Below are 53,630 nucleotides of genomic sequence, written 5' to 3'. Positions count from 1 at the left end.
GTTCGCCCTATTAAGACTCGCTTTCGCTACGGCTTCGCATTCGCTTAACCTTGCCAGATACCACAACTCGCAGGATCATTATGCAAAAGGCAGTCCATCACCCTGATAAATCATAGGGCTCTGAATGATTGTAAGCAGATGGTTTCAGGTTCTATTTCACTCCGCTCACTGCGGTTCTTTTCACCTTTCCCTCACGGTACTTGTTCGCTATCGCTCAAAGAGTAGTATTTAGGGTTGGAGAGTGGTCTCCCCGGCTTCAACCTGGATTCCTCGTGTCCTGGCCTACTCTGGATACTGCTACCTAAGAACGCCTTGTCGCATACAAGGCTATCACTTTCTATGGCTTACCTTTCCAGGTAACTCTGCTAAAGCGTTCTCTTGGATGTTGCAGTCCTCAACCCCGAATGCAAGCACTCGGTTTGCCCTTTTCCCCGTTCGCTCGCCACTACTTAGGGAATCTCGTTGATTTCTTTTCCTCTAGTTACTGAGATGTTTCACTTCACTAGGTTCGCTCTCTATTAAAGAGTAACTAATATCTCTATTAGTTGGGTTGCCCCATTCGGACATCTACGCATCAAAGCTCCTTGACAGCTCCGCATAGCTTATCGCAGTCTAGTACGTCCTTCATCGCCTCTCTTTGGCAAGGCATCCGCCATCTGCTCTTAAAAGCTTGTTTTAAATTTTAAAATATCCTTTAAAACCCGCCCTTTTATAATGAATAACGACAATTGCACGAATATTCTTCAGCGCTACCACTGCCTTAATGAATATAAGACAGAGTTATTGTAGTTTTACTTTACTTTTACATAGGCTATTAACAATGTTAAATCAAATAACTTCGTTTTCTTTAAAAACTTGCTATAATCGCTCTTGAATGTTAAACCCTTTAAGAAGACTAAAAATGCTTGATCCCTAATCTTTTTTGATCGCCAAGTTTAATCAGCTAGTGGGCTTTATATTAAAGCTTTTAGCTTTTAGAACTTGCTTGAGTGGTTTCAAATTAAAGAACTTTTAAAGCTTGTCTTTAAAAACGAAATGTAATTATAGACATGTAATGCTTAAAGTTTGCTTAAAGTTTTTGGAATGTGAAAGAAATTTTAGAGTTTGAAAGAAAATTGAGAGTCGGAAAGGAATTTTAGAGTTTGGAAGGAATTTTAGAGTTTGGAAGGAATGGATAAAAGTTATTGGAAATGATTGGGGAGTGATTGGAATTAAGGGGGTAGAGAATAAAGCTTTAAAATAAAACACATCATTAAATCAAACACATCGTTAAATTAAATCAAACATATCATTAATAAAAACAAATGCATCATAAAATAAAAACAAATGCATCACCATTTAAAATAAGATAAAAACGCATCATCATTTAAAATAAGATAAAACGCACCATTAACCATTGATTAAATACCACTAGATACAACACTCTAAGTCATCTTTTTTTCAAAAAAGGGGTAGAAATGGCATTCAATCATTCAACCATTCAATCATTCAACCATTCAATCATTCAATCATTCAATCACCCAAGCAATCAAGTAATCAAGTAACGCTACCATAACTTTTACCAAAACCGATTTAAAAATCTTTTACCTTTTATTATTCCCTCTATTATTAACCTTTTCATTAACCCACACCGCAATCTTTTTAAAGAATTTGATTCCATAAGCCCCATTTTTAAACCAGTGGGGCTTACAGAGTTAAATTCAAAGGAGAGACGATGGCTCAGTTAGAAGATTTGAAAGCGCATGAAAAATACAATTTGTTGTTGTGCATGGTTTCAGGCGCGTATAAAGGAACCATTCCAGGAAATGAGGATTTTAAAGAGTGGTGCGATGAATGCACTTTGACAGGTTTTCGTCCAAGAATGGGCAAAGCGGCTCAGCACAAGCATTTTGAACTCATGCGTAAAGCGGATTATATCATTGGCATTGTGAATGAGGATTCAACGACTAGAGGGACTGAAGTCCAACGGAGCGTTTTTGCCCTAAAGATTGACCATTACACTATTGGGATTGATGAAGAGGGAGCACTAAAGGTTGAGGGCGTTTGCACTCAAAAAGGGAGCCAAGAATACGAAGAATTAGTCAATAAAAACACTTGGCATTTCACGCACAGCACCCGACTTGGACAACCAAAATTGATTGAGCGAAAAAATTAAAGAATTATGGGTTTTTACCCATAAATTTATGAAAGGATTTTAATGGAATTGTTAAATTTAGACGGAGTGATTGAAAAAGGCGTGTTTGAAATCCCCAGCTATCAAAGGGGGTATGCATGGCAGGATAGGCAATTGAAGGATTTTTGGAACGATTTAGAGCATGTCTCTAAGCTGGGAGATAAATTCCATTACATGCATAGTTTAACCTTAAGAGAGACTGAAAATGAGCTTGAAAGCAGCGCGTTTGAAATCATAGACGGCCAGCAACGATTGGCTACAAGCCTGATTTTACTGGGTCTTTTAGCCAAGATTACCCAAAACAAAGACCCAAAGTATTCTTTAATCAACCTTGAACCCATTCTGTCCTATAAGTATTATGGTTTGAGTGAAGCTTTTAGGGCGATCACTGAAGAAGAAAAGGATCTGGAAGCGTTCAAAACTTCTTTTTACGCTAAAAATTTGATTGAAGCTTACGCATTCTTACTAGAATGTTAGTTTCTGTCTCTAAGTCTCATAGAGGGACTTGAAAACTGTGGCAAAGACATTAAAACCTAATTTAGATAAAGATGAGTTAAACACACTTTATAAGGCAAATCTTGCTTATGCTAAAAACACGCATGAGCATTTTTTCAAAACTAAAAAAGACTTAGACTACAAAATATTTAATCCTAGCATTATACATGAACAAAGCTTTATAAGTTTTGTGGGCGGACAAGGGGCTAAGCGATTACTAGATATGCTCTACAAACTCGCATTTAATGCTAAGTCCAATAAAATTGCTCTAGATAGACATTACGCCAAAACATTTTTACAAATTGTGGCAAGAACCTTAAGAAAGAATGTCAATATATTAGAAGAGCAGGGCTTAATTGAAGTCATTAAGAACAAACAAAGATACTTGTATGTGTATCTCAAGGACTACAGAGAATTAGAGGGCTACAACTCAGTAGGAGCGAATAAAAAGAGCAATATCCCATCGCCCTTTTTCTTACAGATTATGCGTTTCTTAGAAAAGTTTGCTAAAGCAATTAAGAAAGTAACAATCAACAAAAAAGAATGCATTATGCACATTCCTAGCCAAGAGCTTATGCAAAGAGCTAACAATGTGGTTTTAAAATTCACGCCTATTTCTAATCCTAACACCACTTACACTCTAACTTACAAAGACTTAACAAACAAAGATATTCCAAGCAATTTGTGTTTTTATCAAACAGCCATTGTGAAGAAAAATCTCTTAAAAGCCTTAAAAGACAGAGAGTGTGTGGGTGAACCCATTAACAACTCACCCAAAGTTTCAAATTACTTTCAAGAGAGCGCTTAAAAATGACACCAAGCGATATTTTGAATATTTGTTTTGATTTGAATGAAAAAACTTTACAAATTGATTTTTCGCAGACAGACACAGAAACGCAGAACAAAATTTTAGAAGAATTGTTTAGAAAAGAATTGTTACAAGAGAAGTTAAAAGGTCATGTTTTAAAAATACTTGAACCAACGAGCAATATTTTATTTCAAAGCCAACCATCTACAAAGAGAGAAAGACAATGATTGAACTAACCCTAGACAAAAAGTCCATACAAATTGATGAAACATTGCTGAATGTAAAAGAGTATTTAGAAAAGTTTTATTCAAACAAAAAACAAGAGACAATCGCAAAAACCTTAGAGAGCCAAACAGAGCTTACTTGCAGTTATTTATGGGATAAAGATTTTTCATTGCTAGAAAAGCATTTAGAAAATAGCTTAGGGCATTTTACTTTTGAGAGTGAGTTTGCCCTACTAAAAGACAAAGAGCCTTTGAATTTAGCTCAAATCAAACAAATCGGTGTTTTAAAGGTTATTACCTATGAAATGACACAAGCCTTAAAAAATCAAATCATTCATTTAACGCAAGTTGTCAATGAAGAAAATTTAGAGTTTGATGAAGAACTTGTTATTTATCACTTAGATTTTAAGCTCAATCAAAATACTTACAAAGTGTTAGCGAAATTTTGCGTGGTTAAAAAAGAAAGGAACATTGCATGGAAAAATTAAGGCATTTTAGAAAGCTTATCGCCTTTTTAGGTTTTTCACCTCTTTTACTACAAGCGGATATGACTACCTTTTTTAATTCCATTGAACAACAGCTCACTAGCCCTACGGCTAAAGGCATTTTAATGGTTATTTTTTTAGGACTTGCTATTTTTATATGGAAAAACTTGGATAGATGGAAAGAAATTTTAATGACCGTGCTTGCTATTGCAATTGGTGCTGCAATCTTTTTTAAAGCCCCAGCCTTAGCTAACTGGTTTATGACCAGTGTTGGTAACTAAGGCTTATCAATGCAATTAGTCGGTATTTCAGTTTCTAATCTCAAAGAAATCAGTTCCAAAGAAAAGTTTCTTTGGCTCAATGCTAAGAGCTTTTTGCTCTCAAGTTTTGTGCCATTTGTGATGACACCTTGGCTAGATATATTGAACTCTCTTATGTTGTATGCGTGCTTTTTATTGGTTTTTAGCATAGCGGAGTTTTTTGATGAAGATATAAGCGACATTTTAATCGCTCATTCCAAGATTAAAACCAAATCTAATTCATTTTATTTGCAAAACAAAAGAGCAAGAACTTTTAGGGATAAAAAAGCAACAATACCTAGCTCAAGCACAAACTTGTCTAATATCAAAAAATTTTCAGTGCTATGGAGATTTTTTATCTCAATCAAAACAAATTGATTTAAAAATATTCAAAGAAGCTCAAGCTAGAACCTTTAAACTTTTTTCATCTTTACAGAATAGAGGTGCAAGTTTCACACAAGAACTTTCCGTTAAAAATCCTATTTATGCGAAAGAAGGGTATTGCTCTAAACAAAATATTGATGGTAAGGATTATTGTTTTAGTAATACACTTGAAATTGAGCGATTGATAAACACTTTTGAGAAAGACAATGGCTCATATATAGAAAGGCTTAAAGGAGCAACAAATCAAGAAACTAAAGCAAAAATCTATGCAGACTTTAAACAAAAATTTGAAATGTTAAACACGCAAATTTTACTTAATATTGCCAATAACCTAAACTTTATGAATCAAACTCTGTCTCTTATGGCAAGTGCCTATTCAGACACTTATTATAAACAACAAAATATCATTATGCCATCATTTTTAAACCCTCCTGAAAGCGTTAAAAAAGAGTTTCTAGAAATAAATAAAAAGACAAGTCAAGCTTTTAGAGCAAATTTAAATAAATTTGGACTGCCCACTTCACAATTGCCTGATGTTGAAAAATCTTTTATGATGACACAAGGTGGGAATATAGCAACAGAAAAGTTTGAACAAATGAAAAACAATATTACACAAGGATGGGATGAATAATGCCTTATTTGGTTTGGGGTGGTATTTCTCTTGCTATTGGTATTATTTCTTATTTCATACCGGCTGATAATCTCAATGTGGCTACTGATGGGCTTTATAGTAGTATTATAGGCGTATTTCAAAATTTCACCAATGAATTTAAAGACAAATACAACAATATTGCAAAAACAATCGCACCTGCTATGGTTTCTATAGGAACAATACTTATTTTTGCATATTCTGTAAAAAAATACAAAAATAATGAATTTTTTGAAATCAAAACTTTCACGCAATTTGCTTTTTTTCTTGCTCTTCTATCTTTAATGCACTTTGCTTTGAATAGTCCTAAAAAGTTCCATTCATATGTAGAGTTTTTTGTAGAAGCTCCTGCAGTTATTCTCAATAACGCCATTGAAGAAACAACAAAAACTTTTTATAAAAAAGCTCAACAACAATCAAATCAATCCCAAAATAAAACAAATCAAAGTTTTATAAGTTTTAATGGGAATATACAAGGAATTATTAAAAATCAAACCAAGCAACTTTTTGCTTTTTATGAAAGCTTTAGAGAAAATAATGCAGGTTTTAGCAAACCATTTGTTTTCATTATGCAGTCTCTATCTTTTGTGGCTATTGTGTTTTTTCAAATCCTACTTATATTTAAAACAATTTATCTTATTTGTATTATTTTTATAGAAAAAACTTTTTATTTGCTATGCTTTATTTTTATGACGCCTTGTTTATTTTTTAAACAAACTCAAGGATTTTTCTTTTCTTACATAAAAAAAGTCTTTTCTCTAACTTTTTATGCTCCTCTTGTATTTTTATTTGCCATGCTAAACTCTATTGGGTTAGAATTATTTAACCCTACTCAAAATATCATAGAAACTATCGGCATTATTATCATTTCGGCGATTACTTCAGCTTTAATTAGCAATATTCCAAATATTATCAATACCATTTTTGGAACACAAGGTGGCTCGGTTGATCTAGCTAACTTCTTAAAAGCTGGATCGCAAAGTTTTTTAAGCTTTGCTAGTAATATAGGTAGTGCAGTAAGCGGTGGCGTTAAAGGCGCTTCTGTAGGAACTGGCAATTCTCTTGTAAAAATAGAAGGTGCAATAGGCAATGCTGTAAATAACATCAAAAACAGAGCCTCTCAGCCTGAAAACATAAGAACTTCGGTTGGTTTTGTTAATGTTGGTTCTAAAGCAACGAGATAAACTGCAAAAAACATCAAAAAACAACCCTTTAAAGAACTTTTGAATGAGGAATTAATCATCTTTCACTCACTCAACAAATTATCAAAAATGCTTGCTACTTGTTTATTATATTCTTGTGCGGTGTGAATGTAGATTTTTGTGGAGCTTAAGGACTGATGCCCTAATGCTCTTGAAGTCAAAACAATATCCCTACTCTCAGCATAGACTAAAGTGGCAAAACTATGCCTAAATAGGTGCAATCCTGCACCATATTGTTTAAAATTTTCAATACCACTCAACATAAAAATCTTCAACACAAAATTACTGATTGAACAATGCTTTTGAGTATAGTGAGACAGAGACTTCTTAAATATAAAACGCCCATTAAAACTACTCAATCGTTTGCTATCACTCAACCACTCATCTAAAGATTTTTCTAGCATTTCTCGTTTAATGAACGCTTTTCGCTCTTTATTGTTTTTGCCTTTTATAAGCAAGATATAATGCTCTTTTTCTAAAACAATATTTCTCAATTCTAAATTAAAAACCTCAGATTTTCTCAAACCGCCCAAAATAATTAAGAGCAAAATACACTTATTTCTCTTTTCATAACTGCTTCTAGTTCTATAGTTTATAAGAGTATATATAAAAGATTTTAAATCTTTTGAATTTAGATGTTTGGGCAAATTATCCTTGTGTTTAGCAAAGGCTATATTTTTAAGACTAAAATAAAAATCATAATGTTTAGTCCTATCCAAGTAATCAAAAAATTGCCTAATATACATCACATATTTCGCCATTGAATTAATCTTTCTTTGTTTAGCTAACTCAAATAAAAAGTTCACTAGCATTTCTTCATTGAGCAGTCTCAATCGCTTAACTTTCAAATGCTTGCAAAAATAGTCAAAGAATAAAAACACTACACGCATCATCAAAATATGCTTTGTGCCTTGATTATAAATTGTATGACATAATTTTTCCAAATCTTTAATATTTTCGCATTTTTCTAATTCTATAGACAAAAATTTCATTTTTGTAAAATCCCTTACTCCATTAAAAACAACCATACGCTTAAATTTAAAAATAATAAAATCCCTAATCCCTACAAACAACTCCCTTTGACTTCTAGCGAGCGCGTTATTGTCATTTGATTTTTTCATAAAAGTCCTCTTAATATTAAATTTTTAATAGAAATTAAAAGAATGTGATTTATAAAATCAATAATAAGGAGCCTATTTATAAAAAGAATAAAAGATATATATAATATAGTAAGTGCAATTATATAAATATCTCTCTCCCTTATTAATAATAAAATTGTAAAGAAAAATTTTTCCGATTTTACTTTATAAACAAAATTTCAAAATTTATGGTAGAATGCAGAAGTATTTTTTTAAAAGTTAGTATTAAAAAGATTAAGAAGCTTAGAACTATCTAAATAATTACATTCTTTTCAGTCGTAAGATCTTTAATGCTTTCTAAATATTCTTTTAGCATGCTAATAACCCTTTTTTAAAGCCTTTAAGCCATTTTCATGTGCATGTCAATAAAAGTGGCTTGATGGATTAAAGCCCCTACGCTAATGGCATCCACGCCGCTTTTGGCGTAAGCGTTGATGCTCTCTAGCGAAATATTCCCGCTCGCTTCTAGTAAGACAAAGGGATAATGTGCATCTCTATAAGCGGCAATTTCTTTAGTCTCTAAAACGCTCACATTATCGCACATCACAATATCCGCTCCCGCATTCATGGCGTTTTTGGCCTCTTCAAAGCTTTCGCATTCAATTTCAATTTTAGCCGTGAAAGGCAAGTTTTTTCTGGCATGCGTTAAAAAGCTTTTGAGATCTTTGACATGCTTTAAATGCGTGTCTTTAAGCATTAAAGCGTCATCTAGCCCTAAGCGGTGGTTGCTCGCTCCCCCATTAAGCACAGAATATTTTTCAAAAATCCTTAAAAGGGGTCTGGTTTTTCGTGTGTCCAACAAACGCACTTCATGGGAGTTTAGAGCTTTCACAAAACGACTCGTTAAAGTAGCGATCCCGCTGCTGTGTTGCAAAAGGTTTAAAAGGGTGCGCTCAACCTTTAAAAGCATGCTAAAATCCCCCCTAATCTCCATTAAAGTGTCTTTAGGCTTGAAGCGTTCTTTATCCTTAATCGTTTGAACGCATTCAATGCCAGTCATTTCCAACAACTCTAAAGCGTATTTTTCGCCTGAAAACACGCCCTCTTGTTTAGCCCTAACAAAGGCTGTGGCTTTAAAATCTTTTTCTAACACCCTTTCAAACAAATCCCCATGCCCTAAATCTTCTTTTAAAGCGCATTCTAAAAAGGTTTTAATCTCCATTAGGACAACTCCATCATTTTAGTTAAAGCGAGTTTGGCCAGACGCGCCACCTCATCTTTTAATTCAATCGTGTTAAAAGCCCTGTGGTTTTTATAAGCCTTTAAGACTTCAAACAAATCTTTTAAAGTCGTTTCATTCATGGTAGGACAAAGAGCGAGCGTGCTAGAAAGAATGAAAGTGTTTTGATGGTTGCGCTTGGCTTTCAAGCGGTTGACTAAATTGCTTTCAGTGCCTATGGCGACTTTTTGATGGGGGCTTAACTTTTCTACAAATTCTATGATTTGACTCGTTGATCCGCTAAAATCAGCGTTAGAAACCACGCTAGGCTCGCACTCTGGATGGACAGCGATTAAAATATCCGGGTATTTTTGGCGGTAAAATTCAATGTCTTCTAATTTGAAAAGCTGATGCACCGAACAAAAGCCGTTATAACAAACCACATCAGCGTTTTTAATTTCTTCTTTGCTATTTGCGCCTAAAATCGCGCTTTTTAAGCCATTTTCTAGGGCTAGATTTTCCCCCAAGCATTTATCCGGTAGGAAAAAGATTTTTTTATTTTGTTTTAAAGCGTGATTAAAGATTTTAGAAGCGTTCCTACTCGTGCAAACCACGCCACCATCTTTAGCGACTTTGGCTTTCACTTCAGCGTTAGAATTGATATAAGTGATAGGGTAAAATTCTTTAACGCCGTATTCTTTTAGTAAATGAACGCTTCTATCGTAGTAGTGGCTATCAATCATCCTCGCCATAGAACAGCATGAGAGTTTGGGCATGATCACTTGTTTGTTAAAGGCTAGGGCTTTCACGCTCTCGCCCATAAAATGCACCCCGCAAAACACGATGAGGTTTTTATCGCTTTGGCTTGCGATTTTAGCTAACTCCAGGCTATCGCCTGTATAATGGGCCAACTCTACAATCTCATCTTTTTGATAAAAATGAGCCACTAAAAGCGCGTCTAAATCGTTCAACAATTCCAAAATAGAAGTTTTTAAATCGTTATCAGTTGGCATGAAATTCCCCTATACTTTCCCCAAACTTCACGCTTTTTTCTCTCAAATCTTTAAAAGCGGTGTTTTGAATGAATAAAACGATAGTAGAGCCCATTTCAAAATTCCCTAAATTATCCCCCTTTTTAACCTTAATCGGTGGGTTATAAGAGTAGGTTTGCGTGAAACGGGCTTTAGCGTTAGTTTGGATATTCTTATCAAAATTAAAACGCATTTTACCCACATTTAACGCTCCCACCGCTACAAAATACAACCTATTGCCTTGAATGTCTTTTGCAACAAGCACTACCCGTTCATTGCCCACAAACAGATTGTTGTTTTTGTGTAATGAGGGCTTATTGACTGGTAGTAATTTCCCCGCAAAATAACGAGCCTCTAAAATTTCTAAATCGCAAGGGGCGTGGTAGTGGTGGTAATCTTTGGGCGAAAGGTAAAAATTCGCATAGAAAAAAGAGGGGCTTAAGGGGTTGATTTCGCCCACTAATTCATGCGCTTTATAAGGCATGCCTTTAATCTGTAAAGCGGTATCATTGTCTAAAAAAGCGCATTCAGTGATTAAAGCGTCGCAAGGCGCAATGCAAATATTAGGGGCTTTGTCAAAGGGGCGTTCTTTTTTTAAAGAGCGCGTGAAAAGAGCGTTCAAACTCCTATAATTTTCTAAAGGCTCAAACTCGCTCAAATCAATTTTAAAGATCTTAACATAAAGAGCGTTGATACCTTTTTGGATAAAAGAAGGGAATTTATAGCCAGCCACAGAGCCAAAAACCCTTGAAAGAGCGTTGCTTAAAGCTACCATTTTAATCCTGCCATGTTCAATATAAATTCCACCTCGCCCTTACTCACCTTAAATTCTTTAGAAATAGAATCCACGCTATAACCCTCTTGATACATTTTCAAAACCTGTTTTTCATTGATTTCATCGCTAGCGGCATAATGCCCCATGTCTTTGAATTTGTTTTCTAAAGTAATGATTTTTTCTTCTAAATAATCGCGTTCTTTGTCCATGGATTTTTGGATTTCTTGCAACTGGTTATAAAGGTGTGAAAGGGTTGTTTTTAATGAGCTATCTTCTTTAGCGCTTTTTTCTAAAGAAAGGCCTTCCAAACGCCCCTCTAATTCTTTCAAACGCTTAGAATAAATATAATTTTCTTGATAGGATTCGTCTAAGGTTTTTTCTAAACGCCTCATTTTATGGTAAAACTCTTTTTCTTTAAGATACAAATACCCCACCAAGCACACCAACACCAATAAAATCGCCCCCAAAACGACCATAAACAAATCATTAGAAGATAACAGATTGCTCCCGTTCATAATTTCAAGCCTTTTCTTTCGCTATCAACAATGAAAGAATCATAACGCTTAATGTCTAAGGCGTGCATGCGAGTGATTTCTAAAAAATCTTTATCCCTTGCCACGCCAAAAAAGGCTAGGATTTTCCCCTCTAACACGCAACGCCCATAGTAAGTTTGAGGCGCTATCAGGCTTTGTTTTTTTAAGCAAATAAGCCCATGCCCTAAAGCGATGATGCGGTTATTTTGCTCCAATTCAAGCAGGTTTTCTTTTAAAAGCAGGCTCTCTAATTTTTCTAATTTAAAATACAGCGCTTTGAGCAATTCCAGAGTGTCGTTTTCAACGTTCAAGCGTGAAAAATCAAAGCCAGAATTTAACCAATCAAATTCTTCTAACACCGCTAAAGAGCGTTTGGTTTTAGAAATAAATCTTTCATAGGAGAACGATAAATCGCATTGGACTAAGCGCGTTTCAAACCCTAAAGCTTGGGTTCTTAAAACCAACTCATGCATGCTTAAACCCCACATCAAGGACGATAAAAATAAAAAACACCACCCCCAAATAGCCATTACTCACAAAAAAGGCTTTAGGGATGTTTTTATAATCTCTAGCCACTAAGATCTGCTCATAGAGTAAGATCAAGGCTGAAACCCCTAAGCCTAAATACGCAAAAAGCCCCCCATGATAGCATTTCACAAAAAAAAGCCAGCAGATCAGCGCTGCAAGGTGTGAGAACCTTGAGAGATTCAAGCACCATTTTTCCCCTAATTGACTAGGAATGGAAAACAAGCCCCTTTCTTTATCAAACTCCATATCCTGTAAAGAATAAAGCAAATCAAACCCAGCCACCCATAACATCACCCCTAAAGCCAAAAAGACATTCCATAAAGGGATCGCTCCTAAAACCGCCACGCTTCCTGCAATGGGAGCCAAACCCAAAGCCAAACCCACGACAAAATGCGCCAAAGAAGAAAAGCGCTTGAAATACGAATACCCCCCCAAAATGATTAAAAAAGGTAACGAAAGCTTGAACGCTAAAGGGTTAATAAAATAGCTCACCCCCACGAATAAAAGAGCGTTTAAAACGCTAAAAATGACCATGCCTTTAACGCTGATCCTGCCATCCACGCTCGGGCGGTTTTTGGTCCTTGGGTTATCCTTATCAATATCCCTATCCACCAAGCGGTTAAACCCCATAGCGAAGTTTCTCGCCCCTAATAAGGCTAAAAAACAAAGGATTAGGGTTTCTAAGTCAAAAAAGAGCGTTTGATTTTTTTGATAGGAGCTTATGACCATAGCCATGAGTAAAAACATGCTAGAAAATATCGTATGCTCCAAAGCGACCAATTCGCCTAAAGCTTTGATTTGGTGCGTGATTTTTTTAAGCAATTATTTGATCCCTAATAAAATGACTTTTCTAACCTACAATTAAGCTAGGCATTATAATATATTGATAGCAACAATACAAGAAAAAGCCTGTGCTTAAAACGTTCATGCTTAAATAAACTTTAAAAGAACGCGCGCTTAGAATCGTTAAAAATAAATGCGTCCCTAAAAGCCATAAGGGTGAAGAAACCGAAATCGTGGGGATTGTTAAAGGCATGCTTAAAAAATGATCCAACAAAGACCCCAAACCCACCGCATGCAAGAACAAACTCAAAGGGAAAAACACGATAAAAATCAAGCCTAAAGGAATGCTAAAGAGCTGGTAGGGCGAAAACATAGGGAAAAAGGCATGCGCAATAATGAGCATGTTCAAAAACACCAGCACGCTTAAGCTTATGACTTGAAACGATCGCATTAAAAAAGAAGAATTTTTAAAAAAAATTTGAGTGTGTTTTAAAAACAAGAAGATATACCACACCCCACAAACAGAAAGCAAAAACCCCACACTAAAAAGCAATTTAGGGAGTAACGCTATGGCGATACAGCACGCTAAAATCAAAAGTTTAAAACTCAAAAGCCTTACCCCAAAAAAGCATGCCAAAAACCCTAATAAGCCCATTAAAAACGCCCTGAAAAAAGAGGGTAAAAAATCTAATAGCAATAAATACCCTAGCAAAAAAACCCACACCAAAACCCCTATATCATAAAAAGCGTTCCTATAAGGGAAATAGCGTTTTTGTAAGGGAGTATAAAAAAGAGAGAAAAGAAAATACACACTCATGCTTAAAATCCCTAAATGAAACCCGCTAATGGCTAGTAAGTGGTTGATCCCTAGCGCGTTGGCTTTATCTCTTAAATCCTTATTCAAGCTATCCCCTATGAATAACGCTCGATACAAATTACCCACTAAAGCGCTTGAATGAGCGCTGTCAATGAAATGGCGCAAATGCGATTTGAAATCTTGTTTTCGTGTTAAAGAAAAAGAATAAGTTTGAAAAAAGCATGATTTTAGAGACTCTAAGAACGAGCAAGGCTTGATCTTGCCAAAAAATTGCGCGTGGCGGTATTGGAGATTTTTTAAAGGCTCTTTAATGGTGGTGTAAAAGATCATGCCCTTTGATTGGAGCTTTAAGACAAAATAGGTTTTTTGATCTTTAGTTTTAGGGTATTGCAACAAGATTTGAGCGTTCAGGCTTGTAGGTTTTGAAAAATCAAGCTTTTGGTAATTCAAGTATTCTAAATAAAGGTTGATCGCCAACAAAAGGCTTAAAAACACCCCACACCATAAGTATTCTTTGGGGGTTGAAAGAAGTTCAAACGCCCCCTGAAAAGTTTTATCTTTCAAGTTGTAACTATATCATAATCCACTTTAGTTTCTTGTCCCTCTTCTAAATGAGAATCTATGGGCATGTCTTCATAGCGCGTGAAAGGAGCGTTAAAGCGCGTATAAACCGTTCCTGTAGCCCCATTCCTGTTTTTAGCCACGATGATTTCAGCCTCTTCAATACTGCCATTTTGCTTGTGGATACGCCTTTCTTCATTCACTTTTAGGTGCAACTCTTGCGCCTCTTCAATCTTGCCTTCTTTTTTGAGCTTGTCTATTTTGTTGTCTTCAGCCCTCATTTGATAGATATAGCCTCTATATAAAAATAAAACAATATCAGCGTCCTGTTCAATCCCCCCGCTGTCTTTAATATCCGAAAGAATGGGCCGTTTATCGTCTCGGTTTTCCAGGCTGCGGTTGAGTTGCACTAACGCTATGATAGGGATTTCTAATTCTCTGGCTAAAGTTTTAAGCTCCCTTGAAATTTCAGCGATTTGCTCATGGCGCTCTTTAGTGGCTTTACTCCCTGACATGAGTTGCAAATAGTCAATAAAAGCGATACCCAATTCCTTGTGTTGGGATTTAAGCTTTCGCAGTTGCAAGCGGATTTGCTCTATCCTCACATAGCTTTTATCGTAGAAAAAGAGTTTTTTTTGCGAAAGGTGATCGTAGCATTTGGCTAAATTTTCCCATTGATCATCATCAAGCCTCCCGCTCTCTAAATCATGCATGTTAATAGAAGTGAGATCCGATAACGCCCTTAAAGCGAGTTGCTCTGCGGACATTTCTAAACTAAAAACCGCTACCCCCCTATCGTCATTGAGCGCAGCTAAGACCATGTTCATCATCAAACTGGTTTTACCCATAGACGGCCTTGCCCCTATAATGACTAAACTCCCCTTATTAAAACCGCTCGTATAATTATCCAACTGGACAAATCCAGTCGGTATGCCAGTAACTTCCAAACTCCCCTTTCTTTGGTTTTCCGTAATAAGATCCATTGCGCTTTCAAGCACTTCTTTAATGCTCCTAAAGCCCTCTATGGTGCTGCCATTCAATAACGCATAGACTTCTCGCTCCACAGCACCTAAAATATCGCTGGATTTTTGCGCGCTTTCTAGGGCTTGCTCTCTGATGGTGTTAGCCAAGCCAAAAAGTTTTCGTTTAATGGAAGCGTTTTTAATCTCTTCCACATAGGCTTCAATATTATCTATGGGGCTTGCCGCAAAAATAGCGACTAGATCTTCTTCTTTGATTTGCTTGTCTTTAGGCATTTTTTGGCGGATAAAGTTCTCATCAATGGGGCAATCTTCTTCATGCAGTTTTAAAGCGATTTCAAAAAACAAGCCGTTAGGCGGGTAGTAAAAATCGCTAGGCTCTAAAACGCTATGGACCTCTTCAATCTTATGATTGGCCAACACAATGCCTGAAAGCACGATCCTTTCAATGTTTTGCAATTGCTGCAAATGCTTTAAATGATCCATTTTTATCCTTTTATAATCGTTTGATCTTTTCTATCAAATCTAGGGGCGTTAAAGCGTAATTGTTCTTAAATTCTAAACCCGCTAGGGCGTGCGCTAGGCTTGCGTTAATAGCGGCGTCTAAAGGCGTATAGTTTTGAGAAAGCAAGCTTACAATCAGTCCCGCTAACACATCGCCACTCCCAGCCTTAGCCAAAGCCACGCTCCCTAAAGTGTTGATAAAAGTTCGCCCTTGATGAGCGATTAGGGTATTAGCCCCTTTTAAAAGCAAAACCACCTTGGGGTATTTTTGAGAAAAATCCCTTGCGATTTCTAGCTTATTGTCTAATAATTCTAGCATGCTTATGTTGATCCCCACTGATTTTAACAACGATAAAAACTCTTTAGGGTGAGGGGTTAAGATCACTTCTTTTTCTAAGGCTTGCAACACCTCTTTATGATAAAAAACGCCCGCATCTAAAACGCATGGGGCTAATTCAAGCCACTTCTTAAAATCCTTTGGAATATTTTCTAACCCCATGCCAAGAGCGAACGCACTTAAGGGGTTAGGGAAATTTTCACAAAAAACCAATTCTAAAGGCTTGTTATTAGAAGTTATCTCGCATTCTAACGCTTGGATACTCACCACTCCAGATCCAAAACTTAACGCACTTATTGCGCTCAATAACCCCGCCCCACTATGCTTGCCTAAAAGAACATGCGCATGCCCGTAATCGCCTTTATGAGTGTTTTTTTTATCCCTTAAGGGCAGTTTGAGATCGCTTTTTTCCAGTAAAAAAGTGTCTGTTGGGATCTCATAGGTTTGATTAAAAACCCCCAAATGCCCCACTTTCAATTCCCCCACATAGTCTTTAGCCCTATCGCTTAATAAGCATGACTTGATAGCGCCCATGCTGATAGTCAAATCCGCTTTAAACGCTCCCTTATCCACCCTGCCTTTAGAATCGATCCCGCTAGGAATGTCGCAAGCGATTTTAAAGCGCGCTTTTTGAGAAAGGCTTTCAAAGTTTAAAAACGGCTCTAATCCGCCTTTAAAAGCACTCCCTACCACGCAATCTATTAACACATCGCATTCTAAATTTTGATTAAGGGCGTTTTCTTCGTATGTTTTGATGGTTACCCCTGCTTTTTTAGCCCTTTCTTTTTGCAATTGGCACATGGGGCTTTTGGCTAATTTCATTTCAAAGACCAGCACTCTAAAACGCCCTATTAAACGCCTGGCTAGAGCATAGCCATCGCCTCCGTTATCCCCGCTCCCACAAAGGATAATGACTTTAGCACCCAAAGAAGCGTTTTGTAAAACCGCCCTTTCTAAAGCCATAGCGGCGTTTTCCATTAAAATGTCTTCGCTTAAAAACAATTCTTCAAGCGCCCTTTTGTCTAGGGCATTCACTTTTTCATACACTGAAAGCATCTTTATCCTTGAAAATGAATACAAAACGAATTTTCATAAAACGTTCCTTTTAAAGAGGGTTCGCTATGAATTTCTAAACGCATTTTATACTTTTCACACACTTTTTTCACTAAATCTAACCCTATACCATAACCCAACACGCTAGAATTGAAACGCGCGTAACGAACGCTTAATTCTTTAATCTTGTCTTTAGGGATTTCATACCCTAAATTTTTCACTTTCAAAAACTCGCATGTTAGCTCTATGTGGATATACCCATGCATGACGCTGTATTTGATCGCATTCATGAGCAAATTGCTATAAAGCGAAAGGAAATCCTGCTCTTTAGCCTTAAACGCCACCTCTACTAGATCGCTTTTAAATTCCAGCTTGTGGTAGTCTATCATCTCGCTAAAAAGCGTATTTTCTTTAATAATCAGGGCTTTTAAGTCTAAAAGCACAAAAGACTCGCGCTCAATGTCTTGCATCACCAAATAAGAGAGCGAGCGGTATAAAAAACTCATGCGCTGGATAGCGATTTTAATGCGGCGGTGTTGTTGGTTGTCTTCTAAGGTTTTTAAAGACAAGACTAAAGCGCTCATGGGGGTGTTTAATTCATGCGTGGTGTTTTTTAAAAAATGATCGATGCGCGTGATTTCATTCCTAATGGGCTTTAAAAACAAACGCCCCAAAAACACAGAAACCCCTATCACGCATAAAAACGCTATGACAAACACTAAAACAATGTTACGATACAAAGAAGAAAAATGAAGGGGTTTAGAATTTTTAAAAAGCATTTTAGCCACGCCTAAATGGGCGAAAGTTTCATCGCTAAACAGGTAATACTCCCCCTTAAAATTAAAAAAGCCCGCTTCTTTATGGGTTTTGATCAAATCCGCGCTTTCAGGGATATTGGAGTATAAAACACGCTTTTTACTATCAAAAAGCGCTATGGAAGCGTCTTTATAGCGTGAGATTAGAGCGTTTAAAGCGTTGTGGTAATCCCCATGCGTTTGCATGTGCAAGGCAACCACTTCACTAGCGATCTTAGAAGCCATTTTATCCATGTCCATGCGTATCATTTTGATTTTTTCGTTTTTTTCATAGTTAAACGCTAAAACGCTAATCACTAGCATTAACACAAACGAAGAGCCTAAATAAGTCCCTAAAAAGAGCTTGAGGGATTTTTTTTCATAGTGGGTTAAAGCGATAGCCCACCCCCTTATGCGTTTCTATGCAATTTTTACCCAAAAGCTTGCGCAACACCTTAATGTAAGTGCGCAAGGTGGAATCATCAATAGCCTGCTCCCATAAGTTATTTTCTAACGCTTGAGAGCTAATGATTTGCCCTTTATGCTCTAAAAAGTATTCTAAAAGTTGGGCGGTTTTGGGCGGCAAGATCTCTTTTTTGCCCCTAACACTCAAGCAATTTTGGTGGTAAAAAATGTTAGGCATGATTTCTATGGGATCGTCATTGAAAAACCTTTTAATGCGCACTTCCAATTCGTCCAAATCAAAAGGCTTTTTCAAATAATCGCTCGCACCTAAATTAAAGGCGTTTTTTAAGGTAGCGTTATCCTGTAAGGCGGTGATAAAAATCACAGGCGTAGAGATTAAAAAATCGTTTTTGATGCGCTTGAACAATTCCAAACTATTCATTTCAGGCACTTGCACGTCTAAAAGCAAGAGGTTAAAACGCTCAACAGAGAGCCTTTCATAAGCCTCTTTCCCGTTAAAAGCGCAAAATACTTCATAGCCCAAATGCTCTAAAAATTCCTTGATACTCTCGCTCAAAAGGTAATCGTCTTCTAGTAAAAAAATCTTTTTTTGCATGGGGGTATTGTAGCGCTAATTCTATAGCCTTTATACCAAAAGCGGTTATGAAAAACGCTCCCTTAAAAAAGACACCGCTTTATTTTATCAGCCGTTTTTAGAATGCAATAAATCTTTATTGTATTCCAGCATGACATTTTGTAAATCAAGTTTATATAACACATTTTCAATGTAAGTAAAATAAAGGCTTTCTTGTTCTTCTTTTAAGCCTTTAGATAAAATCACATCGCAATTTTCAAAATACAAACAAATATGTTTATTTTGCGTTTGAGATATCTTCGCATGGTTAAAAGCGTCAATATAGATTAAATTTTCCCATTTATCCAAAAGATCAAACTCTTCTATAGAGCGAGCCAAACATAAAGGCACAATATGGTGCAACTCAAAACCCTTTTCTTTTTTAACGCCATGTTTTTCAAAATAAAGGGCTTTTTCTTTAATGGAGCGTTTGAGCTTTTTATCGTTTTGTTTGTTTTCTTCATTGAGCGTTTTTAAAATAAGCCTCTCTTTATTGGTTTCAAAAAACACGCTTTGTTCTAGCAAGCTAAAAATTTGTTGGGCTTGATTTTTCCAATTATGATAGTCTCTCTTGTCTAACTTGTTCCCGTTAAAATGGTTAGGGTTGCAATAGTCTTGCACTAACTCTTTTAATTTTTCTTTTTGGATACGGCTTAAACTCCTATACTCTCTAACATATTCTATAATTTCACTTCTAGTAAAATTTTCAATATTTAAAAACGTAACAAAAAACATCACTTCTTCAATGTCTAAATAATGATTGTCAAGCTCTATCATCACCTCTCTGCATTCTGCCCCAAAACCCTGTAAAAGATTTTCTAAAGCTTGCGTGTAACAAAAATTTTTTCTTAACAAATCCTGCGCGTTTAAAAATTCTATAGCTAAGGGAGTTAAACTGATATATTTAATATTGCTTTGGATGTAGGGGTTTGTAGGTTCCTTATTTTTATTGTAGCGTTCAATCAACCCCATTCTGTGCATATCTACAAAAAGATTTTTTCTCAAGCTATCTTGAGTTACCTGATTCTTTTTTCTTAAATTATCTTGAGGCATTTCAGAGATATTATCAACCACTTTTGCATAAACCTCTTCGCCTATGATATTGCTAGGGCGTTTGCTCATATCGGTGGTGCGGATTTGTAAAAAATCCTCTCCCACTTCATTAAAAATAGCTTGAATAATGGTTTTAATTTTATTTTGATCGTAACGATTGTGTTGGGACAAGTGTAAGCCCCTATAATCAGAGCTTTTTATGCGATTAGCTAAGAATTTCAAACACTCTTTACTAGGATCAAGCTGTGTGATTTCTAGCAAAATTTTTTCTAATTTTGGCATGTTAAATATCCTTTTTTATTTGTATTCATTATACCTAAACATTTCTAAACTCTCATGCACATATTCAGCATGGGTTTCACACCCTATAAAATTACGCCCCAAACTTTTAGCCACTAAGCTAATCATGCCACTGCCGCTAAACAAATCTAAAATCAAATCGTTTTCATTAGAGCTAGCCTTTATCATGCGCTCAATGAGCGCTTTAGGTTTAATGCTAGGGTGTTTTGGCTTAAGGATTTTACCATTCTCTTTTTCAACATGCCTTTGTGAAGTGATTTCCCATACATCAAGGCATAATTTGCCCTTAGGGTTAGGGAACCAGCGTTTGTTGTTTTTTAAAATCCCCTTACTTTGAGCATGTTTGATGCGTTCGGTGGATTCATAAGCGGTGCGGACTTCATCGGCATTAAAGGTGTAGTTTTTCTTGTGCATGCTATAAAATAAAATGCTTTCTTGCGCGTGGTTATAACGCTTTTTGGCGTTGGCAAACCCATCTTTTTTAACCCAAGTGATAAAATTTAAAAAATGCGCTTTTTTATGGCGCAAATACGCTAAAAATAAAGCGCAATTAAAGGGGGTATTAAAAATATAAAAACTCCCCGTATCTTTGATTTTGGGTAGCACTTTATCAATCCAAGCGTAAGAAAATGTTAAAAACTCTTCATCATTTTTAAAACTATCCCATGAAGCAATTTTAAGATTGTAGGGGGGATCAATAATGGCTAAATCAACGCTTTTATCTTCTAATTTGTCTAAAAATGTGAAAACATCTTCTATATAAATCTTATTCAAAATCAAACAAGTTTCCTAATTTTTGCTCAATCAAGGGCTTATAATTTTCATAGAGTTCATAACCTATAAAATTTCTTTTTAAAAGCTTTGCTTCTCTTAAGGTTGTCCCGCTCCCGCTAAATGGATCTAGAACCACATCGCCCACGCAACTATACAATCTAATCAAACGCCTTGCTAATTCAGCCGGCATTAAAGCCGCATGCTTACCAAAAGCAATATCGTTTTTATTAGGGATTGGGATTTCCCAAATTTGTTTGGTAAATTCCACCCATTCCTCTTGAGTCAATTGGCTTTGTTCTTTTTGCTCCTCTGTGGGTTGTTTGGGTTTGCCGTCTTTGACAAACACGCCGATAAATTCTATAGTATTTTGCGCATAAAAATTTCTAGGATAAGGGTAGCTCCCAAACATCAATCTTTTAGTAGGATTGGTGCGTTTCCAAATATAGACATCCAGTAAGAACATTTTAGGCTTGTTTTCTAGCGTATTGTTTAAATCATGCAAAATGGAGTGTTGAATATCAGCATGCAAATCAAAAATATGGCGGTTATAGTGCGTGTTTAAAACCTTTTTAAGCATGGGCATTAAAGGCACATTGATGCATAGCTTACCATTGGGTTTTAACGCTCTGTAGCACTCAAGCCAAACTTTTAAAAGACCTAAAAGATAATCTTCATATTTTTCTAACGCCCCTAAATCTTCAACATGTTGGGCTGAATGCTGTAAATCTTGTGTGCCATTTTTCGTGTAATCTTTGATGTTGAAATAAGGCGGGCTTGTGATGATCAAATCCACGCTATTATCTGGCACTTCATTCATGTTGGTGCTGCTATGATAAAACACTTTATTGATATTCAATCTTATTTTTACCTTTTATTCAACTTCAACGGGTTTCACAGAGATAATTTTACAATGAAATGGGGGTATTTTAAAAAATGAGTCAGTCAAAGCAATCTAAATTTTCAACAAGCCAAACGCCTTAACGCTCTCGCTTAAAAGGTAATCGTCTTCTAGTAAAAAAATCTTTTTTTGCATGGGGGTATTGTAGCGCTTAATGGGTGGGCTTTGTTATAATACTTTCCATATTTTTAAGGAGCGTGATAATGAAAACGAACGAGGTGCAATTTTATGAAGTTTTAGAAAACCTTTTCATAGGCGTTAAGATTGAAGACCAGCCAGAAAGCCTTTTAGATTCTAGCCCTAGAGCCATCAAAAGTGGCATGATCAACCTCATGAAAGCTAAAAGCCAGTATTACCACCATAAAAAACAAGAATTAAAAAAACTCATTGATTCAAAATGCCAAGATAACAACGATCTCAAAGAAGAATTGTTTGACAAACTCTATAGCTTTTTCAAGCGTTATTTCAGCACTAATGGAGGGATTTATTTCAACGACACGCCCCTTTATGATAACCTTTATACCAAAAGCGATTATGAAAAATGCTCCCTTAAAAAAGACACCGCCTTATTTTATAAAACTAAAGATCTTTATTATGTGAAAAGCGAAACGATCTATAAGGATTTTTGCTTTGAATTAGAGGGCATTCTTTTTAACTTTGACACTTCTTTACTAGAAAGCAAAAAGTATAATGAAAAAGTGGATTTAGTCTTTGATTTAAAAAGTATAGTAAAAGATATAGACACAAAAACTAACACCCTAAACTTTAGCGTTACGCTCAGCAGCAAGGGGACTCAAACAAAAACGAATGAAATCCTAAAAAAATGTTTCAATCAAGGCGTCAAACTTGATGAAGAAGCGCTAAAAAAAGCGTTTGCCAAATTCAAAAAGCAAGGCAGCATGGATTATTTCATCCATAAAAACGCGCAAGGGTTTTTAAAAGAGCAATTGGATTTGTATTTGTTTGAATACCTTTTTAAAGAAATGACTACATTTGATGCTAAACGCCTTAATGAGATTAACACCATTAAGGAAGTGGCTTTAGAAGTGGTTTCATTAGTGAGCGAATTTGAAAACGAACTCTGTAAGATTTGGAACAAACCTCGTTTTGTATTAAACTCGCATTTCATCGTGAGCCTAGATCAATTAAAAGCTAAAAACTACGATTTAAACAAAATCACAAACCACCCAAACTACCCCAAACAAGTTAAAGAATGGCAAGACTTGAATTTAAAAATTACAGACAATCTTTTAGAAAATGAGTTCTTGCCCCTAGACACGATTTATTTTAAAGATTTAGAAGAAGAGGTTAAAAGCTTATTCAATGAAGATGAAATCAACGGCACGCTCATTAAAAGCGAAAACTACCAAGCCCTAAACTCCCTTAAAAACCGCTATAAAGAAGCCATTGATTGCATTTATATTGATCCGCCTTACAACACGCAAAACAATGAATTTGTTTATGCGGATAATTTCAAACGCTCCAGCTGGCTGGCTATGATGGAAAACCGCCTAGAGCTTGCGCATGCCTTATTGAATGATAAAGGCGTGATGTTTGTGAGCATTGATGACAACGAACAGGCTTATTGTAAAACGCTCATGGACGAAGTCTTTAATGGGGGGGGGGTGATAACTTTGTAGCGAGTATTAGTTGGAAACAATTTCATTCAGTTAAAAATGATGCTGCTAATTTTTCAAAAAATATTGAATACATACTATGTTATTGTAAAAATTTTTCTAAAAACCTTATTAGTAATGAGCCGTTTGATAAATCAAATTCGTATAAATTAAAAGATGAAAATGGTTTTTACAAATTAGATCCTGTGTGGGCAAAAAGCGGTAATAATTTTAGCCCTTATACTTTTCTAAATGGTAAAACTTGGTCTCCCCCTAGCGGGACTTTTTGGCGTTATTCAATAGGCACATTAAAAGATATGGAACAAAATAATAGAATAGTTTTTAATGGTAAAAATCCTATGGCTAAACGCTATCTTTCAGAAGTGGCCGAAGGTAGAAAATCTTCAACTTTTTGGGACGGATCAGAAGTTGGTTATAATCTTAATGGAGATGCTGAAATAAAGCAACTATTTAATGGAAATAAAGTTTTTAATAACCCCAAACCTGAAGCCCTACTCAAACGCATTATAGAAATCTCTACCCAAGAAAACGATCTCGTGTTAGACTTTTTTGCTGGGAGCGGGACGACTTGCGCGGTGGCGCACAAAATGAAAAGGAAGTATATCGGTATTGAAATGGGGGAGCATTTTGATAGCGTGATTTTGCCGCGCCTTAAAAAGGTTATAGGCGGTTTTAAAAGCGGTGCGGCTAAAGAATTTGATGGGGGTGGGGTAGTCAAAGTTTATGAATTGGAAAGCTATGAAGAGATTTTAAGAAAAATCAAGTATGAAGACAATGACAAATCTCTAGCGTATGATGAACAATACAGCGATTTAGTGGAATGCAAAAACGAATCTTACACGCTCAATATAGAAGCGCTAGAAAACATGGGCGTGGATATTAAAGAGACTTTAGAAAATTTATGGGGGTTGAAAGTGGAGTTTTTCAATGAAAAGGTGGTGAAGTTTAAAGGGAATGATAAAGAAGTAGAGATTTTAAAAGCCTTAAAAGAAGCGCTCATTTGGTAAGGAGAAAATCATGGCAAAGAAAAAAGATTTAACCACCGATAATGAAATTTTTGTCGCTCAAAAACTCGCTGAAGAGGAATTGAACGCTAACGAGATTAACGAGCCGTTAGAAATGCTAGACTTTAAAAGCTTTGATAGCGATAAAGAGCTTTTAGATTACCAACAGCAAGCTTTGATCAACGCTTTTAGAGTGCTTGTCGCTTATTTTAGGGATTTCAAAGAAAATAAAAAAGAATTTTACGCATTTTATCAAAAACATTATTCATTCGCTAATTGCGATTTCGCTAAAAAGAAACTCAATCCTTTGTTAAAGAGCCATTTTAAGGTGGAAAATCATTGCGTGAGTTTTGAAAATTTTATCAACCGCCTAGCCTTTTACATGGCCACAGGGAGCGGTAAAACGATCGTCATTATCAAACTGGTAGAGCTTTTAAGCGTGGCTATGGGAATGGGTTTAATCCCTAAGAAAAATATCATGTTTTTTAGCGCCAATGAAAATTTGATCAAGCAATTTGAAAAAGAAATTGAAAAATACAACCGGGGTAAGGACTTTTCCAAACAAATTGATTTCAAAAACCTTAAAGAGATTACCCATAAAGATTTCCATCGCGCTCCAAAAGATTTTTTTGAAAAAATCGCTCTTTTTTATTACCGCGCGGATTTGATGAATGATGAAGAAAGCAAGGAAAACCTTTTAAATTATAAGGATTATTGGGATAATGGGGAAAATTATGTGATTTTAGATGAAGCGCACAAGGGGAACAAGTCTGAGAGCAAAAGACAGGCTATCTTTAGTCTGCTGTCTTTAAAAGGGTTTTTATTCAATTTCAGCGCCACTTTCACCGAAGAGAGCGATCTCATCACTGCGGTGTATAATTTGAGCGTGGGCGAGTGGGTGAAACTTGGCTATGGTAAAGAGTCTGTTTTATTGAAGAAAAACAACTTAAACGCTTTTAAGGAATTGAAAGATTTAAACGACAGGGAAAAAGAGATCGCTCTTTTAAAGGCGTTATTGCTTTTAGGCATGCAAAAACGCTATAAAGTAGAAAGCTATTTTTACGACCCTTTAATGCTCGTGTTCACGCATTCTGTGAATGTTAAAAACAGCGATGCGGAAATCTTTTTTAAAACTTTAGCGCGCGTGATTGAAAACGACGATGGAAGCGATTTTTTAAAGGCTAAAGACGATTTATTAGAGGAATTAAAGAATCCGGAATTTCTTTTTAGCGATGATAAAAATAAAGACTATAAGATTAAGGTTTTTAAAGAGGGTTTAAACGATATGGATTTTAAAGGCTTAAAAGAAGAAGTTTTTTATGCCAGTAATGGGCATATTGAAGTCATTATTAACCCTAAAAACAACCAAGAAATCGCTTTCAAGCTCAACACAAGCGATAAAGTCTTTTGCTTGATTAGAATAGGCGATATTACCGAATGGATTTGTGAAAAATTAAAGAGCGTGAAGGTGGTGAGTAAGAATTTGAGCTTTAAAGAAGAGAGCTATTTCAGCCAGATTGATAAAAGCAGTATCAATATTTTAGTGGGGTCTCGCGCTTTTGACACCGGCTGGGATAGCACAAGACCTAGCGTGATTTTATTTTTAAATATAGGGCTTGATGATGACGCTAAAAAGCTGGTGAAACAATCTTTTGGCAGGGGCGTAAGGATTGAAAGCGTCAAAAACCAACGCCAAAGGTTAGCGTATTTAGACATAGATGAGGCCATTAAAAAAGACTTGAAACCAAACGCTGCAATGTTGGAAACGCTTTTTGTGATACCCACCAACCATGCAAGCCTTGAAGCGATTTTAAAGTTCCAAAAAGAGAGCGAAAATGGGGGCGAGAATAGAGGTTCTTGGCGTGAAATCAAATTAGAAAAAACGCCTATAAAACACGCATTATTCGTGCCTTGCTACCGAAAAGAACAAACCAACGCTCTTAAAATTTCTCCAAGCGCTTCGTTTAAAATGAGCAAAAAAAATTTTAAGGATTTAAAAGAGTATTTTCATTTAATGAGTGAAAAGCATTTTATTTTAAAGCATGAAATTTATAGCCCTAAAGATTACACGCTGTTAAAAGACATGATACAAAAAGAGCATTTTAAAAAGGTACCAACTTGGCATTATAAAGATTTAGACTACATGATTTCTGAAATTAAAGGCAAGCTATACCCTAATCAAAAAGTGCCTAAAGACGAGTTTAACGCCCTAGATAATGAGAAAATCGTGCATTTTAAAAGGATTAAAGTTAAGGCGGATAAAAAAGAAAAATTGATTCAAACCATCCAAGAAGTGAAAGAGTATGCGCCTTTGGATAAAGAAACTTTAAGAAAAAAAAACGCGCAAGGCGAGATCGATCCTTATGATACAGAAAAACACAAACAAGACAAAACATTCAAAGTTGATGATGCCGAGCTGTTAAAACTCAAAGAGCATTACTACACCCCACTCATTAAAGCCAAAAACTGCGATTGGCTTAAGCATGTGGTTAAAGTAAAGAGCGAGAGCGATTTTTTAGAAGAGTTGTTAAAGATTACAGAAATGCTGCAAGAAAACTATGATTTTTGGGCGTTCAGCAAGATTGATGAATCTTTAGACAATTTGTTTATCCCTTATATAGACAACGCTGCAGAAAGGCGCTTTTTCCCTGATTTTATCTTTTGGTTGCAAAAAGGCGGCACGCAGATCATTTGCTTCATTGATCCTAAAGGGACTAAAATTGCTGAATACCAAAATAAGGCAGACGCGTATAAACTTTTTAAAGATAAAATTTTTAACCCTAAAGACGATCCCAATCTCAAAATCAAAGTGGTTTTAAAATTTTATGGAAATAAGGATGATGTGGGGGAGCGTTATAGAGATGATTGGATCAAAGAAGGGGAATTAAAAGATTTTTTTCTAAAACAATTAGCCTAATTTTATTGAAAGGGGTTAAAAATGCGCTTGAATTAGCCTTGAATAGAGCGCTAGTTTTTCACATCGCTTAAAAACACATGCCTTAAAAGTTTGGCTTCGCTTAAAAAAGCGTTTTTCAACACCGCGCTTTTATAAGTGTAATGATCTTCAATGCTTGAAACTTCACCCACAAACACCCCCGCTCCAAAAATCCCATCTAGCCCGCTCGTTAGCACTTGATCGCCTATGTTGATTTCAGCACTTGGGACAATAAAATCCACGATTAATTCTTGCTTGAAATTAGATCCTATAAAGCCTAACACTTGATTTTTGCCTACCATCACGCTATAAGCGCACCGCTTGTGGGCGTTCAAAAACCCGTTCAAGCGCCCTTTTTCTAACACCGCAATGCCTATGGCTTGATTGTGAGAAACAAGGCCATAAATCTTATTTTCTTCTAAATTCACAATAGGGTTGAGAGAGACGCTGTGCGTGTCTTCTAAACTGATGAATGAAGTCATAAAAGTAGGGGTATAAGTCATTTTTGGATTTTCCAAAGGATAGACGCTATTCAAACGCTCTTTCAAATCGGCGTTTTCTAGTTTTAAAGCTTCTAAAATCAAGCGTTCTTTTTGAAACTCCTTAATGTTTTGGGCTTGAAAAAAATACGCTTGAATGTTGTCTGCTAAGCTGTTTTTCGCGCTCATCAAGGCGTTTTTAACCCTATCGCTGATATAAGAAGAGCTGCCTTTAATGTCTAAAAAATAAAAAATAAGAAAAATCCCTAAAAGCCAAAGGAATTTAAAATAAAAACGCATGCATTATTCACTAAAACCCACACGGCTGAGTAAATCCAAATCTTGTATGGCTTCCCCTGTGCCTTTGGCTACCGCCAATAAAGGCTCATCGCCCACATACACAGGGAGTTTAACCATATCGCTTAAATACTTGTCTAATCCTTTAATCAAAGCCCCACCGCCGGTAAGCACCACGCCATTTTGCACAATGTCTCTCGCTAAATCCGGTTTCACCTCTTCAAGCACGCTCCTTAAAGCGCTAGAGATTTCCCTCACCTGATCTTTAATGGCTTCAAACACATCATCAGAGCTTAATTCAATCGTGTGCAACAGCCCGCTCACTTGATCCCTCCCTGACACTTCCATTGTGAGAGGCGGATCTAGTTTGATCGCGCAACCGATTTCAATCTTAATCTCTTCGCCGGTGCGCTCCCCTATCAATAAATTGAATTTCTTGCGGATGTATTCCACGATGCTTTGATCCAATTTATCTCCGGCCACTCTAATGCTTTTAGAAATGACTAACCCCCCAAGACTGATCACGCCAATTTCAGTCGTGCCGCCGCCAATATCCACAATCAAACTCCCTTGCGGCTCTTTCACGGGTAAGCCCGCTCCAATCGCTGCTGCCATAGGCTCTTCAATCAAAAAGACTTCTCTAGCCCCCGCGCTTAAAGCGCTCTCTTTAACCGCATTCCTTTCCACGCTTGTCAACCCATAAGGCACGCACACCATGATGCGCGGGCGGATCCATGTTTTTCGTTTGTGCGCTTTTTCAATAAAGTAACGGATCATTTTAGCGGTAATGTCATAATCGGCAATCACGCCATCTTTCATGGGGCGAATCGCTCTGATGCTGTTAGGGGTTTTGCCTAGCATTTCCTTAGCCTCGCTCCCCACTGCCAAAATATCATAAGCTTTAGAATCAAACAATCCCATGCGCACCGCCACAATAGAAGGCTCATTGATAATAATGCCCTGCCCTTTGACCAACACGATCGTGTTAGCCGTGCCTAAATCTATGGCAATATCATGCGAAAACAAACCGATCAATTTGCTAAAAATCATGCCCTTTCTAATCCTTTATCGTTAAATTTATAAGCGTGTCCCTTAAGGAAGAATTTTAGAATGCGTTTTAGCAATGATCAAAGGTTCAGCCTGTTTTAAAACACAATCTTTAGTGATACGCACTTCCGATCCCTTAAGCTTGGGTAAATCAAACATAATATCCAAACAAAAATCTTCAATGATCGCCCTTAGGCCCCTAGCCCCGGTTTTTCGCTCTAAAGCGAGTTGAGCGATCTCTTTAATCGCTTCTTCTTCAAAGATCAAATCCACTTCATCCATTTTGAAAAGTTGCTGGTATTGCTTGATGAGGGCGTTTTTAGGTTTTTGTAAAATATCCACCATCGCTTCTAAACTGATGCTATCTAGCGTGCTTAAAACCGGCAAACGGCCGATAAGCTCAGGGATAAGCCCATAAGTTACCAAATCATGGGTTTGGACTAAATGCAAGATCGCTTCTTGCTCTTTTTTGCTCATCTTTTCTTGAGTGAAACCCAACACATTCTGCGTGGTGCGTTTTTTAATGATTTCAGCTAACCCGTCAAACGCTCCAGCGCAAATGAATAAAATATCGCTCGTGTCAATTTGAATGAAATTGCCCTCAGGGTGTTTTCTGCCACCTTTGGGAGGGATATTCACTAAAGAGCCTTCAACGATTTTTAACAACGCTTGCTGAACGCCCTCGCCAGAAACGTCTCTAGTGATGGAGCGGTTTTCTGACAAACGACTGATTTTATCAATCTCGTCAATAAACACAATGCCTTTTTGGGCTTTTTGGACATTCCAATCGCTCGCTTGCAACAATCTTGTGAGGATATTTTCCACGTCTTCGCCCACATAACCCGCTTCAGTCAAGCTAGTCGCATCGCTAATGGCGATAGGAATATCCAAATGCTTAGCGAGAGTTTGCGCCATTAAAGTTTTGCCCGATCCTGTAGGGCCGATCAATAAAATATTAGACTTGCTCAACTCCACTTCTTCTAAATGCTCCAACTCCACATTGCTGTCTTGGTTGTCTTGTTTTTTGAGTTTTTCTTTAAAAGATAAGCGTTTGTAATGGTTATACACGGCTACGGAAAAAACCTTTTTGGCCTGCTCTTGGCCTATCACATAATTGTCTAAAACCGCCTTAAGTTCTTTAGGGGCTGGAATATGAGAGAGCAAAAACTCTTCTTCATAAGCGCTGGATTCCATTCGTCTCAATCGGTCTCTTTTGAGCGCTAATAAAGAATCCATTCTGTCGTATTTGTGCAATTCCCCATGCATCACATCTATACAATATTCGCACACGCACACGTCTTTATTGAGATTGCTCGCAAAAATAATGCGGCGTTTTTTGGGATCTCTGGATTCTGGTTTTTTGCAAAAACTGCAATAAAGCGTTTCGTTCATGTTATTCCTCTTGTTTTTCTTCGCTAGAATATTCGCTTGACTTATACGCCACGCCCCTAGAACTCTCTAAAATAAAAGAGCAAATCTCTTTTACAAAAGGGTTATTGGCATGCTCTTCTAACTCTAATTTAGCGCTCTCTCTTAAAGAGGGGACAGGGCTAAACAACCTTTTATAAAGCGCATAAATAAAATCAATATCCTTACTCTCTAGTAATTGGCGCATCCGGTGGCGGTTTAACCCCCTAATAAAAGCGCGATTGCCCTCTACGGTGCAATAAGGCGGCACGTCTTTGCCTAAAGCGCTCTTACCGGCTATCATGCACCCTTTAGCGATACGCACAAACTGATGGATTGCAGTAAGACCGCCAATATTGACATAATCGCCTATTTCAATATGCCCTGCTAAAGTTACGCCATTAGCCAAAATGCAATGATTGCCAATCACGCAATCATGCGCAACATGCACATAAGCCATGAGCAGGTTTTTATCCCCAATAAGGGTCTTTTTAATCCCCCCTTCAGTGCCAGGATTTATCATGCAAAATTCACGAATGAGGTTGTCTTCTCCAACCATCAATTCGCTGTATTCGCCCTTGTATTTTAAATCTTGAGGCTGTGTGCCTAGCACGGCAAAAGGGAAAATTTCGGTGTTTTTCCCGATGAAAGTATGCCCTTGTAAGGTTACATTGTTATGGAGTTTCACGCCATCATTGAGCTTAATATGATCCCCAATAACGCAAAATTCCCCAATCTCTACGCCCTTGCCAATCTCTGCTTTAGGAGAGATAATGGCTGTTTTTGCAATCTTACTCATTTTTATTCTCTCTCTGCGATCATGGCTTTTAATTCGGCTTCAGCGACCACTTTGCCATCCACTTGAGCCGTGCCGCCCACTTGCCAGATCATGCCCTTATGCTTTAAGACTTCTAAATGGTATTCCAATCTGTCGCCTGGGGTTACAGGAATGCGGAATTTAACCTTATCAATCGTCATGAAATACACGATTTTTGTTTTGGCTATTTCAGGGTCAAACCCCCACAAGCTAGTGAAAGCTAAAAACCCTCCGCTTTGCGCCATGCCCTCTACGATCAAAACGCCCGGGAAAATGGGCTTATTAGGGAAATGCCCGTTAAACACGTCTTCATTAAAAGTGATATTCTTATAAGCGACAATTTTTTTATTGGCTTCTAAATCCACGACTCTGTCTACCAATAGCATGGGATAGCGGTGAGGTAAAATCTGTAAGATATGCTCTATAAAAAATTGAGATTGTAAGTTTTGACGGCTTTGTTCCATAAAATAAACTCCTTGTTTTGGTTCAACTAAAGCGCTATTTTTAGCGTTGGTTATTCTAAAAAATAACCGCTATTATACCATAAGAAAACCGCTCGCTTGTATTTGCAAAACGCCAACGCATTGCACCATAAGCTTAAAGAAACGCTTTACACAGACACCGCTCATGTGCATCATTCATGCGTCATTCATGCGTGTGGCTCAGAATATTCTCTCTTAAATGGTAGTGCGGGTATTTGTTAGAATCCAAAACCACTTGCCCCATGAGCTGCTTGTCCAAATTGAAAATTAAAGGGGCTAGATAATTCACGGTGGAAAGCTCAATAGGGGTTTGAACGACCATGATATTAGCGACTAGAACGCTCTTGGCTCCCTCTAATTCTAAAAGGATTTTTAAGGGGGTAGGCACTTCAAATTCGTATTTTCTTAAAGCAAAGGGATTGACCAGCGTGAAAGACACCACGGAATCATCTTCTGTGCTATTCAAACGCAAAAAGATTTCATCAATCTTTTGCAAGTGCATTTTATGAATGGTTTCAAACCCTAAGATAGGCACTTTCACATCAAAAATCATAGGCGATTGCATTCCCTTTAAAAAAGCACAAGATCTTCTCCTTAAAGAATAAAAGACCGCCTTAAAACCAGCGCTCAATGATTTCTAAACTAAACTCTGTATTATATCAAACAATTTTGGTAAAATCAATTTTTGCTAGTTTTGGGTATAATCCCAATAACTTAACCATGATGGATGGAAGTTTAACTGAATCATTATAAAATATAACAAGGAGTGAGGAATGAGCAAAATAAAAACACAAATCAAGAAAAACAATCCCAGCAAATCTCATTTTAGCGGTGGGTGGTGCCTTTTTGGTGCGGCTGGGCTTGATTTGGAGAAATGGTGCTGACATTATTTGGTGGGAATAAGAAAGATAAGAAAAAATAACCATGAGTTATTCAAAAATTTAATTTTATAAGACAGGTGGCATGCGTTTAAAACATTTTAAAACTTTCCTTTTTATCGCAATGGCGATTATTGTGATAGGCACCGGTTGTGCGAACAAAAAGAAAAAAAAAGACGAATACAACAAACCGGCGATCTTTTGGTATCAAGGGATTTTGAGAGAAATCCTTTTTGCTAATTTAGAAACAGCGGACAATTATTATTCTTCTTTACAGAGCGAACACATCAATTCCCCCCTTGTCCCAGAGGCGATGCTAGCTTTAGGGCAAGCGCACATGAAAAAGAAAGAGTATGTTTTAGCGTCTTTTTACTTTGATGAATACATCAAGCGCTTTGGGACTAAGGACAATGTGGATTATTTGACCTTTTTGAAATTACAATCGCATTATTACGCTTTTAAAAACCATTCTAAAGACCAAGAATTTATCTCTAATTCTATTGTGAGTTTGGGCGAATTTATAGAAAAATACCCTAACAGCCGTTACCGCCCCTATGTAGAATACATGCAAATCAAATTCATTTTAGGGCAAAACGAGCTCAATCGCGCGATCGCAAATGTCTATAAAAAACGCCACAAGCCCGAAGGCGTGAAACGCTATTTAGAAAGGATAGATGAGACTTTAGAAAAAGAGACTAAACCCAAACCATCGCACATGCCTTGGTATGTGTTAATCTTTGATTGGTAGGATATTTCAAAACCATACACATTATAACAGAGAGATGAAAAATGACTGAAGATTTTCCTAAAATTCTGCCTTTATTGGTAGAAGAAGACACTTTTTTATACCCCTTTATGATAGCCCCTATTTTTTTGCAAAATAACGCAAGCATCAAGGCGGTGGCTTACGCTAAAAACAATAAATCATTAGTCTTTATTGCATGCCAAAAAGACAAATTGAACGATAATGAAGCCCCTTATTATGATGTGGGAGTGATAGGCTCAGTGATGCGTGAAGCCAACATGCCTAATGGGCGCGTGAAATTGCTCTTTAATGGCATCGCTAAGGGGCGTATTTTAGAGCCTGCTAAAGAAAACGAGCAAGGCTTTTTAGAAGCTCAAATAAGCCCCATTGAATATTTAGAATACGATAAAGAAAACATTCAGGCTATCGTGGAAGTCTTAAAAGAAAAAGTGATCACTCTAGCCAATGTCAGCTCACTCTTTCCTCCGGATTTGATCAAGGCTTTAGAAGACAATGACGATCCTAACCGCATCGCTGATTTAATCGCAGCGGCCTTGCATTTAAAAAGAGATCAAGCGTATTCTCTTTTTGCCAACAACAACACCGAACAGCGCTTGTTGGATTTGATTGATATTGTGATAGAAGAGACCAAAACCCAAAAGCTCCAAAAAGAAATCAAATCCAAAGTCCATCAAAAAATGGAGCAAACCAATAAGGAATATTTCTTAAAAGAGCAGCTCAAACAAATCCAAAAAGAGCTTGGCACAGACAAACAGCGAGATGAAGATTTAAACCAATACTACCAAAAACTAGAAAGCGTCAAGCCTTTTTTAAAAGAAGAAGCGTTTAAAGAAATCAAAAAACAAATTGACCGGCTGAGCCGAACCCATGCGGATAGTTCAGATAGCGCGACTTTACAAAATTACATTGAAACCATGTTAGATGTGCCTTTTGGGCAATATGAAAAAAAAGCACTAGACATTAAGCATGTCAAAGAGCAACTAGATAACGATCATTATTCCTTAAAAAGGCCTAAAGAGCGCATCGTGGAATACTTTGCCACCATGCAACTTTTAGAAATGCGCCACAAGAAAAAGCCAGAAAAAAAAGACAAAACTAAAGGCACGATTTTATGCTTTTATGGGCCTCCTGGCGTGGGTAAAACGAGTTTGGCTAATTCCATCGCTAAAGCGATAGAGCGCCCTTTAGTTCGGATCGCTTTAGGAGGCTTAGAAGACGTGAATGAACTAAGAGGGCACAGACGCACTTATATAGGCTCAATGCCTGGGCGCATTGTCCAAGGGCTTATTGAAGCCAAAAAGATGAATCCGGTCATGGTTTTAGATGAAATTGATAAGGTGGATAGGAGCGTTAGGGGCGATCCAGCGAGCGCTTTATTAGAGATCTTAGACCCTGAGCAAAATATCGCTTTTAGGGATCATTACGCGAATTTCAGCATTGATTTGTCGCAAGTGATTTTTATCGCTACCGCTAACAATATTGACAGGATTCCGGCCCCTTTAAGAGACAGAATGGAGTTTATCAGCGTGTCCAGCTACACGCCTAGCGAAAAAGAAGAGATCGCTAAAAACTACCTCATCCCCCAAGAATTAGAAAAGCACGCCTTAAAGCCTAGCGAAGTGGATATTAGCCATGAGTGTTTGAAACTCATTATTGAAAAATACACCAGAGAAGCGGGCGTTAGGGATTTACGAAGACAGATCGCAACGATTATGCGTAAAGCGGCTTTAAAATACTTAGAAGATAACCCGCACAAAAAAGGGCGAACCAAAAAAAGCGAGGATAAAAAAGGCGAAAATGAAGAAAACGAAAAAAGAGGTGGAAACAAAGATTTCTGCGTCTCTATCACGCCTAACAACCTTAAAGAGTATTTAGAACGCATGGTGTTTGAAATTGACCCCATAGATGAAGAAAATAAAATCGGTATCGTCAATGGTTTGGCATGGACTCCAGTGGGCGGTGATGTGCTTAAAATTGAGGCGGTTAAGATCAGGGGTAAGGGGGAATTAAAACTCACTGGGAGCTTAGGCGATGTGATGAAAGAATCCGCCATTATTGCCTTTTCTGTTGTCAAAGTCTTATTGGATAACGAAACCTTAAAAGCGCCTAAAATCCCTAGCGAAACCGATGCAGAGAATAAGAAAAAGAAAAAAGCGCTGAAAGTTTATAACGCTTATGATTTGCATTTGCATGTCCCTGAGGGGGCTACGCCTAAAGACGGACCGAGCGCTGGGATCGCTATGGCGAGCGTGATGGCGAGCATTTTGTGCGACCGAGCTACAAGAAGCGAAGTGGCAATGACAGGCGAATTGACTTTGAGCGGGGAAGTTTTACCCATAGGAGGGTTGAAAGAAAAGTTGATCGCTGCTTTTAAAGCCGGCATCAAAACCGCTCTTGTTCCTGTCAAAAATTACGAAAGGGATTTAGATGAAATCCCTGCCGAAGTGCGAGAGAATTTAAACATCGTTGCGGTGAAAAACATCGCTGAAGTGCTAGAAAAAACCTTACTTTAGAATGAAAGCAGGCATTATTGGTTTAGGGCTTATGGGGGGGAGTTTAGGGCTGGCCTTGCAAGAATGGGGGCGTTTTAAAAGCGTTACAGGCTACGATCATAACGCTTTGCATGCTAAATTGGCTTTGACTTTGGGGCTTGTAGATGAGTGCGTGGAATTTGAAAAGATTTTAGAATGCGATGTGATTTTTTTAGCCATTCCAGTTGAGGGCATCATTGAATGTTTGAAAAAAATGACTCCCGTTAAAAAAAGCGCGACCATTATTGATTTAGGGGGGGCAAAAGCGCAAATCCTTCACAATATCCCTAAAAGCATCCGTCAAAATTTCATCGCCGCGCACCCCATGTGCGGGACAGAGTTTTATGGCCCTAAAGCGAGCGTTAAGGGGCTGTATGAAAACGCTTTGGTGATATTGTGCGATTTAGAAGATTCAGGGACCAAGCAAGTAGAGATCGCTAAAGAAATCTTTTTAGGCGTTAAAGCGCGCTTGATTAAAATGAAATCTAGCGAGCATGACACCCATGTGGCTTATATCAGCCATTTACCCCATGTTTTGAGCTACGCTCTAGCTAATAGCGTTTTAAAGCAAAACGACCCAGAGATGATTTTATCCTTAGCGGGTGGGGGTTTTAGGGATATGAGCCGTTTGTCTAAAAGCTCGCCTTTAATGTGGAAAGATATTTTCAAACAAAACCGAGACAATGTCTTAGAAGCGATTGAAAAATGCGAAAAAGAAATCGCGCAAGCTAAGGCTTGGATAGAAAATAACGATTATGAAAGCCTTGCAGAATGGATGGCGCAAGCGAACAAACTCCAGGAGTTCATGTAAAATAATTTAAAATTTTGTATATTGTTGTTTTTAGGGCAATACGGAAAAAATAATATAAATTCCGTAATGAGAAGTAAAACATGAGAAATAAACTCTTATAGTTATTGATCTTAAACACCGAATTGTTTGCTGGTATTCTTAACCTAGCAGATGTTATAGTGGGGTTTGCGAGAAGTATTGTAGAATGGGGTATTTTTGGATTGTTTTTATGGATTATAGGCTGTTTCATATGGATAGCATGGATTTACCCAGCAACCAGCAAACAACCATAAGAGATTATCTTAAACCCGGATCTATTGTTGTGTTTGCCATAATTGTAATAATAATTTCATCTCATTCCTCCAACGCCTATAAAACTTATCGCTTCTAATAAAAAACCAATTTTAAGCCGTTTAGGGATTTGATTTCTCAAACCTTTTATCCAAAATACCGGTGTTTTCATGGGCATTTTAAGAGCGGTTTTAATACTTCTTAGCGTTGTTAAGATACTTAGGCAATTCATTCAACTCATTGTTTTTGTTGTTCTTAAAAACCACCTGCTTTTCAACCCGCTCATATTCTTTACAATCTTTTCTCATTTCTTGTAAGAGATACTTTTGGTTGTCATTAGGGATATAAAAACATTCGCTTTTAGCGTTTTCATAGCTATCCGTTAGGCTTGTATCGTAGTGGTACCAAAATCCGCTAGGGATAGCGATATTCTTAGAGCTAAAAGTCCTATAACCTTGTTTGATGATGGTGAGTTCTTCTACTAAAACTTGATGGTATTTTCTGGCTAAATTACGACCCTCTTTTTCCACTAATAAAACAGAATGCCTGTTGGTGTTTTTGGCTTCAGGGGTGATATTAGTCATTCTGTAAGTCTCTCTTAAAGGGTTAGACGCAAAATCAAAAGAAGCGTCATTCGCCACAAAATGCCCCCTATCAAAACCGCTTCTGGTGTAATCTTGTGTCGTGGCTTGTTGGTATTTGGCTAATCGTGTGTCCGTTTTAAACTCATAGCGTTTTTCAATATTGTTTTTATCCACCAAATCCCCAAACAACACGCTCACGCCATAAATGGGGTTTTTTAATTCGCTAGAATAACACACCGAATAGAAGTTATTTTTTAAGACTTTACAATCAATGTTAGTGAGCATGCCATTAGCGTTATGAGTGGTATTGTGGTTTTTAATAGGATTAGTGCTATTGACTTGATCCTTGATTTCATTAAGCTTTTTAGTGGTGTAGCTGTTAATGGCCTTAGTGAAATTATCCAGCATGTCCGCTTGGAGCCAACTCATAGCGATCAGGATAAAACAGAGCAGGTTTTTAAAGGTTTTCATGTTTTGCTCCTTTTTGATTGGCTTGAATACTACAACAATATTTTTAATCGTTTATTTTTAATGATCTTTTTTATTTTATAGCGAGTTTATAGCGAGCGGATGCTTACTGCTAGCGGATTAGTTATCCTTATGTCAAACAAAGCTAAAATTTTTTAGTCCAAGCGTTTAAAATCCCTCTAGCTTTTAAACTACATTGTTTGTTCTATATTGTTTATTTTTGCCCACTAAATAGGCATAGCGTTTTGATGCGTTAAGTGGTGCGCGTTGAATGATCAAACTCAAGAATAAAAAATTTCATTGTATTTTTTAGTGATCTCATCTATCTCCCATGCGTCTTCGTCAATATCGCCCAAGTTTAAATAGTCTTCGTTAGAGTCCAAAGAAGCGCAGCATTTTCTTTTTTGCTCGTTTAAATCTAAATTGTGGAACTCTTCGCTATCAATTTCATCAATCTTATTATCGGTGCGTTTTAAAAAACGCTCATTAAGATCGTTAAAGATTTTTAGGCATTCGTTAGTGCTTTTAGCGTTAAGGATTTGTTTTTTAATTCCTGAATTCACTTCTTTCAATTCAGCATAGACAAAACTCCCGCCCCCTTTAAAATCGCATTTTTTAGAAATGCCCCCTTGCTCGCCCTCTATGACTTTTTTTAACCTTTCTTTGGTGATCGTTTCTATATAGTCCATTTGCTCGATGCCAATGTAGCGGCGTTTCATTTTGTGCGCCACCGCGCAAGTCGTCCCGCTCCCGGCGAAAAAATCGCACACGAGATCGTTTTCTTGGGTGGAAATTTCTAAAATGCGTTGGAGTAGGGCTTCGGGTTTGGGGGTGTCAAACACTGAACTATCATTAAACAATATTTTAATTTCATCTGTTCCTTTCTTAGTTATCATAGATTTATCCCAAAAAATACTTTTTGTGCGTGTAGTAGTTGAGCGTGTTTTTTGAAAGATTAAAATGCTATTTTTATTTTTAGTTACCACAATATCAAAAATTTCATTACCTGCCTTTTCTTTTCCCCAACGCCAAACATACTCAAAACTATCTTTTGTTTTTGGTAAAACTTCTGTTAAACCATGTTTATATTCTATATAGACAGGCATAAACCCATCAGAATTTATAGCTTTTTCATCAACAAAAAAGCTATATCTCAAATTAGGACGATTTGTAGAATTAAAAGCCGTAAAATTACCATTTTCAAGATTTTTTAAATCAAAACCGCCTTTTTCATCAATATAAGAAAAAGCATGTCCTTCTTTTTCAATTTCATTAAAAATAAGATTATTGATATTTTTAGCATAAACTAAAATATATTCATGCGTTTTAGCAACTTGCCCATACATTCTACCTTCTGGTTTTACGATGTGAGTTATACAACTAACAAAATTCTCCCTAAGAAAAATCTCATCCATCAACACTTTCAAGTAAGCCTGTTCGTTGTCATCGCATTGCACAAAAATCACGCCATCATCGCTTAAAAATTCCATAGCCGCTTCAAGCCTGTTTTTCATAAACACTAGCCATGAGCTGTGGTTAAAATTATCGTTGTAATTAAAGCTGTCATTACCCGTATTATAAGGGGGGTCAATGTAGATGCATTTCACTTGTTTAGCGAATTTCTTTTTTAAAGAATGAAGAGCGATCAAATTATTGCCTTTGATAAGGTAGTTTGTGTTTTTATCTTTTAAAGCGCTTTCTAAATCGCCTTCTCCATGCATTTCAAAATGACACAACACTTTTTTATTTAAAAGCGTGTCAATTTCTTTTTTATTTTTCTTATTCTTCTAAGGTTTGGCATTTCTTGCACACGCTTGATGAAAAATCTATCGCCCTTATTTTTGATGACAATAGAAAGCTTGAGATGGAAATCACGCCTAAAATGCGCGGCTTGTTAGACAAAATGCGGCGCTTAAACGCTTTGAGCGATAACGCTTTTCTGCCCTTATTGCTCTCTCTTTTAACCATACAGCTTGCTGTAAAAAGTGGCAGTGAACGGCATTACACCACCCAAGAATTAGAGGGCTTGTTAGAATATTTGGAGCGTTTCGGGTTTTTGATCTATGGGGTTGCTGGCAAGAATACGGCTAAAAATGAATGGATTGAATTGGCTTTTAAAACATTTAGGGCGCATAGATTGTGGGAAGATGAAATAACTATTGAAGATCTTCCGGTATTAGAAAAAGATTTTTTCAAGGGAGAGCATAGTGGCTTAAAACTGCTTGAGAATAATATTAATTTTAATAATGCTAAAAAATGGTATGAGTGGAAAAATGCGCTGAATTACTTGCTTTATGAATACGAGCTATACCATAACCCTGAAACGACTCTGAATTTTGATAGCAGTATAGAAAGCATTGAGCATATCTTGCCCCAAAAACCCGATCAAGGCTATAGCGCTAAAGAAAAAAGTTGGGCTAAAAACCCCCATATCGTGCATGCTTTAGGGAACTTGCTCTTAATTCCTAAAAACGCTAACAGCTCTTTAAGCAACAAGCCTTTTGATGAAAAAAGAAAGGCATACCTGAAAGGCTCTTATAGTGAAAAAGAAGTGGCTAAAAACGCTTCTTTTGGAGTCGTGCAAATCAAAGAAAGGAGTGAAAAATTATTAGACTTTTTAATCGCTCGTTATCGTATCGCTGAATTGGTAGGTGAAAGCACCATTAAAGCTTTTAAAAACGCTCTTTTGAAAGACATTAAATGATGCGATCACTCAAAATAAGGGGGCGTTTGAAAAACGCCCACCCCACAACAAGGAAGAACAAGCCATGCCAAAAAGATAAAGAACATTAAAAAAACATTGAACGGACAATTATAGCGGATTTTAAAACAAATTTTTACCAAGGAGTATTTTATGGGTTTTCAAAATGAAAATAAATTAAAACTAGGCGCGTTAGTCAAAGCCACAATCAATAACAAAGTGGTGGAGGCTAAAGTCATTAGCATTGGGTTTAATCGTGTAACCTTAAGGAGTCAAAAAGGCAACGAAGCCACATACGCTTTCAATAGCGATAAGTTCTTAAAGTGGTTCAATAAAGTTCCATTGACCGAGCATATGAGACTTCACGCTGAAAACAAAAAAGCGGACATTTTAGATGGAATTAAAGTGGTAACTAGCGGACCGAGTGTTAAGGATAGGACTTCAACTCCTAAAGAAAAAGAGGATAAGTTTAAACTCTCTTTTGGTTTTAAAGATAAAGATATGACTAGCTTTGAAATTGTAGCGGAGGCTTATACTTTGGGCGAGAGAAAAAGTAGACTTGGTGTCCTTATGTCGCCGATGTTTTTTGATGGTAAGGGAGCGGATGCGACCGCTATCATTATTACCGCTTTGGCTCACGCTAAAGACTTGAATAAACATAGCGATGCGGAGTGGTTGAGTTTTATTGAGAATAGGGATTTATCACTCGCTAACCTTGAAAGCTTTGACCATATGGATAGAATGAGTATTACTTTATTCTGTAATGTTATTCGTGAGTATGCTTTGGGCGGTGAAGTTCAAGATGAGGCGAGAAATCTATCCCCTAATGGACTTTGGGCTGAAATTATGCCTAAAAATAAAAATGAGGCTTATTTTGTAGTGCAACTCTTATGCGATGGCGGTATCAATAAGTATGGCTTAAGCTGTGCGGGTCTTACTGAAAATTTACTAAAAGATGTTGAGATAAATCTCGGTTTAGCGACTCACGAGGAGGTTGATGAGTATTTTGAAAATTTAGAAAACGTAGGCGAGGCTCAAAACTAAACCCCCCATGTGGGGTGGCTCTCCTTTTTTTAATCTCTTTTTTATTTCTCTTGTCATTCTCTCTAATTTGTTCGTTTAATTTGGAATGGCTTTGATCTTAAAATCTCTCTTGTGCATTATTTCGCATCCAAAAGGCGTTTTTCTTTAAATTCCTGGTATTCTTTGATCGCATAATTCACAAAAGGCTTGATCGCAATCCCGCCCCTAGAGGCAAAATCCCCATACACTTCTAAATACTTTGGCTCTAGCAATTTGACTAAATCTAGCAGTATCGTATTGATGCAGCTCTCATGGAAACTCCCATGGTTTCTGTAACTGAATAAATAGAGTTTTAGAGACTTGCTTTCTACCATTTTATCTTTAGGGATGTAGCGGATAAAAATCACGCCAAAATCCGGCTGGGAAGTGATGGGGCAAAGGCTTGTAAATTCCTTGCATTCTAAAGTGATTAGGGGGTCTAAATTGGGGTTTGGGTTAGGGAAAGCTTCTAATAGCTGGCTGTTGTATTCAAAAATATAGGGCGTTTTAGCGCCTAAGGATTTGAGGTTTAGTTCAGGGGTCATTAATCTTTCCTTGATTTAAGTTATAATAAGGTTATTTTAACCCATTTTTTAGGAAACTCATGAACCAACGCATAGAAACGATTACGGCTTTATTAGATGAAAAAAAGGCTTTTGATATTGTGCATATTGATTTGTCTAAAACCCCCTATTTAGTAGAAGATGTCATTATCGCTACCACGCTAGCGAATAAGCATGCCCTTTCTTTATTAGACGTGCTTAAAAACACCCTTAAGCCTTTGGGCGAAGTCTTTTACCAGATAGATGAGTCTAATGAAGAGTGGATCATTTTGGATTTGGGGGATTTGATGATCCATCTTTTCACCGAAGAATGCCGTAAAAAATTTGACCTAGAAGGGTTTTTGAACGCTTATAAAAGGGAGCTTCCTTATCAAAACGCCTAAGAAACTCATCGCACTTCTAGGGCCTAGCGGGAGCGGGAAAAGCGCTCTTTCTATTGAATTAGCCCAAGAATTGGATGCTGAAATCTTTTCTTTGGATTCTTTGAGTATTTATAAAGACATTAATATCGCTTCGGCTAAACCGAGCTTAAAAGAGCGAAAAAATATCAAGCATTACGCCCTAGACTACCTTAACATTGATGAAAAAAATAACGCTATCCTTTTTAAAACCCTTTTAGAGGACGCCATAAGGGTGTCTTCTAAAGAAATTTTACTCATTGTGGGGGGGAGCAGTTTTTATCTCAAATCCATTTTAGAAGGCTTGAGTAGCATGCCAAAACTGAGCAATGAAGAGATTGTAAAAATAGAGCGAGAAATTGCCACTCTTTCTAACCCTTATACATTTTTAAAATCCATTGACCCTAACATGGCTTTTAAAATCCATCCAAACGACACTTACCGCATCCATAAGGCTTTAGAAATCTTTTATGCCACCCACACGCCCCCAAGCGAGTATTTTAAGGCTAACCCTAAAAAACCCTTTGAGCATGCTATCTCCTTATTCGCTCTTTCTATGGAAAAAAACGCGCTTCATAGCAACATCAAACAGCGCACCAAAAACATGCTTGATTGCGGGCTTATTGAAGAAATCAAAGCCCTTTATATTAAATACCCTAAAGATTCGCAGCCTTTTAAAGCCATAGGCGTTAAAGAGAGCGTTCTTTTTTTAGAAAAACGACTCACTTTAAAGGAATTAGAAGAAGCGATTGTTTCTAACACCATGAAATTAGCCAAGCGCCAAAACACTTTCAATAAAACCCAATTCAATAACCTTTATATGGGGGGCGTTGGAGAGATTAGGCATGCGATTTTAAAACACTCAAAAAGCGCTATAAAAGGATAACCTAATGGATACGCAAACTCCGCCAAATCAAATTATCCCTATTTTTATGAGTTTTGATAAGAATTACGCGCTAGGGGCAGGAGTTTGTCTTTATTCGTTACTCTCCCATGCGAGCAGGCACACAAGCATGATAGACTTTAGCCCTCTCAATCAAAATAACGAGCTTTTACCCGTTAACATCGTGTATAAAATCCATTGTTTGGTTAAAGAGGTTACTTTAGAGCAGCAAAACAAGCTCTTAAAAACCATCGAGCCTTTTAAAAAATTCGCTTCATTAGAGTTTATCAATATCGATTCGCTCGATCATTCCATAGAAAGCTATCTTAATGAATCTTGCTCCAAGCGTTATGGCGGGCTTCTTGTTTTGTGCCGGCTCTTGCTCGCTTCGCTCTTCCCTAATTATTCTAAAATCATTTCCATAGATGTGGATACGGTGTTTTTGGGCGATATTGCAAGCGCTTATTTTGCACTGGATAACGATCCCACTAAGTTGCTTGGCATGGTGAGAGACACTTTTTCCCACCTTTCTTTTGAAGCCTTTTGTGATTTTATTGAGCGCGCTTGTAAGAATTTTAAGATTGATTTTTCACGCTTTAGCCAAAACGAATTACAACGCATCCATCAGGGCTTTAACATGGGCTTTTTGGTAGCGAATTTAGATTTGTGGCGCGAAAATGGGTTTGAAAAGATCGCTTTAGAGTTTTTGAAAACTAGGGGGAAAGATCTTTTTTACCCTGAGCAGTGTTTAATCAATATGGTGTTTTGGAAGCGCATTTTAGAATTGCCTATTTATTATAATTGCTATTCTGATTCTTTCAAAGAGCACTACCCTAAAAACATCATCATGCTCCATTTCATCAGACACAAGCCGTGGCGTTCTGTCAGTTCTTTAAACGGGCGTTTGATTTGCTATGAAGCTGAAGCGAGTTTTTGGCTTGCAAATCTTTTTTGCACCCCTTTTAAAAACGATTTTTTTAAAGAACGCCTTGAAATGGCTAAAGACCAACAAATGCAATCTTTTAAAACCCACATCCGATCAAAAACGATTAGGGATTATTTTTGTTATAGGATAAAAAATATTTTGAAAAAAGTTTTCAAACTCTCTTAAAGGACAAAAAAACGATGAAGTTTTTAAAATTCTTTGCAAATAGCGTCATTTTATTTTATAGTATCATGTAAACTTATAGGGATATAGGGGGTATTTTGCGATACCCTAACCCCTAAGAACGCTTTTAAAAAGTTATCGCACAATTAAAATTAAAATCAAGCTCTTTTGTAATCAGCACCCAATTAGAACAAAGTCTTTCCTATTTTTATAGAATCAGTGATTCATAAAAAGCTTTCATGCCTACGATGATTTTTTAGTGTTCTAAAGCCCTTGATACCCCAAAAATTCTTAGGGTTTATTAAGAATAACATAAGGATTTTAGGATTGCCATAGCTCTAAATATTTATCATATGGAGAATGTTTTAAGTTGTTTGTGCGTTCCCAAAAAATAGGAATTCTTAGCGTGTCTTTATGAGCAATACATTCCAATAAGGCTAATTTTGAAATTTCCACTCCCCTAGAATTTGTCCCGCTTTTAGGAAGTTTAAAATAAAATCCTTTACTTTTAGTTGTTAAAACTCCTTGTTGTATAGCACTAGGAATATAGTAAAACCCTCCCTCTTTTCCCCAACAAACATGCACAAATAAAATGTCTGTATTTGGTTTGTAACTCTCCATAAATTCTTGTATTTTTAAAGCATCAGTAGTCCATATTAGCTTAATGCCGTTCAATGTTTGAGCGGTTTTAATAGAATAAGGCTTATTTAAAACAATTACATCTATTTCTTTTTGTGTGATAGCTAAATCAGTTTGCACATTCTCTTTACCAAAATAATAAAGCATAAGGGCAATAATTACCCTTTCTCTAGCTGAACCAATCTCCATTCCTAATTTACCATCCCTGCTGTTTTCACTTTCTACAAGCTGAAATAAATAAGGTAATTTTTCTTGTATTTTTAATATCATTCTCTCATCATTGAACAATGTTTGCATATAAAAATTCCTTTATTCCTTGCGCTAAATGCCATGCAAAGACAGGTGGCACAGCGTTGCCAATTTGCCTATAAGCTGATGAGGTGCTAGGGTAAAAAATAAAATTATCCGGGAAACTTTGAATGCGTGCAACTTCTCTTGCACTCAAACGCCTATGATTGTTATAGTGGTATTCAATATTGCCATGATGTTCGGCTCGCATAGTGGGAGCGTAGGTATCTTTGTTAATAGCATTATTACCTTGTCCTTTATTGCGTTTAGCCTTAGAATAAAAATGATTAGGCATAGCCCCCTCTGTTAAGTTTTCCAAATCTTTCAATATTTCATACACAAAAGGGGCATGACTTTTCTTTAATATTTTAAAACTAAAAGGCTCTTTAAAGTAACTTTCATTAACGCCTACCATAATGACTCGCTCTCTTAATTGCGATACTCCAAAATCGCTTACTTTCAAACATGCAAAATTAACCATATAGCCTAAGTCTTTAAAGCTATCCAAAATTTTTCTAAAAGTGTTTCCATTATCAATATTTAAAAGACCTTTTACATTTTCAGCAAGAAAAATCTTAGGCTTTAAATCTTTTACGCATCTAATCATACTCTCATAAAGTCGCCCCCTTTCACTTTTTAACCCCTTTCTTTTGCCGGCAAAACTGAAATCTTGACAAGGAAAACCACCCAAAACAATATCAGTGGGCATCAATTTATCAAAATCAACTTCCTTAACATCTTTGCATTCAATATGTGCGTTAAGATTTTTTTGATAGGTTAAAACAGCATTTTTATCTAGATCATTAGCATAAATTATCTTAAAAGGATTTTTAGCATAGTACCGATTTAAAAAGTCAAACCCTCCACAAAATCCCAAATCCAATCCTCCGCACCCACTAAATAAAGAAGTGATTGTAAATTCCAATCAATAATCCTTGTATAAAATTTCTCTATATTCTATCATGGGTTTATTTTAATCTGATTGAGTGCGAAAGCTTCATTTCAAAACCATATATTTTGACACACACTCAAAGATAATGAGTAAGTTGCTGTGCCTATTGCTTTATCAAGCGCTATTGCTAAGAAAGTTAAAAGGTGGAATCAAAAACTATCTAAACACTTAAAAAGACTTACTGAAAACAATCTCTTAGATTCGTATGTCTTAAAAACCATGTTTTCGGTTAGCCCTTTCCCTAGTCTAGCGTTAGCCTTTTGTTTAGTAGGTTATAGTTTTTATTTTTAATTCTATTTTAATGGAGTGTTGGTTATAAAATTCCAAATAAAGCTTTTCAACCCTACCTTAAAATCTTCACTTCTTCTTCTAAATGAATGCCGTATTCTTGTAACACTCTGGTTTTAGCGAGTTCTATCAGATCTAGGGCTTCTTCAAATTCTGCACCCCCCAAATTCACCAAAAAATTCGCATGCTCTTTGGCAAAGCCCACTCTTTTTAAGCGATAGCCCCTTAAGCCCACGCCCTCTAAAAGCCTGCCCGCATGATCGTTAGGCGGGTTTTTGAAACAGCTCCCAAAATTAGGCAATTTGGGGTGGCTTTTGCGCATGCTTTTACACGCTTTTAAAACCCCTTCTCTAAAGCCATGCGTTTTTTTAAACCTAGCCCTTAAAACAACGCCGTTAAACCCGCTGTTGCGATAACCCAGCCCCAAAGCTTCTTTTTCCAGCCATTCATTATTAATGCAAGCGCTTTCTAAAACATTTTTGATTTCAAATTCTTTCATGCCGGCATTCATTTTAACTAACGCCCCTAAAGTGCCAGGCAATTGCCCTAAAAACTCCAAACCCCCTAAATCATTCGCCCTAAAATAATTAAAAATTTTAGACGAGTTGGCCGCTCCCCCTATTTCAACGCATTCGCCCTGATCGCAAATATAATCGTAGTTTTTGCCTAAAAGGGCGAGATTTTTCACGCCAGGAGCGATCAAAAGGTTGTTCGCTAAACCGATAATCTGGTGTTCTTGAGAAATTTCATCATCGTTTTCTAAAACGCTCACTTTTAAAGGCGTGCCGATTTTCACGCTGCTGTAACGGGAAAAATCAATAGTGGTTTCTAGCATTTTCTAGCCTATGATTTTAGGAATGAGCTTGATTAAGGTTTTGGTGTAGTCTAAAAGCATGTTAGTCATCCACGGCATGGTTAAAATCAGCACCCCAATCACCGCTAAAATCTTAGGCACAAAAGACAAAGTCATTTCATTGATTTGAGTGGTCGCTTGAAAAATACTGACTAATAGCCCCACCACTAAGCCCGCTAGTAATACCGGTAAAGAAATCATCAAAGTGATTTTATAAGTCTCAATGGCGAGTTTCATGAGTTGTGATTCCATAACATTCCTTTTATCTTAAGATTTCTTCTAATTGCTGAAAGCTTTGTTCAAAAGGCTGCAAAGCGTTTTCATCTTGCGCTAAAAATTGCTCCATTAAAGCCTTTTTCTTAATCGCTTCATCAAGCTCTTTATCGTTCCCCATTTGATAAGAGCCGATGCGAATGAGCATTTCATTTTCTTTCAACAACGCATACAAACGGCGGAATTTTCTCGCATAAAGGTTTTGAGACTCGCTGGTAATGTCTTTAGCCACCCTTGATGCGGAGTTTAAAATATTGATAGGCGGGTAGATCCCATAATCGGTCAATTCCCTGCTTAAGACAATATGCCCGTCTAAAATACTCCTGGCCTGATCGGCTATGGGATCGCTCAAATCATCGCCCTCTACTAGCACGCTAAAAAAAGCCGTGATGCTCCCCTTATTTTCTTCCTTGCCCGCTCTCTCCATTAATTGAGGCAATAAAGAAAGTGCGGATGGGGGGTAGCCTTTGGAAGTGGGCGGTTCGCCTAAGGCCAAACCGATTTCTCTTTGAGCCATAGCGAAACGAGTCACTGAATCCATGATAAACAACACGTCTAGCCCTTGGTTTTTAAAATACTCCGCCACGCTCATCGCGCAAAAAGCCCCGTATTTGCGCATCAAAGGGCTATCATCGCTCGTAGCGACCACCAACACGCAAGAGCTTAAATCCCCTTTCAGGTTTTTCTCTATAAATTCAGGGATTTCTCTGCCCCTTTCCCCAATCAAAGCGATCACTTTAATGGGCACTAAGCAACCCCTAGTGATCATGCCCATTAGCGTGGATTTACCCACCCCAGAGCCGGCAAAAATGCCCAGTTTTTGCCCCTTACCGCAAGTCAAAAGCCCATCAATGCTCTTCACCCCCACGCTAAAAACCTCATCAATCAAGCCTCTTTTTAAAGGGGCTATAGGCGTTGTAATGACAGGTGCTAATCGTTCATAATCTAGTGCCCCCTTATTGTCAATGACTTGCCCCAAAGGGTTAAGCACCCTCCCTAAAAGATTACGGCCCACAGGGAAATTCAACCCCTCTTTTAAAAACAGCACCTTATCGCCAGCCCTAGCCCCCTCTATAAAGTTAAAGGGCGTGAAACCAAACTGCTCTTTTTCTGCCACCACCACCATTCCCACGCATTCGCTGCCATCGCTTTTTTCAATCTTCACCACATCGCCCACAGACGGGTTAAAACCATCCGCATAAACGATATTGGGCATGATTTTTTTCACGCTCCCGTAGCGAGGCGATAGATCAAAATGCTGATTCAAGCGGTTTTTTAAGGATTTTAGGGGCATTTAAAGCTCTTTAGTCCATAAGACTTCAGCGATTTGGCGCTCATTATTGATCCTATTCACATGCACGATCACATCAATCGCGCTCTTAAAATACGCTCGCATTAGATCTTTATCCAAAGAATGCGTGTAACGCATGCTCAAATTCAGTGAAAGGGCTTCTAAAGTGTTTTGAGCGCTATTAGCGTGAATGGTTGAGAGCATGCCCTTATGCCCGGTGTTTCCTAAACGCAAAAAGAGCGCTGCATTCCTGGTGTCAATCTCGCCCACAATGAGCCTGTCCGGGTTTAAGCGCATGGCCATATTGAGAGCGTCTTCATAATTAAAGCGTGTATTCTCTTGCTTGCCCACTAAAAGCCCCACGCAATTGCTAAACGCTTTTAAATCCAATTCTTGGCTGTCTTCAACGCTCACCACCCTTTCATCTTTATTGACGCAATCTAAAAGAGCGTTTAATAAGCTTGTTTTACCGCTTGAAGTCTCCCCGCTAATGAGAATGTTATGCCCTTTGAGCACTAAATTTTTCAAACTTTCTAGATTGCTTACTTTGAAAGTGAAATCGTCTAAACTTAAGGGCTTAAGCCTAGGCACACGGATATTGAGCGTGATTTGGTTGTTCGTGGTGATGCTAAAGTGATTCGCGCTCACCCTATAACGCGTGAAAGGGATAGAGCAATTTAAAGTGGGGTGCTCTTCATCAAAAAACAACCCCCTAAAACTAGCCAATTGCTCGCAAAATCTCAGCAAAAACGCCTTATTAAAAAGCACATGCCCTCTTTTTTCTCGGGTGTTATTGACTTTATAAAGCCAAAGCTCCTGCTCGGTATTGATGATTAGCTCGGTGATCCCGCTTTCTAAAAAGGGGGTAAAATGGCCGATTAGGGCTTGTAAAACTCTATGGGTTTGTAAAGCTTCCAAAAGCCCTATCCTTTTATCATCGCTCTTTTAAAACCTCTTCGCAGCGCTTGCAAGGGGTGTTTTCTAGCTCGCTTTTGAAACGCCAACACCTGGGGCATTTATAAAAGGGGGCCTTAAAGAGCGTGAATGCTGGCGTTTCGCTTAATCTTTCTTTTGCAACCCCTACAAAGCTTACCATCAGCAATTCTTCTACTAAATTTTCACGCAACGCTTTTTCTTTTACTTCAATAGCGCATTCCAACGAATTTTTAATGACGCCTTCTTTTTTCAAGCGGTCTAACTCTTCATTAAAGGCAGAACGCAAGGCTAAAACGGCTTCAAAATTTTCTGGCTTTTTAAACTCTTTAAGGTGGAGTTTTTCTAAAATATTAATGCCTCTCAAATCAAACACATCTTTGGCTTGTAAAAACGCGCAAAGCACCTGGCTATGCTCTAAAACTTCTTCAATCGTGTGCGTTAAAATCGGGGCTAAAAAGTAGCACAATTGACTGGCCACAGCGAGTAAGACCATTTGAATGGCTTGGCGTTTTTCATTATTTTTGCTATCGCAATACAAGCTATCCTTACAAGCGTCTAAATAAATCCCGCTCAATTCATTGGTAACAAACGCCATTAAAATATTCAAGCCCTTCACAAAGTCATGCTCTTCAAACGCGCTATTGACTCCAGCGCTTGTTGTTTCTAAAGCCTCTAATATAAAATGATCTAAAGGGCTAAAGTCATGGGAGCGTTCTAAATTCTTAAGATCCATATCGCTAAAATTGGCGAGTAAGAATTTAAGGGTGTTGCGGAATTTCTTATAATGCTGTTCTGTTTGAATGAAGAAGGTTTGAGAGACCCTCAAATCGTTTTGATAGTCATTAAACGCTACCCACAAACGCACCACATCGCTCCCATGCTTTTTGAGTAAGTTATCCAAAGACACCACATTGCCCTTAGATTTGCTCATTTTCTCGCCCTTTTCATCTACAATGAAGCCATGCGTAATGACCTTTTTAAAAGGGGCTTGATTATTTAAAACACAACCGATTAAAAGCGAGCTTTGAAACCACCCCCTATGCTGATCGCTCCCTTCTAAGATCACATCGCTAGGGCTTTGCCCTTTTTCTCCATGATAGTCTTCTAAAACCGCCTTAAAGGTGCTACCGCTATCAAACCACACGTCTAAAATGTGCATGATTTTCTCATAATGCTTGGCGTTATCTTGATAATTAGGGGGTAATAAATCTTTTACGCTAGACTCCCACCACACATCACAGCCTTTTTTCTCAAAAAGATTCGCCACATGCTCTAAAACTTCGCTTTCAAAACAAGGCTTATTCGTGCGTTTGTCTATGAAAAAGGCCAGTGGCACGCCCCATTTTCTTTGCCGGCTCAAGCACCAATCAGGACGGTTTTCTATCATGGTTTTTAGGCGGTTTTTCCCGCTGCTTGGCACAAATTCCACCTTTTCAATCGCATCTAAAGCCACTTCTCTTAAGGTTTTTTGAGAGCCATTATTTTGGGTAAAAGGCTCATCCATTAAAATAAACCATTGCGTGGTCGCTCTGTAAATCACAGGCTTGTGCGTCCTCCAGCAATGCGGGTAGGAATGCTCAATCTCTTGCTCTAGCAATAAAGAATCGCCCAATTGCTCTATAATGCGTTTTTGAGCCTTAAAAACATGCTCGCCCAGATAGCTTTCATCTAATAGTTGGTTATGGATAATGCCCTCATCATAGCAACCCTTTTCATCTACGGACATTAACACTTCTAAATGGTATTTTAAGCCTAAATAGTAGTCCTCTTCACCATGCCCAGGTGCGGTATGCACGGCTCCTGTGCCATCTTCTAAACCGACATGCTCTCCTAGAGTGATTAGGGAATCTCTTTGGTTTAAAGGATTGGTCGCTTTCAAGTATTCTAAATCATTGGAATTGAATTCATGCGTGATCGCATTATCCACCACCCCTAAAGCGGCTAATTTTTCATGCAAGGCTTTAGCGACTAAATAGCCTTTTTGGGTGAGCGCATAAACAGCGTCTTTTTTCAAAGCGATCGCCACATTCGCATACAAAGTCCAAGGCGTGGTCGTCCAAATCACTAAGCTCGCTTTTTTGACTTTTAATTTTTCTAAACTCTCCTTTTTCAAACCAAACGCCACGAAAATGGAGGGCGATTTTTTCGTCTTGTATTCCACTTCAGCTTCCGCTAAAGCGCTCTCGCATGCATAACTCCAATAAATAGGCTTATGGCGCTCTTTCAAAAGCCCTTTTTTAGCCACTTCCACTAAAGCCCTATAAATGCTCGCTTCAAATTTAAAATCCATGGTTTTATAAGGATCTTCAAAATCCCCCAAAACGCCTAATTGCAAAAATTCATTCTTTTGGATTTCTAAAAATTTTTTCGCATGATCTCGGCACTTTTCTCTAAACAGCGTGGGGTTTTCTAGGCTTGTTTTTTCTTTTTCTAATCGCTCTAAAATTTGCTGCTCAATGGGCAAACCATGGCAATCCCAACCGGGCGTGTAATAGATTTTCTTCCCCTTAAAATATTCTCTTTTAACGACAATGTCTTTTAAAATTTTGTTTAAGGCATGCCCTAAATGCAAATGCCCGTTCGCATAAGGCGGCCCGTCATGCAAAGTGAAATCCCCATGGTTATCTTTCCTAGCTTGCATGCGTTTGAACGCTTGCTGTTCTTGCCATTTAGCGTAAGTTTTAGGCTCATTAACGCTCAAATTCCCTTTCATAGAAAAGGTGGTTGTGTTTAAGTTTAGGGTGTCTTTGTATTCTTTCACTGATTGATCCTTAGTCTTTTATCTTTATTTTTTTGTTTTAGGAGCGATATAAAGGTGTGTGTCTTTTCGTGGCACATTTTTTAAAGTGGGGATTTGTAAAATCGTGTATTCTTCTATCCCCTTTAAATAGTGCAAGCTAATCACATCGCCAATTTTCACTTCTTTACTAGCCTTAGCGCAACTCCCATTAAGCCACACCGCCCCTACATTGCACATATCTGTCGCTAAAACGCGCCGCTTCACTAAACCCACTGATTGTAAAAATTTGTCTATTCGCATGCGTTTATTTTACCCTATTCTTTAAGTTTTTATCCATAACTTATTAGGGTTTTAGTTTTAGCATGTTAGCATTCAGCCACCACTCTTTTTAAGGAATTTGTTTGAAGTTTCAAATTGTGAGTTTGTTAGCCGCTCTTTTATTAGCCTCTTGCTTGCCCCCTAAAG

The 53,630-nt window shown here is 37.5% G+C and carries 48 protein-coding genes, 1 rRNA gene and 6 pseudogenes (1 of these 55 running past the window's edge); 22 read left to right on the top strand and 33 right to left on the bottom strand.

Going from position 1 to position 53,630, the window contains the following annotated elements:
- Positions 1 to 676: ribosomal RNA gene (locus AYS37_RS07910) — 23S ribosomal RNA — on the bottom strand; the annotation flags it as partial.
- A gap of 1,038 nt (positions 677 to 1,714) precedes the next feature.
- Between AYS37_RS07910 and AYS37_RS07905 the strand changes: the two genes are divergently transcribed.
- The 9 genes and pseudogenes from AYS37_RS07905 (at position 1,715) to AYS37_RS07865 (ending at position 6,701) form a co-directional block, all read left to right on the top strand.
- Positions 1,715 to 2,155, top strand: coding sequence for a hypothetical protein (locus tag AYS37_RS07905; RefSeq protein WP_000057817.1), 441 nt, complete (start codon positions 1,715 to 1,717; stop codon positions 2,153 to 2,155).
- A gap of 42 nt (positions 2,156 to 2,197) precedes the next feature.
- Positions 2,198 to 2,644: pseudogene (locus AYS37_RS07900) on the top strand (DUF262 domain-containing protein); the annotation flags it as partial.
- Positions 2,645 to 2,687: 43 nt separating this feature from the next.
- A complete protein-coding gene (locus AYS37_RS07895; protein ID WP_001874824.1) occupies positions 2,688 to 3,476 on the top strand; it encodes a hypothetical protein in 789 nt (262 codons plus the stop codon).
- Between the two features lie 2 nt (positions 3,477 to 3,478).
- Entirely contained in the window at positions 3,479 to 3,703 is a 225-nt protein-coding gene (locus AYS37_RS07890; protein ID WP_000188958.1) for a hypothetical protein, read from the top strand.
- On the top strand, positions 3,700 to 4,188 hold the full coding sequence (locus AYS37_RS07885; RefSeq protein ID WP_000571650.1) for a hypothetical protein: 489 nt from the start codon (positions 3,700 to 3,702) through the stop codon (positions 4,186 to 4,188). The genes AYS37_RS07890 and AYS37_RS07885 overlap by 4 nt, the downstream gene beginning before the upstream one ends.
- On the top strand, positions 4,176 to 4,466 hold the full coding sequence (locus tag AYS37_RS07880) for a TrbC/VirB2 family protein (RefSeq protein ID WP_000413638.1): 291 nt from the start codon (positions 4,176 to 4,178) through the stop codon (positions 4,464 to 4,466). Before AYS37_RS07885 ends, AYS37_RS07880 begins: the two co-directional genes overlap by 13 nt.
- 9 nt (positions 4,467 to 4,475) lie before the next feature.
- A pseudogene (locus AYS37_RS07875) lies at positions 4,476 to 4,733 on the top strand (competence protein ComB); the annotation flags it as partial.
- Positions 4,720 to 5,499: pseudogene (locus AYS37_RS07870) on the top strand (hypothetical protein); the annotation flags it as partial. The pseudogenes AYS37_RS07875 and AYS37_RS07870, both read left to right, overlap by 14 nt.
- The gene (locus AYS37_RS07865) at positions 5,499 to 6,701 is read left to right on the top strand and encodes a hypothetical protein (RefSeq protein WP_001146613.1); all 1,203 of its coding nucleotides are present in this window, start codon (positions 5,499 to 5,501) and stop codon (positions 6,699 to 6,701) included. The pseudogene AYS37_RS07870 and the gene AYS37_RS07865, both read left to right, overlap by 1 nt.
- 62 nt (positions 6,702 to 6,763) lie before the next feature.
- Here AYS37_RS07865 and AYS37_RS07860 read toward each other — a convergent pair whose 3' ends face one another.
- The 15 genes from AYS37_RS07860 to AYS37_RS07790 all read right to left on the bottom strand — a co-directional run bounded on the left by AYS37_RS07860 (position 6,764) and on the right by AYS37_RS07790 (position 21,735).
- Positions 6,764 to 7,840 carry a tyrosine-type recombinase/integrase gene (locus AYS37_RS07860; protein ID WP_000749454.1) on the bottom strand — a complete coding sequence of 359 codons (1,077 nt, stop codon included), beginning with the start codon at positions 7,838 to 7,840 and terminating at the stop codon, positions 6,764 to 6,766.
- 358 nt (positions 7,841 to 8,198) lie between these two features.
- A complete protein-coding gene (gene nadC, locus AYS37_RS07855; RefSeq protein WP_000404042.1) occupies positions 8,199 to 9,020 on the bottom strand; it encodes a carboxylating nicotinate-nucleotide diphosphorylase in 822 nt (273 codons plus the stop codon).
- The gene (nadA, locus tag AYS37_RS07850; RefSeq protein WP_001141805.1) at positions 9,020 to 10,030 is read right to left on the bottom strand and encodes a quinolinate synthase NadA; all 1,011 of its coding nucleotides are present in this window, start codon (positions 10,028 to 10,030) and stop codon (positions 9,020 to 9,022) included. The genes nadC and nadA overlap by 1 nt, the downstream gene beginning before the upstream one ends.
- Positions 10,020 to 10,823, bottom strand: coding sequence for a phosphatidylserine decarboxylase (locus tag AYS37_RS07845; RefSeq protein WP_000226224.1), 804 nt, complete (start codon positions 10,821 to 10,823; stop codon positions 10,020 to 10,022). The genes nadA and AYS37_RS07845 overlap by 11 nt, the downstream gene beginning before the upstream one ends.
- Entirely contained in the window at positions 10,817 to 11,323 is a 507-nt protein-coding gene (locus AYS37_RS07840) for a DUF6115 domain-containing protein (protein WP_000953090.1), read from the bottom strand. Before AYS37_RS07840 ends, AYS37_RS07845 begins: the two co-directional genes overlap by 7 nt.
- A gap of 11 nt (positions 11,324 to 11,334) precedes the next feature.
- Complete coding sequence (locus tag AYS37_RS07835; RefSeq protein WP_001874823.1) at positions 11,335 to 11,829, bottom strand: hypothetical protein; 495 nt, start codon at positions 11,827 to 11,829, stop codon at positions 11,335 to 11,337.
- On the bottom strand, positions 11,822 to 12,664 hold the full coding sequence (gene mqnP / locus AYS37_RS07830) for a menaquinone biosynthesis prenyltransferase MqnP (protein WP_241209040.1): 843 nt from the start codon (positions 12,662 to 12,664) through the stop codon (positions 11,822 to 11,824). The genes AYS37_RS07835 and mqnP overlap by 8 nt, the downstream gene beginning before the upstream one ends.
- Before the next feature lie 70 nt (positions 12,665 to 12,734).
- Complete coding sequence (locus tag AYS37_RS07825; protein ID WP_000653584.1) at positions 12,735 to 14,048, bottom strand: ComEC/Rec2 family competence protein; 1,314 nt, start codon at positions 14,046 to 14,048, stop codon at positions 12,735 to 12,737.
- Positions 14,045 to 15,511 (bottom strand): replicative DNA helicase, encoded by a 1,467-nt coding sequence (locus AYS37_RS07820; RefSeq protein WP_000349734.1) that lies wholly within the window; start codon positions 15,509 to 15,511, stop codon positions 14,045 to 14,047. Before AYS37_RS07820 ends, AYS37_RS07825 begins: the two co-directional genes overlap by 4 nt.
- A 10-nt stretch (positions 15,512 to 15,521) precedes the next feature.
- On the bottom strand, positions 15,522 to 16,922 hold the full coding sequence (locus AYS37_RS07815; protein ID WP_000954048.1) for a bifunctional ADP-dependent NAD(P)H-hydrate dehydratase/NAD(P)H-hydrate epimerase: 1,401 nt from the start codon (positions 16,920 to 16,922) through the stop codon (positions 15,522 to 15,524).
- A gap of 2 nt (positions 16,923 to 16,924) precedes the next feature.
- On the bottom strand, positions 16,925 to 18,127 hold the full coding sequence (crdS, locus tag AYS37_RS07810) for a copper-sensing histidine kinase CrdS (protein ID WP_080023706.1): 1,203 nt from the start codon (positions 18,125 to 18,127) through the stop codon (positions 16,925 to 16,927).
- Positions 18,093 to 18,734 (bottom strand): copper response regulator transcription factor CrdR, encoded by a 642-nt coding sequence (gene crdR / locus AYS37_RS07805; protein WP_001169758.1) that lies wholly within the window; start codon positions 18,732 to 18,734, stop codon positions 18,093 to 18,095. Before crdR ends, crdS begins: the two co-directional genes overlap by 35 nt.
- Positions 18,735 to 18,821: 87 nt before the next feature.
- On the bottom strand, positions 18,822 to 20,087 hold the full coding sequence (locus AYS37_RS07800; RefSeq protein WP_001125161.1) for a hypothetical protein: 1,266 nt from the start codon (positions 20,085 to 20,087) through the stop codon (positions 18,822 to 18,824).
- A 15-nt stretch (positions 20,088 to 20,102) separates the two neighbouring features.
- On the bottom strand, positions 20,103 to 20,885 hold the full coding sequence (locus tag AYS37_RS07795; protein ID WP_000602651.1) for a DNA methyltransferase: 783 nt from the start codon (positions 20,883 to 20,885) through the stop codon (positions 20,103 to 20,105).
- A complete protein-coding gene (locus tag AYS37_RS07790; protein ID WP_001024653.1) occupies positions 20,872 to 21,735 on the bottom strand; it encodes a DNA-methyltransferase in 864 nt (287 codons plus the stop codon). The genes AYS37_RS07795 and AYS37_RS07790 overlap by 14 nt, the downstream gene beginning before the upstream one ends.
- 245 nt (positions 21,736 to 21,980) lie before the next feature.
- Between AYS37_RS07790 and AYS37_RS08925 the strand changes: the two genes are divergently transcribed.
- The 3 genes from AYS37_RS08925 to AYS37_RS07780 are packed head-to-tail and all read left to right on the top strand — an operon-like array spanning position 21,981 to position 27,335.
- Positions 21,981 to 23,417, top strand: a complete 1,437-nt coding sequence (locus tag AYS37_RS08925; protein WP_001874820.1) for a DNA methyltransferase — start codon at positions 21,981 to 21,983, stop codon at positions 23,415 to 23,417.
- Positions 23,418 to 23,422: 5 nt separating this feature from the next.
- Positions 23,423 to 24,421, top strand: coding sequence for a DNA methyltransferase (locus AYS37_RS08920; RefSeq protein ID WP_277422113.1), 999 nt, complete (start codon positions 23,423 to 23,425; stop codon positions 24,419 to 24,421).
- Positions 24,422 to 24,431: 10 nt separating this feature from the next.
- Positions 24,432 to 27,335, top strand: coding sequence for a DEAD/DEAH box helicase family protein (locus AYS37_RS07780; protein ID WP_001074824.1), 2,904 nt, complete (start codon positions 24,432 to 24,434; stop codon positions 27,333 to 27,335).
- Between the two features lie 50 nt (positions 27,336 to 27,385).
- Here AYS37_RS07780 and mreC read toward each other — a convergent pair whose 3' ends face one another.
- From mreC to fabZ, 5 genes are read right to left on the bottom strand one after another with little or no spacing between them, the layout of a single operon-like run.
- Positions 27,386 to 28,132 carry a rod shape-determining protein MreC gene (gene mreC, locus AYS37_RS07775; protein WP_001213371.1) on the bottom strand — a complete coding sequence of 249 codons (747 nt, stop codon included), beginning with the start codon at positions 28,130 to 28,132 and terminating at the stop codon, positions 27,386 to 27,388.
- 3 nt (positions 28,133 to 28,135) lie between these two features.
- Positions 28,136 to 29,179 carry a rod shape-determining protein gene (locus AYS37_RS07770; protein WP_000577745.1) on the bottom strand — a complete coding sequence of 348 codons (1,044 nt, stop codon included), beginning with the start codon at positions 29,177 to 29,179 and terminating at the stop codon, positions 28,136 to 28,138.
- Positions 29,180 to 29,221: 42 nt separating this feature from the next.
- A complete protein-coding gene (gene clpX / locus AYS37_RS07765) occupies positions 29,222 to 30,568 on the bottom strand; it encodes an ATP-dependent protease ATP-binding subunit ClpX (RefSeq protein WP_001006304.1) in 1,347 nt (448 codons plus the stop codon).
- Position 30,569: 1 nt separating this feature from the next.
- The gene (lpxA, locus tag AYS37_RS07760) at positions 30,570 to 31,382 is read right to left on the bottom strand and encodes an acyl-ACP--UDP-N-acetylglucosamine O-acyltransferase (RefSeq protein ID WP_000034104.1); all 813 of its coding nucleotides are present in this window, start codon (positions 31,380 to 31,382) and stop codon (positions 30,570 to 30,572) included.
- Positions 31,383 to 31,384: 2 nt separating this feature from the next.
- Positions 31,385 to 31,864, bottom strand: coding sequence for a 3-hydroxyacyl-ACP dehydratase FabZ (gene fabZ / locus AYS37_RS07755; protein WP_000438214.1), 480 nt, complete (start codon positions 31,862 to 31,864; stop codon positions 31,385 to 31,387).
- Positions 31,865 to 31,910: 46 nt separating this feature from the next.
- Between fabZ and AYS37_RS09000 the strand changes: the two are divergent.
- Positions 31,911 to 32,088: pseudogene (locus AYS37_RS09000) on the top strand (flavoprotein oxidoreductase).
- Here AYS37_RS09000 and fliW read toward each other — a convergent pair.
- Positions 32,046 to 32,435: a flagellar assembly protein FliW gene (fliW, locus tag AYS37_RS07750; protein WP_001874818.1), complete on the bottom strand. Its 390-nt coding sequence runs from the start codon at positions 32,433 to 32,435 to the stop codon at positions 32,046 to 32,048. The pseudogene AYS37_RS09000 and the gene fliW sit on opposite strands and share 43 nt — an antisense overlap.
- A 410-nt stretch (positions 32,436 to 32,845) precedes the next feature.
- On the opposite strand from fliW, the gene AYS37_RS07745 reads away from it, so the two are divergent.
- Genes AYS37_RS07745 through AYS37_RS07735 form a run of 3 tightly spaced genes read left to right on the top strand, consistent with a single transcriptional unit; the run spans position 32,846 to position 36,868 of the window.
- Positions 32,846 to 33,508: an outer membrane protein assembly factor BamD gene (locus AYS37_RS07745; protein WP_001237300.1), complete on the top strand. Its 663-nt coding sequence runs from the start codon at positions 32,846 to 32,848 to the stop codon at positions 33,506 to 33,508.
- Positions 33,509 to 33,549: 41 nt separating this feature from the next.
- On the top strand, positions 33,550 to 36,039 hold the full coding sequence (gene lon, locus AYS37_RS07740; protein ID WP_000133797.1) for an endopeptidase La: 2,490 nt from the start codon (positions 33,550 to 33,552) through the stop codon (positions 36,037 to 36,039).
- A 1-nt stretch (position 36,040) separates the two neighbouring features.
- On the top strand, positions 36,041 to 36,868 hold the full coding sequence (locus tag AYS37_RS07735; RefSeq protein ID WP_000643542.1) for a prephenate dehydrogenase: 828 nt from the start codon (positions 36,041 to 36,043) through the stop codon (positions 36,866 to 36,868).
- A 461-nt stretch (positions 36,869 to 37,329) separates the two neighbouring features.
- On the opposite strand, the gene AYS37_RS07725 is transcribed toward AYS37_RS07735, so the two are convergent.
- Positions 37,330 to 38,193, bottom strand: a complete 864-nt coding sequence (locus AYS37_RS07725; RefSeq protein WP_000846866.1) for a DNA/RNA non-specific endonuclease — start codon at positions 38,191 to 38,193, stop codon at positions 37,330 to 37,332.
- A gap of 278 nt (positions 38,194 to 38,471) precedes the next feature.
- Positions 38,472 to 39,965, bottom strand: a pseudogene (locus tag AYS37_RS07720) (site-specific DNA-methyltransferase); the annotation flags it as partial.
- On the opposite strand from AYS37_RS07720, the pseudogene AYS37_RS07715 reads away from it, so the two are divergent.
- Positions 39,953 to 40,894, top strand: a pseudogene (locus tag AYS37_RS07715) (HNH endonuclease family protein); the annotation flags it as partial. The pseudogenes AYS37_RS07720 and AYS37_RS07715 overlap by 13 nt on opposite strands.
- 150 nt (positions 40,895 to 41,044) lie before the next feature.
- Positions 41,045 to 41,935, top strand: a complete 891-nt coding sequence (locus tag AYS37_RS07710; RefSeq protein ID WP_000506791.1) for a hypothetical protein — start codon at positions 41,045 to 41,047, stop codon at positions 41,933 to 41,935.
- A gap of 116 nt (positions 41,936 to 42,051) precedes the next feature.
- Here AYS37_RS07710 and queF read toward each other — a convergent pair whose 3' ends face one another.
- Positions 42,052 to 42,498, bottom strand: coding sequence for a preQ(1) synthase (gene queF / locus AYS37_RS07705; RefSeq protein WP_000187113.1), 447 nt, complete (start codon positions 42,496 to 42,498; stop codon positions 42,052 to 42,054).
- A gap of 59 nt (positions 42,499 to 42,557) precedes the next feature.
- Between queF and rsfS the strand changes: the two genes are divergently transcribed.
- Genes rsfS through AYS37_RS07690 form a run of 3 tightly spaced genes read left to right on the top strand, consistent with a single transcriptional unit; the run spans position 42,558 to position 44,908 of the window.
- Positions 42,558 to 42,899: a ribosome silencing factor gene (rsfS, locus tag AYS37_RS07700; protein WP_001076162.1), complete on the top strand. Its 342-nt coding sequence runs from the start codon at positions 42,558 to 42,560 to the stop codon at positions 42,897 to 42,899.
- A gap of 7 nt (positions 42,900 to 42,906) precedes the next feature.
- Complete coding sequence (gene miaA / locus AYS37_RS07695) at positions 42,907 to 43,800, top strand: tRNA (adenosine(37)-N6)-dimethylallyltransferase MiaA (protein ID WP_080023705.1); 894 nt, start codon at positions 42,907 to 42,909, stop codon at positions 43,798 to 43,800.
- Between the two features lie 4 nt (positions 43,801 to 43,804).
- Positions 43,805 to 44,908, top strand: coding sequence for a glycosyltransferase family 8 protein (locus tag AYS37_RS07690; RefSeq protein WP_000381118.1), 1,104 nt, complete (start codon positions 43,805 to 43,807; stop codon positions 44,906 to 44,908).
- A 318-nt stretch (positions 44,909 to 45,226) separates the two neighbouring features.
- Here AYS37_RS07690 and AYS37_RS07685 read toward each other — a convergent pair whose 3' ends face one another.
- From AYS37_RS07685 to AYS37_RS07645, 8 genes are all read right to left on the bottom strand, one after another.
- The gene (locus AYS37_RS07685) at positions 45,227 to 45,841 is read right to left on the bottom strand and encodes a ThaI family type II restriction endonuclease (RefSeq protein ID WP_001193947.1); all 615 of its coding nucleotides are present in this window, start codon (positions 45,839 to 45,841) and stop codon (positions 45,227 to 45,229) included.
- Positions 45,822 to 46,757 (bottom strand): DNA cytosine methyltransferase, encoded by a 936-nt coding sequence (locus AYS37_RS07680; protein WP_000397249.1) that lies wholly within the window; start codon positions 46,755 to 46,757, stop codon positions 45,822 to 45,824. Before AYS37_RS07680 ends, AYS37_RS07685 begins: the two co-directional genes overlap by 20 nt.
- A gap of 370 nt (positions 46,758 to 47,127) precedes the next feature.
- Positions 47,128 to 47,907, bottom strand: coding sequence for a UDP-N-acetylmuramate dehydrogenase (locus AYS37_RS07670; RefSeq protein WP_000894902.1), 780 nt, complete (start codon positions 47,905 to 47,907; stop codon positions 47,128 to 47,130).
- Between the two features lie 3 nt (positions 47,908 to 47,910).
- Positions 47,911 to 48,177, bottom strand: a complete 267-nt coding sequence (fliQ, locus tag AYS37_RS07665) for a flagellar biosynthesis protein FliQ (RefSeq protein WP_000445741.1) — start codon at positions 48,175 to 48,177, stop codon at positions 47,911 to 47,913.
- A 10-nt stretch (positions 48,178 to 48,187) separates the two neighbouring features.
- Positions 48,188 to 49,492, bottom strand: a complete 1,305-nt coding sequence (gene fliI / locus AYS37_RS07660; protein WP_001128726.1) for a flagellar protein export ATPase FliI — start codon at positions 49,490 to 49,492, stop codon at positions 48,188 to 48,190.
- Complete coding sequence (locus AYS37_RS07655; RefSeq protein ID WP_000387832.1) at positions 49,493 to 50,407, bottom strand: CpaF/VirB11 family protein; 915 nt, start codon at positions 50,405 to 50,407, stop codon at positions 49,493 to 49,495.
- A 16-nt stretch (positions 50,408 to 50,423) separates the two neighbouring features.
- Positions 50,424 to 53,186, bottom strand: coding sequence for an isoleucine--tRNA ligase (gene ileS / locus AYS37_RS07650; protein ID WP_000666269.1), 2,763 nt, complete (start codon positions 53,184 to 53,186; stop codon positions 50,424 to 50,426).
- A 24-nt stretch (positions 53,187 to 53,210) separates the two neighbouring features.
- Positions 53,211 to 53,465, bottom strand: coding sequence for an RNA-binding S4 domain-containing protein (locus tag AYS37_RS07645; protein ID WP_001217162.1), 255 nt, complete (start codon positions 53,463 to 53,465; stop codon positions 53,211 to 53,213).
- A 101-nt stretch (positions 53,466 to 53,566) separates the two neighbouring features.
- On the opposite strand from AYS37_RS07645, the gene AYS37_RS07640 reads away from it, so the two are divergent.
- Positions 53,567 to 53,630 carry the 5' end (the start) of a hypothetical protein gene (locus AYS37_RS07640; RefSeq protein WP_000671826.1) on the top strand. 557 nt of this gene lie beyond the right edge of the window, so only the first 64 of its 621 coding nucleotides appear in the window; the start codon lies at positions 53,567 to 53,569; its stop codon lies off the right edge, out of view.

The sequence above is a fragment of the Helicobacter pylori NQ4053 genome (assembly GCF_000274605.1).
Classification (GTDB): Bacteria; Campylobacterota; Campylobacteria; order Campylobacterales; family Helicobacteraceae; genus Helicobacter; species Helicobacter pylori_CV.
The sequence above is the reverse complement of the archived record's forward strand: the minus strand, read 5'-3'. Positions and strand labels throughout refer to the sequence as shown.

Coding starts and splice junctions, on each gene's coding strand:
- AYS37_RS07905 (WP_000057817.1), top strand. CDS start 1,715: ATGGCTCAGTTAGAAGATTTGAAAGCGCATGAAAAATACAATTTGTTG.
- AYS37_RS07890 (WP_000188958.1), top strand. CDS start 3,479: ATGACACCAAGCGATATTTTGAATATTTGTTTTGATTTGAATGAAAAA.
- AYS37_RS07885 (WP_000571650.1), top strand. CDS start 3,700: ATGATTGAACTAACCCTAGACAAAAAGTCCATACAAATTGATGAAACA.
- AYS37_RS07880 (WP_000413638.1), top strand. CDS start 4,176: ATGGAAAAATTAAGGCATTTTAGAAAGCTTATCGCCTTTTTAGGTTTT.
- AYS37_RS07865 (WP_001146613.1), top strand. CDS start 5,499: ATGCCTTATTTGGTTTGGGGTGGTATTTCTCTTGCTATTGGTATTATT.
- AYS37_RS07860 (WP_000749454.1), bottom strand. CDS start 7,840: ATGAAAAAATCAAATGACAATAACGCGCTCGCTAGAAGTCAAAGGGAG.
- nadC (WP_000404042.1), bottom strand. CDS start 9,020: ATGGAGATTAAAACCTTTTTAGAATGCGCTTTAAAAGAAGATTTAGGG.
- nadA (WP_001141805.1), bottom strand. CDS start 10,030: ATGCCAACTGATAACGATTTAAAAACTTCTATTTTGGAATTGTTGAAC.
- AYS37_RS07845 (WP_000226224.1), bottom strand. CDS start 10,823: ATGGTAGCTTTAAGCAACGCTCTTTCAAGGGTTTTTGGCTCTGTGGCT.
- AYS37_RS07835 (WP_001874823.1), bottom strand. CDS start 11,829: ATGCATGAGTTGGTTTTAAGAACCCAAGCTTTAGGGTTTGAAACGCGC.
- AYS37_RS07820 (WP_000349734.1), bottom strand. CDS start 15,511: ATGGATCATTTAAAGCATTTGCAGCAATTGCAAAACATTGAAAGGATC.
- AYS37_RS07815 (WP_000954048.1), bottom strand. CDS start 16,922: ATGCTTTCAGTGTATGAAAAAGTGAATGCCCTAGACAAAAGGGCGCTT.
- crdR (WP_001169758.1), bottom strand. CDS start 18,734: ATGCAAAAAAAGATTTTTTTACTAGAAGACGATTACCTTTTGAGCGAG.
- AYS37_RS07800 (WP_001125161.1), bottom strand. CDS start 20,087: ATGCCAAAATTAGAAAAAATTTTGCTAGAAATCACACAGCTTGATCCT.
- AYS37_RS08925 (WP_001874820.1), top strand. CDS start 21,981: ATGAAAACGAACGAGGTGCAATTTTATGAAGTTTTAGAAAACCTTTTC.
- AYS37_RS07780 (WP_001074824.1), top strand. CDS start 24,432: ATGGCAAAGAAAAAAGATTTAACCACCGATAATGAAATTTTTGTCGCT.
- mreC (WP_001213371.1), bottom strand. CDS start 28,132: ATGCGTTTTTATTTTAAATTCCTTTGGCTTTTAGGGATTTTTCTTATT.
- AYS37_RS07770 (WP_000577745.1), bottom strand. CDS start 29,179: ATGATTTTTAGCAAATTGATCGGTTTGTTTTCGCATGATATTGCCATA.
- clpX (WP_001006304.1), bottom strand. CDS start 30,568: ATGAACGAAACGCTTTATTGCAGTTTTTGCAAAAAACCAGAATCCAGA.
- lpxA (WP_000034104.1), bottom strand. CDS start 31,382: ATGAGTAAGATTGCAAAAACAGCCATTATCTCTCCTAAAGCAGAGATT.
- fabZ (WP_000438214.1), bottom strand. CDS start 31,864: ATGGAACAAAGCCGTCAAAACTTACAATCTCAATTTTTTATAGAGCAT.
- fliW (WP_001874818.1), bottom strand. CDS start 32,435: ATGATTTTTGATGTGAAAGTGCCTATCTTAGGGTTTGAAACCATTCAT.
- AYS37_RS07745 (WP_001237300.1), top strand. CDS start 32,846: ATGCGTTTAAAACATTTTAAAACTTTCCTTTTTATCGCAATGGCGATT.
- lon (WP_000133797.1), top strand. CDS start 33,550: ATGACTGAAGATTTTCCTAAAATTCTGCCTTTATTGGTAGAAGAAGAC.
- AYS37_RS07735 (WP_000643542.1), top strand. CDS start 36,041: ATGAAAGCAGGCATTATTGGTTTAGGGCTTATGGGGGGGAGTTTAGGG.
- AYS37_RS07725 (WP_000846866.1), bottom strand. CDS start 38,193: ATGAAAACCTTTAAAAACCTGCTCTGTTTTATCCTGATCGCTATGAGT.
- AYS37_RS07710 (WP_000506791.1), top strand. CDS start 41,045: ATGGGTTTTCAAAATGAAAATAAATTAAAACTAGGCGCGTTAGTCAAA.
- queF (WP_000187113.1), bottom strand. CDS start 42,498: ATGACCCCTGAACTAAACCTCAAATCCTTAGGCGCTAAAACGCCCTAT.
- rsfS (WP_001076162.1), top strand. CDS start 42,558: ATGAACCAACGCATAGAAACGATTACGGCTTTATTAGATGAAAAAAAG.
- AYS37_RS07690 (WP_000381118.1), top strand. CDS start 43,805: ATGGATACGCAAACTCCGCCAAATCAAATTATCCCTATTTTTATGAGT.
- AYS37_RS07685 (WP_001193947.1), bottom strand. CDS start 45,841: ATGCAAACATTGTTCAATGATGAGAGAATGATATTAAAAATACAAGAA.
- AYS37_RS07670 (WP_000894902.1), bottom strand. CDS start 47,907: ATGCTAGAAACCACTATTGATTTTTCCCGTTACAGCAGCGTGAAAATC.
- fliQ (WP_000445741.1), bottom strand. CDS start 48,177: ATGGAATCACAACTCATGAAACTCGCCATTGAGACTTATAAAATCACT.
- fliI (WP_001128726.1), bottom strand. CDS start 49,492: ATGCCCCTAAAATCCTTAAAAAACCGCTTGAATCAGCATTTTGATCTA.
- AYS37_RS07645 (WP_001217162.1), bottom strand. CDS start 53,465: ATGCGAATAGACAAATTTTTACAATCAGTGGGTTTAGTGAAGCGGCGC.